Below are 57,671 nucleotides of genomic sequence, written 5' to 3'. Positions count from 1 at the left end.
GATAAAGCTGGTCGAAATCCAGCCATCAAGCTTGCTGACGACGCCCTCGGTACTCTCACGCAGCAAGTGGATGAGCTTCTGTTGATTCTCCGGCTCAACGGTCAGAACGTTGACAAGAGTGGTGATGCTCTTCGTCACTGCAATTGTTGTGGTCATGGTGTTCTCCTCAGGAATGCGGATTTCTGTGTCGACATCATGAAGACGATTTCGAGTATTCAAACGGATCGAATCTGCAAGAAAAAGTGTTTCCGCGAGCGCAGGCAGGAAGGAATGCGCTTGAGCAAAAATCGTAAACGCGCACTTCGAACCGGATCAGTAACGAAACGTCGGCTTCTGCTTGCCGATGCCAGACTCAATTGGCGACAACGGGCCGAGGCACTCATCGAGACGGATCGGAGATCAAATGCGCTTTCGAGCCGTGTTTCCGAGTCATGTATTCTCAGCCCAAGCGAGCCTTGTTTCGGAAACGCCTAAGGAGCAACAGTTTTTGTTGCGGCTTCAAGAGCGCGCCGGTCCCAGTGCCCGCACCTTGCTGCCGCATCGTAAGTGGTCTCAATAAACTCAAGCAGGGTGGAATCGGGATCAGCCGAAAGACGCATCGCCTCATAGGGCAGCACAAACTCACCCAACTTGGTGTCGAAGGCGGCCTGTACAGGCGCAATCGAACATTCCCGATACCCGGGCGGTTCAGGATATGCGTAGCTGTAAAAAAATGGCGGAATTCCCGGTGCTCCTGGCCAGAATCCGCAGCTGCTAACTTCATGCGAATAGGCATCACGGGTTATCCGGTCAGGCAAGCCCGGCACGCCCGGATGTTCGGGCGCGATGCGTCCCGAGAAGCGCGTGCACGCAAGATCGAGCGCTCCCCAGAAAAGATGGACTGGGCTGACTTTCCCAATGTAGCGGGCACGAAAGATAGTGAAAACCCGCGTCGTTTGCAGCAGAATGGTCCAGAAGCGCCGGGCACATTCCGGGTCATATGCTTGGTGAATGTGATCCCGTTCAAATGGGATAGGGTCAGATACCTCAACCGGTACAGGCCAGATGCGCACCGGAGTATCGAGAGCATCGAGTGCGGCCTTCACCTTCTCGTAAAATGACGCGACGGTCGTCGGCTGCAGAGGAATAGTCTTGCAGCGGCCTTCGCTGGTTTCTAACCGCAGCACATGGTCGCGAAAATCGAAGTCGATCTGCAGTGTGCGGGTGCCGTAGGGCATGATCGACGTGCTGACGCCGTGTATGCTCGGATACAGGGTCACGGCCCAGGTATGATTGATCGCCGGCATGAGCGCGAGCCGAACCTTACCGACGATCTGCATCCAGAGTTGCAGCGTTATGCATGTCTCGCTCCATGCACTCTGGGGCAGGGCCGGCCAGATGTCATCCACTTGAGTCGGCACATCTGCCTCCTTCTTCTGCAAACTTGGCTAACGGCCCTCAGAGCACGATCTTAAACTGCTCTACAGTTGGTATCCGTCCGCGATCCACTGAGCGAAGAGATCGATGCGTGTCTGAGGCCATGGACCCTCGCCTCTTGGCGGAGGTGGCGGCATTACTGCGCCTCCGATGCCGCGGATACGGTCGTAGATAACGGCCGCGTGAGCCTTCACATCGTCGTAGCTTGCCAGGTTAAATGCCTTGCTCATGGCGCGAATGTCGCGCTCAGTGAAGAAGGGGAGGATGTCGTTTTGAAAGCTTGTCAGTTTTGCCATCAGAGAACCTCGAAGATGCTGTAGAGTGGGCCGTCTGCAAACCTGTGACCAACGCCAACAGCAACGATCCTGTTGATCCAATCATATTGCGGCGCGGCGGTCTCGAAGATCGGAGTCATGCGGAAGTAGTAGGCGCCGGGTTCGACAGCTTGGCCCTTGTCGAGCTTTTCGATAATGTCGGGTGGCCCAGCGCGCAGGCAGGTGTACGTCATCACGATCAGTGCCCCGTCCGTCGTTTTGAGCAAAATCTGAACATCGAGTTTGATGCACGAATCCGTACGCACAGACTGCCAGTCATTGCCGCTGACGACTTCGCCGGAAAGGCGCTCACCCTCGAATACCCCTCCCGGAACAATGCCGATGCGTCGGAATCCGTTGGGAGTTTGACCGACGACAAACAGAGGTGGCACCTGCTCGCGCAGGACGAACAGCGGGCGCGTTTGCAAGCTCTTCAATGACTCCGGAAGTGCCTGGCTCAATGAGGTGGACACGACTTTCTCCTTTCCGAGCGATCGTTTGCAAGGCAGTTGTTTCCGGAGCGGAAGCACAAGGTGGTGCGACTACCCTTTCGCCGAGAGAAATGCAACGAGCGCCTTGGCTAACGCCTCAGGTTGCTCTTCAGGAACAAAATGGCCTGCATCTGGAATCACAAGGGAAATGGCGCTTTGGAAATAAGGCTGAAGCGATTCGCCCATTGTGGGAATGGAGTATTGCCCGCCGACCGCGAGGAGACGGATTGGGAGTTTGCCGGTGAACTGCTTCTTATTGAATTCCATATCATCGACAATCCTGCGGCAGTAGTCGAAGGCCGCGTCCATGCGCCCTTCCCGGGCATAGGCCGCGACATAGGCTGCTATATCGCGCGGAGGTACCGCTCCTGGCTTGTACACCTTGTTCTTGAACCACCATCCAACATAGATATCCTCCTTCCCTTTGGTCAGTTCGGCAGGCAAATCGGGAAGCATTTGGAAGATGAAGTTCCACTTCCTCTTGTAGTCAGAGAGCTGAATGTCGTTTAGCAAAGTAATGCCGGGAATTCCAGCCTCGATGAGAGTGAGAGACTTGAAATCGTCCGGAAAGAGAAGCGCCCAGCTGTACGCGCACCATGCACCAAAATCGTGAGCGACGACGTGGAGGGGCGCCCCGAGATTCCCGACGAACTCATGAAAAACTCTGGCGACGTTTTCGGTGGTCGCCGGTGCCGAAAGGATTTCCGAGTCCCCGAAGCTTGGCAAGTCGGCCGGTATCAACTGAAATTTCGCAGACAATAACGGAATTAACCTGTTCCACGATCTACGTGTTTGGGGAAAGCCGGATATCAGGAGGACCTTCTCTCCGTTCCCGATTCGGTCGAATGCGATCTTCTTCGCTGCGCTCGCCGTATCGAGAGGTCCCGAAGTCAGTTCGCTGCGCTGGGCGGCAGCAGCAATCGAGCTGAAGCTGACGTGCGTGCCCACGACGCCGGCAACGCCAATTCCGAGCTTGAAGAATTCTCTTCGTTGCATCGGGTTCGTTTCCGCGATGCCTGCCAGTGTGATCGGTTCTTCGTTGTGCCAGCGATCCATGGCTATGACTCCTGTAGTTGTTCCTGCTGGTGCGGTGACGATTTCAGGCGAGATATTCAGGTGAGGACTACAATCTTTCCGCCAGCCTTGTTCTCCTCCATCACGCGATGAGCCTCGACAATCTCGTCCAGATGGAAAGTCTTGCCCACCTGAATGCGCAGGGTGCCAGCCTCAATCTGTCGGGCAAGGGCGTTGAGCGGCGTCCGCATGAAGTCTTCCGATTCGCCGGCGTAGACGGTCAGACAAACCCCTGTGGGGATTATGTCCATCGGCGCAAACTGGTCGAAGGACCACTTGTTTCCGACGATGCCGGTCATGCAGACAACGCCGCCCTGCTTGGCACAGCGGAGTGAATCCTCCAGCGTTGTCGTGCCGATCATTTCCAGCACCTTATCGGTGCCTCCGGGATATTTGCGGTGAACCTCGCCGGCGATGGAACCAGTATCCACGATGACATCTTCGGCGCCGCCTGAGTGCAGCAGTTTGGCGCGGTCGGGATTGCGCGTCGTGGATACGACGAAAGCTCCGCTGTTCTTGGCGATGGCCGCTGCAGCAAGCCCGACCGAAGTTGTGCCGCCGCGGATCAGAAGCCGCTCGCCCTTTGCCAGCCGCAGTGACCGGAACAGTGAACCCCATGCGGTCTCCAGCATCTCCGGCATCGCGCCCAGCGTTTCCCACGGCAGGTTCACATCGATCTTCTGCACCTGGCTTGCCGGCGGGCATGTGTATTCCGCGTACCCTCCGTCGAAATCGCGGCCCATGCCGCCCATCGCGCTCGCCACTACGTCGCCCTTTTGGAACTCGCCGCCGGGAGCTTCTTCCACGACGCCGACAGCTTCAATCCCAAGCACTCGCGGGAATTTCACTCCCGGCGAGTGGCCCTGCCTCGTGAAGAGTTCGGAGCGATTCACTCCGAACGCTTTAACACGAATCAGGACCTGTCCGTAGTTCGGAGCCGGTATGGGACGATTCTCCAACTTCAGGACCTCTGGTCCGCCCGCCTCGTAGATCACTACAGCTTTCATCTCGGGCATGAGCCTTCTCCTTCCAGATTTAATGGCGCGGCGGATTTATAGAGGAAAAGCTATATCGCGCGATCTTCCAGGAACCATCACTGTCCTTCCGGAAAATGAAGAGCTCCTGATTCGCTTCGGCGCTGCTGTTTCCCGTCGCGTGGTCTAATGTTGTCCCCGCAGAATTGGTGCGTGCAAAGGCCCACTCGGGCGCCAAGTCGACGATCTCTGCGATGGTGAACTTGACGTTCAGCGTAATCGCCTTGAAGACCGCGTCGTAGGCTCTCCTCAGCGCATCCGCGCCGACCGCAGACGGACTATACGGAGGCATGAATACGCCGCCTTCAAGATATAGGGACATCACCGCGTCGGTACTCGATGCATTCAGCGCATCGTTGTATCTCGCCAACAGGGCGGTTATCGCTTCTTTGGTTGCACTCATTCGTCTGTCCTCAAAATTTCCGAGTCTTCCTTGCACACGAATATAGGTGTTTCCGGCTTGATTCAGGTAGGCGAATAAATGGAAATGTATTTTCCAAATATGGGATAATTTGCCGGAAGACTCGACTAAACAGGCAATCTGGGAAAGAGCTGCGGAGCCATTTTGGCTGCAAAATCCTTGAACACGCGCACCACTCGAGGCATGTGCCGATTTCCAGCATGTACCAGGGAAAGATCAAAGTTCCGAAACTTCCACTTTGGCATGATCTCGACTAGCCGGCCATCGCGCAACAGGCTTGGCTCCACCACGGGCGGAAGATCGCCGATGCCGACACCCGCCAGAAGTGCCGTAGCAAGCCCGGCATAATCGTTCATTGAAAAATACGGCTGAAACGTCAGGGCTTCCCGGTCTTTGCCGTTTACATGAATGAAGTTCCACTGGCATTTCGGCTTCCAGAAAGAAAACGCCAGCAGCTTGTGCTGAAGGAGATCTTTTGGATTCCTTGGCGGTTTGTGCTTCTTCATATACGCCGGACTCGCAACAAGCTGATGTCGATATTTGAGGATTCTCCGGGCGACAAGAGAGGAATCTTCAAGATCCCCGACCCTAACGGTTAGATCAACACCTTCGGAAACATGGTCGACGATTCGATCGGTGATGAAAATGTGAGCGCGAACCTCGGGATAAGCTTCCTGGAACGCCCCTACGATCGGGGCCAGCAACGTGTCGGAAATGCTGGGTGGAGATGCAAGTCGCAGGGTGCCTGAGACATGCGACAAGAGATTGGAGGCCGCGTTGTCGACGGCATCGCTGAGTTCAACCATCCGCCGCGCATGTTCGAGGACCTCCGACCCGGCGTCAGTCAGCCGCAGTCGCCGCGTCGAACGTTCGATCAAACGCACTCCGAGCTGATCCTCCAACTCCGCGATGCGGCGGCTGACAGTCGAGGTCGGCATCTTAAGAACGCGAGCTGCACCCGAAAAACTATTTGCTTCCACAACGTGCGCGAACACGACGAGTGAATTTAGATCGGCCATAATCTTCCCAGAATTAGGATTCTAATGTCTGATCTTACCGGATGGTTAACAGTTCAGACGGCTGTCGGTTGTGCCCTAGAGGAAAGGCTGAATGGGATGACGGCGCGAAATCAATGGTTGAAGTCGGCGTCGACCTGATTTTCGGCTGAATTCAGGGGAACAGGGCGTTCGATCAGATACCGCGAAGCGCTGTCATGAAGGCCTTGATCTTGCGGGTCGACGAACCTTTGCCGTATTTCAGGTTGTGCTCAATGCATAATCCGGAGAAGAAGGAGAGGACCATCTCCGCGACTGCAGCAGGTGCCATCCTGGTCTTTTTCGCTTCGATGATCATTTGGACTCCTTTCAATTCTTCAAGGCGAAAGCCACCTTGCAACCTGGTTTCCCAATCTCAAGATCTGCTTGACATGCACCGGGGTAGTGGCGGGCCACGCAACGCTTCAGGCGACCGTGGAACGCTAATGAGAATTTTCAAGGAGCCGCAGAGCGAACTGGCAGATGGTCCTGAAATTGCGAAAGCTGGTCGACCAGCGCCACAAGTGGCGCTCGCGCGGGCTCAGCGATTTCATATTCCACGTAGAGGACAGACTTGCTCAGATCTCGTCGCAAGATCAGCTGTGCTTTTTCAAGGGATCTAAGGTTCGCGGTCAGGGCCTTCTTGGACGCCGATGGTACGGATGGGAGACGGCACTTTGCGTTATAGGCCTAGCGGGATCGAAGCATTCGTAGATGAACAGGAACGCAGGTCGGCATTGCGTCGCAGAGCATAATTGCAGACTTTCGAAACCGCTCTGTGCGGCGGCCCTGCTAGTTGTTGAGGCCCGTCGATATATGTCGGAAATCCGCGTAAACAAAGGCTAGAATGGGCATAGCCCGTTATTCCGCCCACAGAAATTGAGGAATACATGGGAACCTCCTATCAGAAGGGGTGGGTCAGGCTACGCGGAAAGAAGTGGTACGGATATTTCCGGCGAACCGAAATCGATCCATCCACCAACGAACCCCAACCGGCTGTCGCTCAAGTGATCCTCGGATTCAAGAGCGAGATGTCGAAATCGCAAGCCAGACAAAAGCTGGAAAGCGAAATCGCCAAGCTGGGAAAACAACCACTCAACGGTGACAAGTCCATGATCAATGGAGCTGTCACTCTCAGATGGTTCGTTCAAAATCGCTTTCTTCCGTTGAAAGAGTCGGAATGGAGAGAGGAGACGGCCAAGGTCAAGAAACACTTGATCGAGACCGACATCCTCGAAGACCTCGGAGAAGTCAGGCTAGAAAACTTCGACAAGTTCATTCTCCAGACCCATCTCAACAAGATTGCGAAAACGCGAGCAAGGGACACGGTGTTGCAGATTCGTTCCTACGTCAAATCGATCTTTGCCGAGACAGTCGATCAAGGCTTTCTCGCAACAGATCCAGCCCGCAAGCTGAAGACTCCCGCGAACCTGCGGGAGAGCGACAAGACCGTGCTCACCTGGGAGCAACTTGCCGCAGCGCTTGCCAGGTTGGAACTGCGAGATCGGGTTTTGATGAAACTCGATATGACCAACGCTCTTCGCCCAGGGGAACTGTTTGCGTTTCGATGGAAGTGTCATCGACCCGAGACGCTCTCGCTCACTATTGTGGAGACGATCTACAAGGGCAAGATCAGATCGTTCGGCAAGACAAAAGGAAGCCTCAAGGAAATACCCATCCCGCAGGATGTCTCCGAGAACTTGCTTCTCTGGAGACAGGTTTCCCAGGAACGGTATGACAAGAGCAGACGTAAGCGCGGCCCGTCGCCCGAGGATCCGGAAGCGTTTATGTTCCGCGGCCGATTCGGTGGCTTCATGGACCCGAGCAACTATCGGAAACGGGTGTTGCACAAGCTGGCAGAAGAACTGGAACTACCGAAGCTCACATTCCAGGTCATCCGCCGCACGATCGCAACCCTGGCTCAGAAGAAGGGCACCGTCAAAGACGTACAAGGGGTCATGCGGCATTCACGTGTCGCAACGACCACAGATGTCTACATGCAGGAGTTGCCAGAGGGAGTACGCGCTACGGTGGACTCCATTCATGACGAACTGCACACGACGATGGCAAAGCTGACAGGAGTTCCGCAACCGTGCACTGAGCATGAACAAATTCTTCGCAGAACAGCCGAAGCGTGGCGCTTCAGAGAGGAGACGGAGACGACCGACATGGCTTGGCTGCACGGCAGTTTGAAATTTGCTGCCAATTTGCTGCCAAACGTTTGGCAGGGGTTCCGCTAAGTTGTTGAGATATTTGGTGGACCTGATCGGGATCGAACCGATGACCTCTTCCATGCCATAGTCCCAACATTAGTATTTTCAATAACTTACAAGACCCCCGTGGCTCCCTAAGTCCTTGTAAGCTGGTACCACGTCAGGAACCGACGTATCGCTAAACGTATCGCGTTTACGCGACTAATTTCTTAGCTCGGCAGAAAGCCACGTCGCGCCCGAATCTCCAAACGTAGCTCCTCGCGAAGCGCTTTGCTCTTCTTGAGCCGCTTGAAGAACTCTTCCAGCACACTCACCATAATCGCGTTCACGCTGACGCCTTCCTCTTCGGCCCAAGCTCGGATTACGGAACGAGCTTCGGCTCCAACGTGCAAAAGTTGAGGCTTGGATAGCGGAAGCCCAGCTTTCCGAGTCTGCGTGATCGTTACATCCTTCCGTTCGACATTGCGGAGGGCGAAAAGAACCACCCTCGAAAGATCACCGGCCACCCGCGCCTCCTCCGTGACCGCTTCTCGGAGATCGATGGGGAGGCGCAGAGTCATACCAGCGCGGTCTTCCGTCCACCGCTGCCCTTCGCGGTTCACGTTCCTACCTGTCTTATGTTTTATCAAGGCATCTGTCTTTCTGCCCAAGTTGAAGTGCTCCGCAAAGAAATGGTCTGTTCCAGACCCTCGCCGCGAACGATCGCTCCGTTCGTATTGAAATGAAACTTTCAAAAGCCGACTCAATTCTAGCGTAAAGAAGCAGAGCCTTGCCTCCACCCGAAGCTATCAAAATACCGCTGCGGTTTCCTTTCCTACCCGCTGTAGAGTCCTATGCTGCCCGCGTAAACGCTCTGAAATTCGGTTCTCTTGAGAATAGAGAAGCGCATGCTTCTCATGTCGAGCCATCCACCGGAACGAAAGGTAGGTGTTCGCCTTCTGAAAAGGCTGACTCATGATGAATTATCACGGGGCCTTGTTTTGGAACTTGGCTAGACTTGACCTTATCGGTTCTGCGCAAAATGATCGATACGGAAGTCGCAATCTGAATCTGCTTCAGGAGACGTTGAATGGCTAGAGTCAATTGGACAAGAAAGGAATTGATAGTCGCCTTCAACCTCTATTGCAAGATTCCTTTCGGCAAAATTCACAACAAAAATCCAGACGTGATAGAACTCGCCGGGGTTCTGGGCCGAACGCCTTCCTCTCTTTCATGGAAGTTGGCAAACTTTGCTAGTCTCGATCCGTCATTGAAAAAACGCAATATATCCGGCGCAACACATGGGAGCGGGCTAGAAAGAGAAATTTGGGAAGAATTCAATGAAAACTGGGAGCGATTGGCATTCGAAAGCGAAGCACTTCGACTCGAAATGTCTGGTCTCTCTCCGCTAGGCGAAGACGAACAGCTTTTCCCTGAGGGGAAAACTCGTGATGCTATTGTGCGGACGCGGGTGAACCAAGGATTTTTCCGTGCCGCGGTTCTGGCCGCGCATAGCGCGAAATGCTGTATTACGGGAATTGCGGTCGGTGAGTTGCTCTGCGCTAGCCACATCGTTCCGTGGAGCCAGGACATCAAAAATCGCACAAATCCTCGAAATGGCCTTTGCCTAAATGCCTTTCATGACCGCGCATTTGATCGGGGGTTATTGACCATAACCCCCGAGTACGAAGTCAAGCTTTCAACGAAGATGACAGGTTCGAAAGGACCTGGATTAGATTCGTTCATTCACAAATATGATCGGGCCAAGATAATCGTGCCTAGTCGCTTTGCCCCAGACCCATTGTTCTTGCAATATCACCACGACCATATTTTTAAGTCGTAGTTGCGTTCATGAACCTGACACCGCACCCGCAGAGTATAGATCTGCAGAGTCGAGGCTTACGTCACTCTGAAAGGGTCTGGTTAAGACTCATTGAGTCTCTTGCTGCGATAACCTTTTGAGTAATGTGTCCAGAGGCATGATCTCAGTCCTTGCGTCGTGCTTGTAACTCTCCTGCCCCGGATAAACGACGATCTGATGGTTGGCTTTGATGTCGGCGCAGCCAATATAAAAGCCTTTACTAGGCTTCGGATCGCTAAGCGAACGCTTCATCTCGATTGCCCACCGCTCATTTGGAGCGGTTTCCAGAACTAGGTCAATCTCGGCTCCGACTGAGGTGCGGTAAAACCATGCCTGTGTGTTGGCCGGTACCGTGTCCAAGATGTTCTCTATGATCATTCCCTCCCAGCTTGATCCGACCACGGGATGCCCCAATAAGGTCTCCTGATCGCGAATCCCTAACAGCGTATGCAGTAGTCCGCTATCCCGCACATAGACCTTTGGGGAACGGACAAGACGCTTGCCGACATTGGAAGCCCATGGCTGCAGACGACGCACAAGCAGGAGGTCAACCATGATGTCGAGATATCTGCCTACCGTTTGGCCGCTGATTCCCAAGCCCGCCGCAAGCTGCGCCGCGTTCAGCATCTGGCCCTGATTGTGTGCGAGCATCTGCCAAAAGCGGTGAAGCGTCTCGGCTGGAACGCGTGGACCTAACGAGGGAACGTCTCGTTCCAGATAGGTCTGGATGAAGGCCGCGCGCCATTCGAAGCTCCGAACTTCGGTTTCCGCGAGAAAGCTGTCTGGGAAGCCGCCACGCACCCAAAGAGCCTGGCTGGCATTGGGCGAGAAACCAACTACTTCGCTTTCCAGGAATGGGGTTAGCTCCATATAGGCGATTCTGCCCGCAAGCGTCTCTGCAGATTGCTGCAAGAGATCAATAGAGGCCGAACCGAGCAAAAGGAATTGCCCGGTGCGTTTCCCTTTTCGCTTTCTCCGGTCGATCAAGCTACGCAGAGTTTGAAAGATTCCTGGAAGACGGTGGATCTCGTCCAGGATCACGAGCCGATCTTCGTAATCGGATAGGTAGAGTTCTGGGTCCGCAAGCTTGGCACGATCTGAAGGAAGCTCTAAGTCGAGGTACAACGCTGAATTGTCAGCATCGCTGGTGAGACTGAGTGCAAGCGTTGTTTTGCCAACCTGCCTGGGCCCGAGCAAAGCAACGGCGGGAAACTGACCTAGAAGCTGAAGGAGCCGGGTTTTGGCTGCACGTTGAATCATACCTTGCAATTATTCCACAACACGGAATAAATGCTAGGTAAATCTGGGGGTAAATCTGTGTTCCCAACACTTTCGGTATCAATCTCCAAGACGAGTTTGAACAAGCTCAGCGGCACCGATTGGGTGCGCACGCGTTCAGATCACCGTGACCGCGCGAATGGAAGGGTTTGGTGGTCCGGGCAAGCAGACTCGAAGCCTGCGATTTCGCACCGAAATGAGCCATTTGGATGTGACGCACATTGCCCTTTTAAAGGTACATATGTGCGGCAAGATATCTCCCACAAAACAAACTGGATAGAAGAGCGAAACCCTCAAAGTGCGTCTGCGCTTTATGTTCCACTACCGCTCTTTCCCTGAAAGACATCTCGAACCAAAGCGTTCCTCCACCGCTCTCTGAGCCTCAGAAAGCGCGGTCTTCGACCGCAACAAAAGCCGCACTCTGGCAGACAAAGTCTCATTCACCCTCACCGCCCTTGACGATGAGGGAAAGTGCTATCAAATGCTGCCTTGTGCTGCAAAGTGAGGGCAAGTGAGGGCAGTCAAAGAGATAAATGGACGACCGCCTTGCATGAATGAAAATCCAATGGCAAACTCTTATTGAAATGTACTCGTCAATAAATAACGAGGTGATCGAGGTGAGCGCACTCGTTGAACGGCTCCGAGCAAGAAAGGATCTCCTTCCGCTCAAGGCCAGGGGACTTAGGAGATTTGCTGTTGAGTTGAACGCCATCTCTGAAGTCGGTCTGCCCTGGAAAGCGGTTTGGCGGATATTGCGGGAGGTGGGGTACCAAGGGACATACCGGCAGTTTGTGGCGATGGCGAATCGGCTAACGGGTAAACCTAGACGGACCAGAACCAAGACCAAGAACCTTCCGGCGCCGACCGCAGAAAAGCATCCACAGCCCGCCGCAGCGTCCATAGCGAATCAGGGTACCGGGCAAAATAACAAACCCGAATGGCAAATCCGAAGAGAAGAAGAAATGGCGAGATTGGATCGCCTCGCCGAGGAGAACCGGGCCAGGGATGCCCAGCTCAGTCGACCGAAGCTTTTTAGGCCTACGCCGTTCGAGAGTAGACATGAGGAATGATCGAACTCTTGAAAGCCAAGGAAGCAGTGTTGTTCGCGTTGCAAATGTCCAGATGAGGTGAGAGATGGAACTCCTGAATACGCCCACGACGCACGAGCCGTTTGTCGCTCCTGAACGTGCTGCGGCTTTCCTGGCCCTGTCACGGAAGACTGTGCTCAAACTGGCCCGGAGAGGCGACCTGCCGGCGCATCCCGTAGGTCGAGGAGTGCGCCAGATGTGGCGATTTCGCCTCTCGGAACTCTCTCGATGGTTGGAGTGTGAAGCGGTAAAATTGGACCAGCCATCGGGGTCGGAATGAGAGGAATGTCTCTTGAATCGACCACGGTATCAACACGGCTTTTTCAGCCGTCATCAGCGCAAGAAGGGGCCAGAAGTCTGGGTTTATCGATGGCGGGATATTGACGCCAAAGGCAAACCCAAAATGCGTGCTCTTGTAATTGGTTCAGTGAAGCAGTACCCAACGGAAACGGCGGCATGGAAAGCCGTTTCCACACTGCGCCTCGACGTTAACCATCACACCTCCCGTCCTGAAGGTTTGCCAGAAACATTTGAGCAATTGGTAGAACACTACCGGTTGATCGAGTTGGATCTGGAAAAAGAATCCGAGCGGAAGGTCGTACAGACAAAGCAGACCTACGCTGTTTATCTGAAGGCAAGAATCGTTCCGCGTTGGGGACATTACCGTCTTCGGGAGATCAAGGCAGTGGCAGTAGAGCGGTGGCTTGGCTCCATCGACGATTTAGCGAATGGAACCAAAGCGAAGATCAAGGGCATCATGAGCGAAGTCTTTCAACACGCAATCCGCTATGGCTGGCTCAACGATGGGGAGAACCCCATCTTTGCCGTCCGCCAGAGTACCAAGCGGAAGCGGGTTACGGAACCGCTGGAAGTGACCGAGTTCCGTGCGCTCATGCTGGAGTTGCCGCAGAAGATGCGCGTCATTGGCATCGTGGCGGCAACAACCGGGCTGCGCATCAGCGAAGTCCTGGGCCTCAAGTGGATGGACATCGACTGGAAAACATTGCAAATGGATGTTAGCCGGTCGGTCGTGGACGGCATTGTCGGGAAGTGCAAAACGGAGACCTCCCGCAGGCCGGTTCCCATCGATGAGCTCACCACTGCAGAGTTGCTGGCTTGGAGGAAGGAAACCTGCTACGCCGAGCCGGATGACTGGGTCTTCGCCAGCGAACGAGTTCAGGGCAAAATGCCGCCCTGGGCCGATACGCTTCTGGATCGCTTCCTGCAGCCAGCCGCAAAGCGGGCCGGAATCACAAAGTGGGTCGGTTTCCATACCTTCCGGCACACCTACTCAACGCTGCTCAAAGCTAACGGGGAAGATGTCAAAGTGGTGCAGGAGTTGATGCGCCACGCCAACATCTCCACGACGATGAACATTTACACGAAGGCCCTGACTTCAGCAAAGCGAGAAGCGCAGAGCCGGGTGGTCGATGTTCTTCTGGACCGTTCAAGAAATGTCGTAGAAAGTGCTGCGGAGGATGCAGCATGAGAACCAACGTATCGAAAGCGTATCGCGTTTTTTCTGCGAATCCGCTAAGTTGTTGGGTTTATTGGTGGACCTGATCGGGATCGAACCGATGACCTCTTCCATGCCATGGAAGCGCGCTCCCAGCTGCGCCACAGGCCCACGATACGGTGGGAACAACTTTTCTATTTTCGCCGCTCAGGCTCGATTCGTCAAACCCCCGACCGCCGAAGCGCGGTAAACCACTTTTACTAATGGCAGAATGCAAACCAGCCGGGGAAGTTGCCTCTTGCAATCGCAAAGTTCGAGCCAGTCATACTGATGGACAAAGAGGTCGCCAGCACGAAAGCAGCCGTCGTCAACATCCTGGGTCACGCGCTCGAATTTCAGGATTTCCTGGAACCGGTCGCCGGCGACGGCGAGGCCATCATTCAAATGCACGCCGCCGGCCTGCATCCCGTCGTCAAAGCCATCGCCAACGGGCAGCATTATTCCAGCCGCGGCCAGAGGTTCCTGTAGTCGCAGGCATCGACGGCGTCGGAGAACTCCCGGACGGCAGCCTTGTCTACTGCTTCGCCGCTCGACCTCCCTTCGGCACCATGGCTGAGCGAACAGTCGTCGTGCCGGCAAAATGCATTCCGTTGCCCTCCGGTCTGGATCCGGCGCAGGCCGCCGCAATCGTCAATCCGGGCATGTCAGCGTGGCTTTCGCTCAAGCTCCGCGCCGGTGTTGCTGCAGGAGAAACAGTTCTGATCATGGGCGCAACAGGAGTCGCCGGCCAACTCGCCATCCAGTCCGCGCTACCTGGGTGCCGGAAAAATCATCGCCGCCGGCCGAAGCCGCGAAGCGCTCGAATCCCTCGTGTCGACGCAGTCGTCGTCCTCTCCGATCCGGAGGAGCAGGTCAGCGAATCCTTTGCCGCACAGATTCGCGACCGGGGAATCGACGTCGTGATCGATTATCTCTGGGGCGCCCGACAGAACTCCTGTTAGCTGCGCTCGCCAAAGGCTTCCGTTCCACGGCAACCCGCCGTACCCGTCTCGTGGAGGTCGGCGAGAGCGCCGGAAAGGCCATCTCCCTTCCCGGCGCGCTTCTCCGCAGTACCGATCTCACTCTCATGGGCAGCGGATTAGGCAGCGTTCTGCTCGACCAGATCTTTAACGACGTCCCCACTCTGCTCTCGCTCGCCGCCGCAGGCCAGCGTCGCGGTCGAATCGATTCCCCTCGCGGATGTGGAAAAAGCCTGGAGCGCGGTGGAAAAAGGAAAGCGGATCGTCTTTTCGATTCATACAGATAGGTAGGTATCACTCCGGATCGATCCCAGGATCGATCTGGAACCGGCAACGAGGTCGGGAACAATTCCAACCTCTTCCGGTGTCTAAGTTATCAGGACGAGTCGAGCAGGCGCTGAAAAGATCTGCCGGCAACCAGGGCGTTTGAGCAGATGCGGCGGATGTGATCTGGACCACGAAAGATCACCACGCAGATGCAAAGGGTACGTCTTTTGCGTTAATGTGGAGGGCACGGACTTGCAGGCGGACATAACCTTGGGAAACATCGCCAGTGCACTCACAATTCACACGGAAGAAGCAGCCCTGATCGCCGAATTGAAGGCAGGATCAGAGGAAGCATTCTCGTGGCTCATCACTCGCTACCATCAACCCATCTACAGCCTCCTCGCGCGTACCGTTCGAGACCCCTCAGACGCCGCCGATCTTACCCAGGACGTTTTCGTCAAGGTTTTTCGCGGAATTGGGTCCTTCCATGGCGAGTCCTCCCTGCGTACCTGGATCTACCGCATCGCCCTGCATGAAGGATTGAACCAGCGGCGCTGGTGGCGGCGGCATAAGCAGCAGGAAGTTACGATCGAGACGGAAACCGTCGACAGCGAAAACGGCGAGCCGGCGCGGCTCAAAGAAATGCTCGTCGATCCAGGTGAGTCGCCATACGAGATGGCCACGCACACTGAGGCTCGCGAGCGCGTCGAAGCCGCCCTGCGGCAAGTCCCCGAGCCGTTCCGTATGACACTGATCCTGCGCGACATAGAGGGATTCGTCTACGAGGAAGTAGCGGAAATGCTCGGCGTAAACCTCGGCACAGTCAAATCCCGTCTGGTGCGAGGCAGAGCCTGTTTGCGGCAATTCCTCCTGGCCGACGATGCCGAGCGAACCAAAAATGCCAGCGCAACCCTCGCCAATGGTCCGTATCAGGCGCAGGTGTCCCAGGGTGAGGAGGCGTAATGATCTCCATCTTCCCCAAGATCGCAGCGCCCAGCTGCTCCTCAGTTCGCGCCCGGTTCGCGGAGTATCTTGACAGTCGCCTCACCGGTCGCGAAATGCAGCGCATGGCTACCCATCTTGAAAGCTGCGCCAACTGCGCCACCGAGTTTGAGGCAGAGCGCAGAATGCTGCGCGTCCTGTCCTCGCTTGGACCGGTCTCCGGCGCGGCAAAAGAACCAGATGATCTGTTGCTCCGAATTCGCGTAGCAATCTCGCAGGAGCGCGCGCAACGTCGTCGCGGGCGACTGGCCGGTTGGGAACTGGCATGGCGCAATACTGTAGGGCCGTTCCTGTTGCAGCTTTCCGCCGGTTTCGCCAGCGCCGTACTGCTGCTCGGGACGGTTGGGCTTGTTGTGGGCATGTTTGCTCATCCTGAACACGCCGCAGCGCAGGACGAGCCTCTTGGCATGGCGACCGCTCCGAAATTCCTGTACAACTCGGGAGTAACCCCGGATGAGGAGCAGATCGGAACGGTGAACGGCCCCGTGGTCGTCGAGGCCTATGTCAACGGTTCAGGCCGCGTCTACGACTACCGCATCGTGAGCGGCCCCACCGACCAGCAGACCCGCGCCGAAGTCGAAAATCTACTGCTTTTCAGCGTCTTCGAGCCTGCCCGCTTCTTCGGTCAGCCCGTTCGCGGACTCGCCGTGCTGTCATTCTCCGGCGTCTCAGTCCGCGGCTGAGTTAGGCCGCTTCGGCTATTTGTTCTTCTCCCAATATCGCGTAATCCAATCCCACTCTTCCTGAGATCGGCCCGCAAGTTGCGGTGCGTCTTCGGCAAGAATGTAACGCTCGTGAACAAGTTCCTCCAGCGCCTTCTGGAAACGCGCCCGGTAATCGTCGTAGTCCTTATAGCGATCCGCAATGGCGACCCGTGGGTCATGCGCCGCTGCCGCCTCGACAGCCGTGCGGTGAAACGGCACAAACGAGCCAAGGAACGCAATGCGCTCATCCGGCGCGCCCATCGCCGCCGCGCGCAGATTCCAGCCGGTGTACGTGGCCAGCGGCACAGCAATCTCCGGCAACCGGATCCCTCCGAGGTCATTTCCATCCGCATCCACCTGCGGCACAAGCGCCGGATAAGCAAACCCGACGATAGGCGGCTGCTTGCTCAGAATGCCGTCGTGCCAGTCCGGTCCGAAGTCGAGATCCCAGCCTCCGGCATGATCGGCGGGCGGTTTCAGACCTGGGACGACAGCCGGAAAAGCCAGCTTATCGACAGGAACAAGCGTTCCATCCGCGATCTTCGGATACCGGCTCGGTGGAGGAGCTGTGCCCGCGCGAACCCACGCATCCATATTCGCGATCATCGCCCGCCAGAACCACTTGATCGGCAACGGACTGGGCAACTGCTGACTAGCCCAGTTGCCTGTTCCCATTTGTGGCGGAAACGGCACCGAAAAGTGTTGCAACCCCGAGTAATAGTAAATGCGGACATTCGAGCCGATTGGCGCATCCGCCTTGCCGTCCGCCGTCGTATGGATCAGCGAAGCAGCGCGCCCCCAGTACTCATACGAAGTGTGCGAAAGGAAGATCCTGGGCGCAACGCGTTCTTTGCCGGCCGCATCCAGCAGCCCGGCGGCTTTACTGGAAGGATGTGCCGGGTCTAGTTCCGGCATGTCAGTGAACGGAAAGATGTCCGTCGGCCAGTCAATCGAAGACGTAGGCTGCCCATCGCGCGAAGGCTGCGCAAATCGGTAATTGAAGCTGCCGCGCCCCGCGCCGCCCACGTGTGCCAGCACCCCATCCAGCACCATCCCGCCGGATTCGTCCGCGTTGAAACCCTCGTAAAGAAAATCGCGCAGAAATCGCCCGCACTGCGAAATCCCAGCCGCATAGCTGAACCGCACCGGCGCAATCGCATCCGGAGAATGCTTCATCCACGCCACGAAATCCCGCACGGCGGCAAAGCCAAGACCTGCCACCACCGGGTCCTGCACAACGTACACCAGTTCATAAATTCTGCCTGGAACAAACCCTGAATTTAAGTGCAGGAATCGATCGCTGGGGATCGTTTTGCCGTCAACCGTGTGTGCAAAGGCCCATTGCGACCGCGGAATTACCTGGCGTTCGCCATGCGGCCTGTCACGGACCGTCAGTACGTTCCGGGGATCGTCGGGCGCAGCAGCAGGATACTCCGTCCCTCCCAGCCCGCTGCCCGTGATGTGGCCCAGCGGAACTTCAACGGAGGCTTCCGTCGGAGTGAAGTCGTCGCGAAGCAATCCCGAAATGTGTTTCCCGCCGCTGTCATACGCGATCGGCGCATAGAGCCGCAGTCTGTCCGGAGTGTCCACAACATCCCACTGCCAGCCCAGCGACGCAAAGGTGAACCCCTGCCGCAGCAGCCACGCATCGCCCAGATCGGCCGCGCTTCCCGGGTCGGCCTTGCCGCCGTCCACCAGCGGCAAAATCCCCTTGCCGCCGCGATTCGGAATCTCCAGCAGCATCTCGCCGTTTCCGTGGCCGTTTCCGTCAAGAACGGGGCGCAGCAGAAACAGATCAGAGGAGAATTCGACCTCACCTTGAGGATTTCTAACCGCTTTCTCCAAATCGACAATAGGCCGATTATGAATATTCTCCGGGCTGACCGCGAAGTGCACCCGCGCGACGATCTTTTCGTACGCCGGCATTCCGGAGCCATTGGACGCAATCGGAGTACGCGACAGCACTTCCACGTTGACAACGCGGGCTTGCACGTTCGTCGCAAGCCAGAAAAATACGAAAGACAGGAGCATTCGAGAGAGCAGCTTCATCGTGCTCGCAGTATACGGAAGCGGGTGTGGGTCAGTTTGAAGAGTACGGGCCTTAGCCCGTACATTCAGTCCAGCAATATAAAAGGGCTTCAGCCCCCGAGGGTGGGTCTTGTTTCAAACTAACCCACCACCCGCAAGCCCACCCGCGATCCGGACGCGGTACATTGGAAAACATATGCTTAGCCGCCGCCGCTTCCTCTCTGCCTCCGCAGCAGCCGCCACGCTGCCTGTCCTCACAGCAACCAAAGGCGTCGCCCAGTTCGCCTCCAGCGCCAGCAGCCTGCCGCCCGCGCTCGCTGCGTTGAAAGATCGCCGCGCGGAAGCAAAACCCATCTCGGCCGCCGAACGCGAACAGCGCTTCGAGCGCGCCCGCGAACTGATGCGTGCCCAGCAAATCGACGCCATTGCCCTCATCGGCGGAACTTCCCTCGTCTATTTCACCGGCATCCGCTGGTGGAACAGCGAGCGCCTCTTCGTCGCCATTTTGCCGCAAAAGGGCGCCCCGTTTTACGTCTGCCCGGCCTTTGAAGAGGAGCGCGCCCGCGAACAGATGCGCGAGGCTCCAGCAGGCGCAGCATCCAAAGTCTACACATGGCAGGAAGACGAGAATCCCTATGCGCTGGTGGCGCAGGGTCTCAAAGACCTTGGCCTGACCACAGGAAAATTGGGTATCGAAGAGCGCGTCACATTCGTCTTTTCCGACGGGGTTCGTAAAGCCAATCCGGGCTTCGAGACCGTCAGCGCCACCCCTGTGACAGCAGGATGCCGGGCCATCAAGAGCACAGCGGAACTCAAGCTGATGCAACTGGCCAATGACGTGACGCTATCGGTCTACGAGGCTGCGTGGAAGTCGGTTCGGCCCGGGATCACAAACCGGCAGGTCAGCGAGTGGATCGGCGCGGCGTATCAACTCACCGGCTTCCCGGGCGATGCAAGCTGCCAGGTGGATGCTTACTCTGCGTTACCCCACGGCTCGATCCAGCCGCAGGTACTGAAAGAGGGCAGTCTGGTCCTGATTGACGATGGCTGCGTCGTGGAAGGCTATCAATCCGACATCAGCCGAAGCTTTACCGTGGGCAAGGCGACCGACAAAATGAAACAGGTCTTTGACGTCGTCCATCGCGCCCAGGCTGCGGCACTCGCTGCGGCAAAGCCCGGCGTAACCTGCGGATCAGTCGATGCAGCAGCGCGCAAAGTGATCGACGACGCCGGATTCGGGCCGGATTACGCACATTTTACCCATCGTGTCGGTCACGGCATCGGCATGGATGGTCACGAGTGGCCATACCTGGTTCGAGGAAATTCGCAACTGCTGGAAGCAGGGATGTGCTTTTCGGACGAGCCCGGAATTTACCTGCGCGGCGAGTTCGGCATCCGGCTCGAAGACGACATGCACATTACACCCGATGGCGCTGTCCTGTTTACCCCTCAGAGCCACTCCCTCGAAGAGCCGTTTGCGCAGGGATAGCGGCCAGCTCAAGCTCCCGTATAGGACTCAACCACGCCGTCGATCTTGATCGACGGCTGGTGTGTGCTCGCCGAAATATACGGTACATTATTTGCCATTACAGAATCCGGAAATTCCCAGCCGGTAGCCAGCACGCCAGACCCACTAATAGATCCGATGCTCGAGAATCCGCCCGCGGATACGGGAACTGCGATGTGTGCACTATTGAGAGAGCTGAGCGCCAATTGCCCGATTGATCCCGACATGATGTTGAGCAGTTGGGGCGCGGTGGAGAAAGAGGTCCCAGATGCATCCTGCACCGCAAATCCATTGAATTCCAAATTATTGATCGTCGAGCCATTTTCCAGGATCAGGGCCGCGACGGGGAAGTCTTCGCTATTGGTAATTGTGCAATTGTTGATGGAGAGACTTGAGCCAAGGTAGGTCATTCCTGCGAAGACCGGTGAGGTCCGCACGAAGGCGAACCCAGGAGCCTGATTGATATTGAGCGGTACATGGGAAACCTTGGTGAGCACAATTGTCCCCCAGTTTGCTGCAAGATCCAGCACCACAGGGGTTGTAAGGCTGCAATCCGAGATAATCAAGCCATTGACAGAGTTTGGGTTGCTGTACCGGCATGTACCAATCAGAAAAGCGCAATTCGAAACTGTACCACTGCAATTCGTGACTTTAACATCGTCGATATAGAACATCGGCCCCCAGTCCGGAGAGACCGTGTAAAGTCTCATCAGGGTGAGGCTGTTAAATGTACAGTTGGTGACGGTTACACGCGATATGTTGCCGGTGTAACCCTCTGGGCAATTCAGCGCAATCGCATCGTCTCCGGTGGTGAAGCTGCAGTTCGAAATCGCAATGTCGTTCGCCGGGCCGTCGAAGTGCAGTCCGTCCGTGTTTTCACCGCTGCTTCTGAGCACGCACCCTGAGATCGTGACATGGCCGACGTTTGAGAGCCGTACGTGGTAAGCAGGGGTATTTACCACAACCACATTTTGAATACTGATGTTGTCCAGATTCATCAGGTTGATTCCGAAGTACCAATCGTTCGCCACGTTTCCCTGACGCGTACCGGTCGAGGAGTCTCCGTTGCGGCCGTTTCCCTGGTTGCCATTTAGGGTGAAGTTGCTGAGCGAGACGTTTGCACCACGCGGCGGGGCTGGCGGTCCCGGATCGGAAGGATTGGCTGCATTCGGGCCGCCGTTGTGGATGCCATCGCTGTTGGAGCCCGACTTGATAAAGAACCCCGTTCCGCAGCCTAGTCCCGCAATGCTCCAATAACCGCCGGCCGGCATGTACAGTCCGGAGATGAGCGCACTCCCGTCGAGGATGAGCGTGATCGGATTGCTCGCGGACGCGGCAGCCATCGCCGCATTGATCCGAGGCGCGTCATCGGTCGCAGCGCCGCCCGAGTACTTGTTGCGCCCGTTTTCAAGATTGCAGTCGAGGGCGCAGCCAATCTGCGAGGCCCGAATATAGGTCATTCCCGGGACCGGCGCAGGCTCAGCGGCTGGACCCAGACACGGGATATAAAGCTCTCCGCTTCCGCAGCCAACGAGGGAAGAGCCGAACGCCGAACCCGCCGCGAATAAGCCGGCCTTCAGAACGAAGCCGCGTCTGTTCATCAGAATTTTGCCTTCGGTCTGATTCCTTGTCACAATCTCCTGCCTCTGAGCTAAAGCCTTGTTGCTTTTTCTATCTGAATTTGTGTCGCAAACCGATCCGGGTCTGTGAGATATGCAATATATGGGTTGATCGGTAGTATATTCCGTTGCCCGGCAAACAGCGATAGTTCCGGCCCATTTCGATGGATTGGGCGAAGTTTGCGTCGGGATGACTCGCGGCCATCGAGTTTGGAGCACCGTGGAACGCTGCGTTGTTCCACGTGGAACAATTTTGGGCGAGCGCGACGCCCAGAAACTGTCAAGTCATCTTTACTGGATGTGGTTGGTTTTCCTGGGTTTGAGTTTGCCTAGAATTCGGGACATTTATGCATGGTCTCTGGCAGCCTTTCGAAGACATAGCGCCGGCGCTATGTCCACTCACGAGGATATCAAGGGTGAAGCTCACGTTTGCCGGACTGTTTGAGTCTCACCTCCGGCTCGAATCGGACTTGATTCAGGTCTGGCGAGACTCCACAGCGCCGGGAGAAATGGGCTAGACTTCAGGATGATGTTGAACCGTAGAAATTCTCGAATTGTTCCGCCGGCTGTCTCTTCGTTTGTCGTTGCTCTAGGGCTGCTGGCTGTCCCGGCTCTCGTTCTGGCCCAAGCGAAGAGGCCTGATTCCGCCTCTTCCAGTTCTGCCAATTCGGGTCAGAGTGCTTCGTCCTCATCCTCTTCGGGGCCGGCATTTGCGCAGGAGAAGGCGCCGTCGCTCGTGGACCCGGCAGGTCCGGCGATTGAGCTGGTGAACTCCGAGCAGCTGTTTTTCATGGCCGCTACGCTGAATGCCTGCGGTTATGACGAAGGGCTCGCGGAAAGCGATCCGGTCCGGCAAGAGGTGCGCAATGAGGTGAATCAGGCGCTGGCGGCGAGCGAGGATGCGCGTGACAAGAGAGACAAGGTTTGCCTGTACATCGCACAGCACCGCATGACGGGGACGATCAAGGACATTTCTCAGTACATCTCGCTGGCGCTTTATCTCACTCCGCCGCCGGATTTGGAGACATCGGTCGAACTTCCTGAGATGCCGCCGGATTCGACGCAGGTGGTGGAGATTCTTCCGCTCTTGAAGGATTTCGCTGCAGCTGTCGATCTGCACGGAATCTGGCTGACCCACCACCATGGGTACGACGAGATCGTTAACCGCCTGCATGACGGCCTGACGCAGATGATTCTCTCGACCAACTACTACCTTAAGATGCCCGCTTCCACGTACGACGGTCGGCGTTTTCTGGTGGTGGTCGAGCCGCAACTTAACCCGCACACCATCAATGCGCGCGTTTATGGGACGGATTTCGTCGACGTTGTTTCGCCGGTCAACGGGCAGATTCGCATGAGTGATGTGCGGCACACGTACCTGCACTACCTGATCGAGCCGCTTTTATATTCGCGTTCAAGCGCAACGGACCGTTTTCTGCCGATTATGAAGGAAGTACGAGACGCTCCACTGGATTACCGGCTTCGATCGGACATTGTGGACCTGACAATCGAGTGTCTTATCAAGGCGGTCGAGGCGCGGACGATGGATACAGGGATCAAGCCGTACGTCGCCCCGAAGGATGAAAAGCGCTCCGATTTTGAGCGGATCGAAAGCGAACGAAATGCCGTAAACCAGAAGATGGAGCAGGTGCGCATCGCTCAGGTGCGCCACGACATGGCCCAGGGATACGTTCTGACCGCATATTTTTACGAGCAGTTGGGCATTTTCGAGAAGGACCCGGCGAGCCTCAAGGACACGATCGGCGAACTGGTCTACAGCATGGATGTGGATCACGAGATTCATCGGGCCCGGGATGTGACGTTTGACAAAGAGGCGGACGACGATGTTCTGCGGCGCTCGGCTCCGCGCAAGCTGACAGGGCTGGATCTTGCGGAAGCGCGGCTGGCAGCGGGCGACTATGCGACGGCGTCGGCGATGGCGCGCCAGTCGCTGACGATGGTATCCGGCGGCGAGACAGTCGATACGGGACGAGCGAATTTCATTCTGGCGCGCGCGGCGATTCTTACCGGGCATCCGCAGGACGCGATGACTGAATTTGAAAAGGCGGCGTCGACGGCCAAGGAGACCCGGATACTGGCCTGGTCGCACATCTACCTCGGGCGGATGATGGACCTGGATTGCAAACGGGATGAGGCGCTCGCGCAATACAAGGAGGCCCTGGCGGTACGCGACGGGCAGCAGGATACGCGGCTGGCGGCAGAGCGTGGAGTCAAGGCGGCGTATGCGGTGAAGGGTCATAGTTGTGAGGAAAATGCGGACACGGACGGTGCGGATGACGATACGGATAATTCGGGCGGCAAGCCGGCGCCGAACCTTCCTACAGCACCCCCGCCGTCTGTCACGGCGCCAAAGTAAAGGCATCGCTTTCGCGGGCAAGGATCTCTTCTAAGGGGAATTGCGTCTACCATAAAGAGATGGAACAGGCGGTTATCGCCCAATCCGCGGAGTTGGCCCGGCTGGAGGCGGCACTGGGGCATATATTTGCGCGTCCGGAGCTGCTGTTGCATGCGTTAACGCACCGTTCGCAGGCGTATGAGCTGTCGATGGAGTCGACGGGCAAGCCCGACGACGTTGGACTTGCGGGTGGTCTGACCGAGCGCGGCGACAACGAGCGGCTTGAGTTCCTGGGGGATGCGGTGCTCGGAGTGGTGGTCGCCGAGGCGCTGTACCAGGCTCATCCGGATTGGCAGGAGGGGGAGCTGACTCGCATCCGCGCGCAACTGGTGAGCCGCCGCCACATGGCGGAGGTCGCCCTGGCCATCGGGTTGGGCGAACATCTGCGTCTGGGTAAGGGCGAAGAGCGATCCGGCGGACGGAAGAAGGTGGCGATTCTCGCCAACGCCATGGAAGCGGTGATTGCAGCGATGTATCTGGATGCCGGACAGGACGCGAAAAGAGATGGCGCTCTGGAGCCGGTGCGCCGCTTTGCCCGCATGCATATTCTGGGTCCGGCTGCGGACGATCTCGCGCGGGAACTGCTCTCCGGTGCGGCTCTTGGCGATCACAAGTCTGCGCTGCAGGAGCACTTACAGGCGACGCGAGCGGGAGTTCCGGTGTATCTTGTCGAAAGCGAAAGCGGCCCGGACCACCGCAAGCGATTTCAGGTGGAAGTGCGGCTGAGAACGGCGGACGGTCAGATGGGTGATTCGCTGGCAAGCGGAATTGGGACCACCAAGAAAAAGGCAGAGCAGGAGGCCGCGCGGCGCGCCCTGGCTTTGCTGGTCATGCAGGAGCCAGCGCAGGTATGAACAGGACGCCCACTTTTCCGGCGGAGATGGAGCGGGAGCGCTCCGGGGCCAGCTCTGGCTCTTTCGCGCCGGGTGAGGCGGTTGCGCTTGGCGCTGTGTCGTCAGGCACGGTCTCGACAGGTCCCGTTCCTACAAATCAGGTCTCGCAAGGCAATGGTCATCCGGTCTTTGGCATCCGTCAGGCAATTGCGCACGATGTGCGGCATGGCTTGCCCGAGGCGGTATCGTCTTTGCTGAAAACGATCATCGTTGCGCTCTTTGTGCTGACATTTCTGGCGCAGCCGATGGTGATCCCGTCCGAGAGCATGGAGCATACGCTGCTGGTGGGGGATTTTCTGCTGATGAATCGCTCCGCTTTGGCGCCGGCTGGAATCTGGAAGCGCATTTTGCCCTATGCCGGAGTGCAGCGCGGCGAGATCGTCACCTTCCATTCGCCGCTGGACCCAAGGGAGTATCTGGTGAAGCGCGTGATTGGGCTGCCTGGCGACCGTCTGCGGATCGATAATGGGCAGGTTTCGATCAACGGGCAGGTGCTGGACGAGCCGTATGCGGCCTTTGAGCCGACTTCGGACAACCCCTATCTCGATCATTTTCCGACCAACATCTACAGCGACCCGGGCGTGGAGCCGGGCTGGTGGAAGCAGTTGCAGCAGTCGACGAAAAATGGCGAGCTGGTGATTCCGCCGGGCAAGTATTTCATGCTTGGGGATAATCGCAATCACAGCCGAGATTCGCGGTACTGGGGGTTTGTGTCGCGCGACGAAATTATTGCCCGGCCGCTGGTAATTTACTTCTCGCTGACGCGGCCGTCGCGAACAGATATTCAACAGGCGTCGGATGATAGACTTGGGCACGAAAGCGATGTTTCGGCGCATCTGAAAGGGTTTGCGCGCTGGAAGCGTATTTTTCGGGTAGTTCATTAGCGCGTGGTTTGCTTGGGAACCGAAGTGAATGGCTAAATCGGCTACGGGACAAGGGGATCATGGCCACGGAAGACAAGCTGGTGATCAATGGACCTGTTCCGCGCCTCATTGGGGCAAAAGGGGCAGACGGTGAGATCGGCTCTCAAGCTGTTTCAGAGGTGAAGGAGACGCCTTTCGAAGCGCTGGCCAGCATCTGTTCCGTGCTGGTAATTGGCATGTTCATCCTCACTTTTTTAGCGCAGAATTTCTTAATTCCGTCCGGATCGATGTTGGATGCCCTGCTGGTTGGAGATCACCTGCTGGTCGACCGCATTACGATCGCTCCGCGGCCGAGTTGGATGCCGCTGGTGCATTATCGTGAGCCGAAGCGTGGCGATATAGTGGTCTTTTTCGGGCCGGGGCAGCCGGATACGCACCTTGTGAAGCGATTGATCGGCGTACCCGGCGATCATATTCACCTGCGCAATGGCATAGTCATTCTCAACGGCGTGGCTCAGAACGAGCCGTACGTGAAACCCCGGCCAGAAGATGTTTACTCTCCCTACATCGACGATTTCCCATCGGTCCCGACTTCGGAGGCCAGTGGCGTTACCGCCGAGTGGGCGGTGGATCTGCCCAATCACATTCAGGGCAACGACCTCGTGGTTCCGCCCGGCATGTACTTCATGATGGGCGACAATCGGCACAACAGCAATGACGGGCGCTTCTGGGGATTTACGCCTCGCGCCAACATCGTAGGACGGCCTCTGTTCAATTACTGGTCCTTCAAAACTCCCGACGACCAGATGTACAAGACGGGGCTTGCGAACCAGATTGCCTGGATGGGGAACGTGGTGCTTCATTTCTTTACCGATACCCGCTGGAAGCGCACTCTTAATCCGGTGAGGTAGCATGAGGATAGTTGGTAGTCTGAAAAGTCGCGCAAACGGGGCTACGGAATAAAGGAAACATGGCCAAGGCAGACAGACTTGTAATGGAAAAGCCCGCACCCGGCGAGATCGCGGAGACCGACGCGAAGGTGAATTCCAACGCAGGGGAACGTGTTGAGGAGACGCCGTTTGAGGCGCTTGCGAGCATCTGTTCCGTGTTGGTCATCGGTCTTTTCATCCTCACATTTCTGGCGCAGAATTTTGTGATTCCCTCCGGGTCGATGGAGAAGACGCTGCTGGTTGGCGATCACCTGCTGGTGGATCGCATTACCCTCGCTCCCACGGCTTCGTGGATGCCGCTGGTTCATTATCGCGAGCCAAAACGGGGCGATATTGTCGTGTTTCTCAAGCCTGGCAATCCGGATATGTTTCTGGTGAAGCGGCTGATTGGTGTTCCCGGAGATCATATTCATCTGCGCAACGGAGTCGTGATCCTGAACGGCGTGGCACAGAATGAGCCTAAGGCCGCGCTCTGGCCAGGCGACACCTATTACCCGTATATCGATGATTTTCCTTCGGTTTCGCCAACGGAAGCGAACGATGTCACCGAGGAGTGGGCGGTCGATCTGCCGAATCATATTCAGGGCAACGATCTGGTTGTGCCGCCCGGGATGTTTTTCATGATGGGAGATCATCGGCATAACAGTCTCGATTCGCGCTTCTGGGGATTTGTGCCGCGCGCCAACATTGTTGGACGGCCTCTGTTCAACTACTGGTCCTTTAAGACACCGGATGACCAGATGGACAAGACAGGGATTGGCGACCGCATCTCCTGGATGGGGCATGTGGTGCTGCATTTCTTCACCGATACCCGCTGGAAGCGTACCCTGCACATGGTGAACTGACCATGACGGACCAAGGCGCTCGGGCGGAAAGAGCGCAGACGGGCCAAGAGAAAAGCAAGACCCGCTGGAGACGCCGTATCACGGTGGCAGCGGGCCTGATCGCGCTGCTCGCCGCCGGTCTGGTGCTGCCGCCTCTCATCAATATCAGCCGGTATCAGCGCAGGGTTGCCGCGCTGATGACGCAGTCGCTCGGCCGGCCGGTGCATATGTCCAGCGTGGAGCTTCGCTTGCTTCCGCTTCCGGGGTTTGTGCTGCACGATCTCTCGGTCAGCGAAGACCCGGAGTTTGGCGCGGAGCCGATTCTCTCGGCGCGAACGGTTGTCGCTTCGGTGCGGTTGCAGTCGTTGTGGCGGGGCAAGCTTGAGATCTACCGCGTCAGTGTCGATGAGGCCAGCCTGAATCTTGTGCGGTCGGCCCGGGGGCGCTGGAATCTGAGCTCCCTGATGTTGGGCGCTCAACCTGCGTTGACCGGCGGAGGCAGCCGGTCAACAGGTGCGCCGGTGATGGGAGCGTCGGCCCATTTTCCCTATCTTGAGGCGACGAATTCTCGCGTGAACTTGAAGAATGGGGCCGAAAAGAGCCCATATTCTCTGGTCAGCGCGGATCTTTCGCTGTGGCAGGATGAGCCGGGCAAGTGGCGTGTGCGCCTGCGCGGACAGCCGGTGCGCACGGATATCGAGATGAGCCTTGGGGACACGGGCGAAGTACGCATGGAGGCCCGTCTGCAAAGTGCAGCGGAGCTTCGCGCCATGCCGATTCAGCTTCAGATGGAGTGGCGCAATGCGCAGCTCGGCCAGCTTTCGCGGCTGCTGTTCGGATCAGACGCCGGATGGCGCGGCGATGTGACGGCGGATATCGACGTGCAGGGCACTCCCGAGAGCGCCCAGACCAGAGCGCGGCTGCGTGCGACCGGGGTGCGGCGCGAAGAGTTTTCGCCTGCGGTGCCGATGGACTTCGACGCCAACTGCAACTTTCGTTTTCAGCACTCGCAGAACGCATTGCACCAACTGGGGTGTGACACAGCCATCGGCGATGGACGGCTGCATCTGAAGGCAGAGCTGCCGGGGAATGCGGGCGAGCCGGAGGCGACGCTGGAGGTGCAGCAGGTTCCGCTACAGGCGGGTCTGGATATGCTGCGCACGATTCGCAGCGGCTTTGCGCCCGGTCTTTCGGTCGCAGGGAATGCCAACGGCAGCCTGAGTTATAGCCAGCCTGCCGAGGAGCCGGACAGCCGGACGACGAAGGGAACATTGCATCGCCGGGAACAAAAGAGGCTCGCGGATTCTGCAAAGGGGATTGAGGCCGTACCAACGAAATTGAAGGGAACGATTACGGTCGACGGCGGCCAGATCAAGGGCGGGGAGTTGAAAGAGCCGGTGGTGCTGCCAAAGATGGTCTGGACTCCGTCGTTTGTGCCCGGTTTTGCGAATGGCGCGGGATTAGGGACGAAGTTCACGATTGCTTTGGGGGCTGGAGCGCCTGTTCTACAAACTCCTGTCCAGCAGACTGCTGCCCCGTCGGGCGACCCCAAATCGAGCAGGGGAGCGGCGGCTCCGGTGCAGGCGATTGCGGTACGGATCGGGGTCGGCGCGCGAGGCTTCGATGCTGCGTTAACCGGAACTGCCGGGACCGCGAGAGTTCGCGAGCTGGCTTATGGCTTTGGTTTGCCGCACCTGGACGCGGCGGACGGCTTTACCGGAGGAACCGCGGATGTTGATGTTACCGCGACTGGTCCGTGGATTCCCGCAGCGGATGTTGCAGCATCTCTGCAGGATGGGGTAAGTGCTGCGAATGCTCCTTCGCCTACGTCAGCTTCCGCCAAAGCCTCGATGAGTGCGGGGCGAAAATCGAGGCTGTCGGCCTCGACTGCGGCGCCCACGGATCTCCTGGGACGCGACTCCGTCTCCGGAACTGTGCAACTGCACCACGCGCAATGGAAGGCGGCTTATCTGGCCCGTCCCGTCGACATGCTGCAGGCGACGATCACATTTTCCGGCTCTGACGTGGCTTTTGCATCCGACTTCACTTACGGAAGCGCCAAGGATGCTGGCAAAGACCAGATTCGAGGCTCGGCACAGGTCAATGCTCCTACGAACTGCAAGACTGGATCTCCCGGCGAGTGCGTGCCCGCCGTCCAATTGCGTTTTGGATCGCTCGACGCTGCGGTGGTGCAGTCCGCCCTTGTCGGAACTCCCGAGGAGAAATCGCTGCTTTCCCCGCTGCTTGACCGGATGCGGTCTTCCGAGAAGCCAAAATGGCCGGAAGTTGCTGTGAATGTTCAGGCGGATGCCCTGGCGATTGGCGCGGTAGTGTTGCAAAAGCCCGTCATTCACATGCGGTTGAAGGAAAACGAAATTCTTCTCGAGGATTGGGAAGCCGATTTGCTGGGCGGCTCGGCGAAGGGAACCGGCCGCTTTGCGTGGGCCAGCGACAGGCCGGATTATACGTTCGATGCTAATTTTTCTCATCTCAGCGCGACGTCTACCGGAGCATTGATCGAGGCCAAGTGGACAGGCGGACCGGTGAGCAGTAGTGGCAATATTCATCTTTCCGGATTGACGCCCAAGGATTTGGTGGCGTCTGCCTCCGGGAATCTCAACTTCGACTGGCAGAACGGCGCGATCTCGACGACAACCGGGGACGAGCCGAAGGAGCGAGCAGAGGAAGAAAAACCTCGGGAAACGAAATCTGAGGAATCGAAGCCTGCGGATACGAAATTCGACGAGTGGAAGGGAGTCGCGACCATCCACGGCGGAACGGTGCAAGTGGGCGAGAATACGATGCGCGTCGCTCGACGGACTCTGAGTATGGCTGGTGAAATACCCTTTGGTGGGCCTGCCAAATTGGCATTCGCGTCGAAGTCCGCAACTCGGCGCGGTCAGCCGGATCGGACGCCCGCCGTAAAATAGAGGAATGACGGCTTCTTCCTCTTCTGCTTCTGTAATCTCGGCTCCTGTAACAGTCCGCTGCAAAGGCGTTCTCTTCGACATGGATGGGATTCTCATCTCTTCGCTGGGATCGGTGGAACGAAGCTGGCGTACCTGGGGACTCGCTCGCGGAATCGACCCGACCACGGCGATTCATACCGCGCACGGCTGCCGGGCCATCGAGACCATCCGCAAGCTGCGACCCGATCTGGACGATGAGGCCGAGTTGAAGTTCATCGAAGACCTGGAAATCGCGGATAAGGAAGGGCTTGCCGTGCTTCCCGGTGTGCTGGACCTGCTTGCCGCCTTACCGGCCTATCGCTGGACGGTGGTGACCTCGGCGACCGAACGGCTGGCGCGTGTCCGCATGGCTGCGGGCGGCATTCCGGTTCCCAAGCACATTACGACGGCGGATCATGTCACGAATGGCAAACCGCATCCGGAGCCCTATTTGCGCGGCGCGGAGATACTGGAGCTAGACCCGCGAGACTGCGTGGTCTTTGAGGACTCCGCTTCAGGAACCAAAGCCGGGCGCGCGGCTGGATGCACGGTCATCGGAACGACCTTTTCTCACTCCGTCGAGGAACTGAGCGCGGCCCACTACCTGGTGACCGACCTTACGGGGATCAAGGTGGAACTGGCGCCGGAAGATCAGACGATTCTGTTGCACTTTGTCCCGTTAGCTATTTAAGGCTGCTGGCGTCCGCGCAGAATTGCACCCAGGATCTCATTGGCGCGCTGAAGATCGTCTTCCGTGTCGACACCGATGCTGTCGCCTTCGGCTTGTCCTACATAAATCGAAATGCCGTTTTCGAGCAATCTTAACTGTTCAAGGCGCTCGATCTGTTCGAGCGGAGATGGCGCGAGCGCGGCAAATTGCTCCAACGCCGCTTTCCGGTAGGCGTAGAGGCCAAGATGCTTGCGATAGCCGGTGAAGCCGATCCGGTCACGGTCGAAGGGGATGGTGGAGCGGGAAAAGTAGAGCGCGCGGCCATCTGCGGCGGTTACGACCTTCACCGCGTTGGGGTTGGCGAAATCACTCGCAGGGCAGGGAACAGAGATAGTGCTCACCTGCACTTCTGTACGTGCAAAGAGAGCCAGCATGGGCGCGAAGTGATCCGGAGTCAGCAAAGGCTCGTCGCCCTGAATGTTGACGTAGATCTCAGCGGCGATCTGCCGCGAAACCTCGTAGACACGGTCGCTGCCGCTGGCGCATTCAGGCGACGTCATGGCCACGGGAATTCCGCGTTCCCGGCAAGCTTCTTCCACTTCGGCGGAGTCGGTTGCGACGACAACCTCGTCCATCTGGCGGCTGGCGACTGCGGCGCGCCAGACCCACTCCACCATGGGTTTGCCAGCGATTTCGCGAAGCACTTTGCGGGGCAATCGGGTGGAAGCGAGCCGCGCCGGAATGACGCCAAGAATTTTTCCTCTACTCATCATCCTTGAGTCTAAACGGCGGATGTGGATCCCCCAGTCGACGGCAGTTTTCCGGTCGCTGCGTCGTTATCTCTCGATCTGGCCAGTCCTCTGTCTCGGTCCCAGAAGCAGTTGAAGGCCGGCGTATCCAATCCAGTTCGGTTGGGCATTTGCAGGCGCTATTTTCTGAAAGCTGCGCCCAGCCATCAACAAGAGCAGGACGGTGTTATTTCTGTTGAGCGAATGGCGCCCACCAGGGCCGAGAGTAGCTTCTCGTTTCTTTGCGAGGCCATTGACGCGATTGGCATCCTGTTGGTCATAGAGTTCGATGTATGCTTCGGTCTTCCTGGTGAACTCGCGTCCAACGATCACGCCACGTATCCATGATTGCGGAACGCTCCGGTCGGTGAACCAATAGCCCGCCTCACCGTCGACGCGGAAGGGTCCGATGCGCGCGTTTGCTTCCAGCGGGAGCAGAAATTGCGGTCCACCAACCAGGCCATCCTGAGAAGTCCGAGTCGTCGGATATTGAATCGAGAGCTGGGGATAGGTCGAGAATGAGAAATTTGATTCGGGTGTTTCCTCATCTTCCGTGTCCGAAGCAACAGATGCCGGTATGTGCTCATAGAATCGCCACTTTACGCCCAGCAGCGACTCTCCGAGATCGATGTCGATTGATGGGGGAGCCCCAGTTTCATTTCCGGGGTTTGCCAACACTTCATGAATGGCTATTGGCAGTTCGTACTTGAGCTGGATACGGTTCCCCAGGCCGTAATTGATGTCGAAGTCCGGAATGGAATAAGAGCCTTCCGTGGAATTGCGGTCGCCCAGCCAGCCGAAGTTGATCTCCCATTGCTTGCTGCCCGGCGTCTCGGGATCGTCTGTTCGGAACGGCGGCCCGGCCTGAGCACGAGCTACGCCGGCCAACAGGGAGAGGACGATAAGCAATCGACAGAAATAAAGCCATTCACGATTCGAGCAAACTCCCGATCGAGCGGAGTAAGTGAGCGTTAAACGCGTAATAGATTGCGCGGACTTCCCAATGCATGCCTGGCCGGGCTTCCTGTGGAGATGCATCAGGCTGATGTCGGTTTGAAGTTGATTGGTGATGGGAAGCAGCTACACGGTGGCCCCGTGCTCGATGCCCGATCGGCGTTGACAAGTTCGTTAGCGGCCTTTAAAGAAAGCGGCCTGCCAAACAAGTAACCTTGAGCTTGATCGCAACCCGCCTCGCAGAGAGCATTCGCCTGTGCCTGCGTTTCCACTCCTTCCGCGGTGACGGTAAGATCGAGAGTCCTGCCCAACGCCACAATCGTGCTTACGATGGCAGATGCCTTCAGGTCTATCTCCATCTCAGTCACAAACGAACGATCGATCTTGACCTTGTCGAACGGAAACTTCCAGAGATAGGTCAGACTTGAATAGCCAGTGCCAAAATCATCCAGCGCGATCGATATCCCCATTCCACGAAGCCGCGCAAGCTGGTCAAGCACCACATCTGTGTTTTGAAGCCACAGACTTTCGGTAACTTCCAACTCCAGGCGGGCGGGGTCAAGTCCAGAGACATGCAAAGCCTCCTGGACAACGGCAACGATATCTCCGTGCCGGAATTGGACCGGGGACAGGTTCACCGCTATCTTCAAAGGCTTCGTCCACGCGGCAGCCGTTCTACATGCGGTCTCCAGCACCAAGGCGCCGATGGGAACGATCAGGCCAGACTCTTCTGCAACGGGAATAAATACGGCTGGTGGCTGCGGCTTCCAATCCTCTGGCCAGCGTAGCAAGGCCTCAAACCCAAGAAGGTTGCCGTCGCGAAAGCTGACAAGCGGCTGATATTCCATTCGGAATGCTTTTGTTTCCAGAGCGCGCCGCAGGTCTGCCTCAAGCCGCCGGCGTTCGCGGAAGGCAGCGTCCATCCCAGCTTCAAAAAAGCGCACGGTATTGCGGCCCTCGGCCTTCGCCTTGTAGAGAGCGACGTCTGCGCAGGAGAGCAGCGAATCCCAAGTTTCGGCATCCGTCGGAGCAATCGCAACTCCGATGCTCGCCCCACAGACTACTTCGTAACCGCCGATATCGTACGGTTCGGAAAGAATCCTCTTGAGTCGCTCCGCGAGAGAGCTGGCTCCGGCGGGCTGATCGATGCCCACTTGCAGAATGACGAATTCGTCCCCTCCCAGCCGAGCCGCCATGTCTTCTTTGCGAATGACAGACTCCAGACGTTTTGCAAGCGCCCGCAGCACTTCATCGCCGGCAGCGTGCCCAAAACTGTCATTGATATCTTTAAATCGATCCAGGTCAAGGAACAGGGCCGCGACATGAGTCTTATTGCGGCGGGTCAATGACAGGGCTCTTGCCGCCGCCTCTTCTAGCCCCTTTCGGTTCGGGATGCGCGTCAAATTGTCGTTCTCGGCCAGGAATAATGCCTCTGCCTGAGCCACGCGGCGGGCCATCATCATGCGATAGACCATAAATCCGGGGATCCCGCCTGCAAACAGGACCGCAATGGCAATGATGCTTTCCGTGAGGAGAAGCGATCGCTCATAGAGCGCCTTGTCGGCGGTCTGATCGAGATACACCTCGAACACGCCGACGACAGATCCATTTCGCATGATCGGGATATAGGAATCGGCGAAATACGTCGGGCTCGCTGGTGGATGTCCGGCATAAGCTTCGGTATACGCTTTGCCGGATGCCACGGCGCCTGCAACTCTCTCTTTGCGGACCTCGGGAATGTTCGCCTGTTCCGATGCGGGACTCTTTCGCCCGGAAACGAAAACCACGCGGCCGGAGCTGCTCCAGATGAGGAGGCGATAGATGTCGCCATCCTGAGAGGCATCTTCGAGGAGGTTTTTTGTCTCTTCGGACGGCGTCGCTCCGGCGATTAGGGCAGGAATATCTGTGCTGCGCTCGATCGCAGCGGCCCCACTGCCGGAGGTCGATTGCGCATCCGCGCGCAACATATTCGCGGCAACGACGTTGCTGAGCTTCACCGCTCCGAGCACCAGGAGAACGATCATGGCGGCGATCAAAGCTATGCCCTGCAAGTCGACGGGAAGAAATCGTATGGCGCGGCTTTTCACTCTATGGCTCCACGGTCCGTATGGGCGGTCGGGAGATTTGCCGGAATGTTGGCTTTTTTGTGGTTCTATTGGCAGGTAATCTCGCCCATAAGGTAGGTATCGGCTCAGGAGGGGGGGTATTGATTAATACGTATGAACTATTTGTCGTCCGACGGAAGATCGGCCCAGTGAAACCGGATTTGCGGCTGGCCGGATCGTGCCAATGCCGCGTCCGTTAGGCGGTTGTCGCGGTTGGTCAAGTTTGACCTGCAATCCGGGGGTCCGTATCATCATATAGGCGCCTCGTTGCGCCCCCCTGCCTTGCAGTACCCTCCCGGCGGAGTAGCTCAGATGGTTAGAGCGACGGATTCATAACCCGTAGGTCGGCGGTTCGATCCCGCCCTCCGCCACCAGAAATCCTTCCTCAGCGCACGGGCGCGCTTCGGGCGCCAGAGTTGGTCCTGCTTGCGATGGCTGCGACGCGCCGGTACGAGTCGAGCCGGTCCTGATGCTCGTAGGTGTCGGTCACAACAATGATTTCATCGGCGTTTGTCTCGCTTACGAGGCGTTCCAGTCCGGCCTGCACGGTCGACTCCGACCCGACAATCGCCTCGGCGAGGCGAGCGTCTACGGCTTCCCTTTCAAATTCGCGCCAGAGCGGCTCCATGGAATCGACCGGCGGAAGCAGCTCGACTGGCTGGTTTCGGATCAGCCGGAGGAATCGCTGCTGTGCGGAGGTAAATATTCTTTGCGCAGCGGCATCGGTTTCGGAGGCGATGATTGGGACGGCGACCATCAGGTGCGGCTCTTGCAACGTTGCGCTGGGCCGGAAATCATTGCGATAGATACGGGCCGCATTGTAGAGATGGTCGGGAGCGAAGTGGGCCGCGAATGCAAAGGGCAGCCCTTGCATCGCAGCCAGCCGTGCGCTGAAGGTGCTCGACCCGAGAAGGGTGATCGGGACATTGCTGCCCTGTCCCGGGATGGCTTTGACGGCTTGGCCGGGTTTGGCGGGGCCGAGGTAGGTCTGGAGTTCGGCCAGAAGTGCGGGGAAATCTTCGCCGGTCTGGGCCAGGTCTCGGCGCAGGGCGCGCATGGTGTACGCATCGCCACCGGGAGCGCGTCCGAGGCCGAGATCGATTCGGCCAGGATAAATGGCGTCGAGGGTGCCAAACTGCTCGGCGACGACGAGCGGCGCGTGATTGGGCAGCATGACCCCACCGCTGCCGACACGGATCGTCTTGGTCGCCCCGGCTACCTGGCCGATAAGGACCGGCGTCGCGGAACAGGCGAGGCCGGCGATGGAGTGATGCTCGGCTAGCCAGAAGCGGCGATATCCCCACTGCTCTACGTGTTGCGCCAGATCGACGGAGCGGGCGATGGCGTTACCCACGGGCTCCCCGGAGCGCATGCCGACCAGATCCAAAACCGATACTGCCAGTCCTTTGTTTTCCATGGATCATTGGATGAGGGAGCCGGGCAAGCGATGCGGAAGTCAAGCCTCTGTCGGAGTTCGGCAGCGCGCTTCGGTCTTGAAGGATGGCAAGAGGCCGACCTGAAGCCGATCTGGGAAGAGAATTTACCCGCCAGGATGGCGCCGCGTCACTTTTGGAATACTGTTTGCGGTATCATGCGTCTATTAGTAGTGTGGATTTCCCCTGCCTTTGCGGCGCGGAGTCCAGTTTCGGGGTGGCAATGAACCGTTTCTTTCAGCGTTCTGTCTTTGTGCTTTCACTGGGTCTGCTCGTGGCCCTCATCGCCGGAGAGTTTGGCCTGCGGGCTGTGCGCGCCGGCTCCAGTGACGATGGCGCTTACAAGCAGATCAACGTGTATCAGCAGGTGTTGAAACATATCCAGGCCGAGTATGTGACCGAGCCCAACATGACGGATGTGACGTCGGGCGCGCTGCATGGCCTCCTGGAGACGCTGGACGCCGACTCGAGCTACCTGACCCCGACGGAATACAAGATTTACAAGGACCACCCCATTGGCGCGGACGGGCAGATTGGCATAACCGTCTCAAAACGCTTCGGTTACGCCGTCGTTGTCAGTGTTTTGCCTGGCTCGCCGGCGGAGAAGGAGCACTTTACGGATGGCGACGCGATCGAGTCCATTGAAGGCAAGTCCACGCTGGAGATGTCGCTGGCGATGATCAAGGTGATGCTGGAAGGCAAGCCGGGTTCGGAAGTGACGCTCTCGCTTATTCGTCCGCATAAACAGGATCACCCAGACAAGGTCACGCTGACGCGCTCGATCGTCTCTGTTCCGGCGCTGGGCGAGCAGCAGTATGAAAATGCGAGCATTCTGTATCTGAAGCCGGTGGTGCTCACGCCGGCGCGGGTGGACGAGATCGCCGCGCATCTGAAGTCGATGGCGAAGAACGGCAATAAGAAGGTGCTGTTGGACCTGCGGGACGTGAGCGATGGCGACGAAGCTCAGGGCGAGCGGCTGGCGAACCTCTTCCTGAAGCAGGGCACGCTGGCGACGGTGAGCGGACAGAAGTATCCGACGCAAACTTTTAGCGCGGACCCATCCAAATTTGTGACCGATGCGCCTTTGGCGGTGCTGGTCAATCGCGGGACGGCAGGCGCGGCTGAGCTGGCTGCTGCTGCGCTGGCGGACGATAAGCGCGCTGATCTGGTTGGCGAGCGCACATTCGGCGAGGGTTCTGTGCAGAAGACAATCGAACTGCCTGACGGCGCCGCGGTGATTCTGACGGTGGCGACGTATTCCAGCCCAGGCGGCAAGAAATTTTTGGAAGACGCCGTGACCCCTGGTGTTGTGGTCGGACTGACTCCGGAGCAGGAAGCGGAAGAGGACGAAACCGGCACGCAGCCGAAGACCGATGCTCCGCTGGATAAGGCGCTGGAGCTGCTGAAGGCCAAGGCCGCGTAGCTTAATCTGGAACGAAAGCAGGGTTAGGGGCGGCAGGGTTTTCCTGCCGCCCTAATCTTTTTCCGGCTTGTAAGGACTGGTACCCTCGGTCAAAAGCTCACACCCAGATATTCTGCCGCGTGGTAGGCTCGGGCTGAGGCATCTGATTTTGGCTTCCACCTCCCCACAGCAGTTACCGGCCAAGGGCGGCTTCCGGCCGCCGCGATTGCGGTCGGAAAAGGCCCCGGAACAGCAGCGGCGCAAGCTGACTGGGCGATGGACCTTCGCGGTGCTTTTTTCGCTTGCCGCAATTGCCGGTTCGCTGGCCGGGCTGACTCTGGTTTACTCGGTCGACCTGCCGCAGATTCACGATCTTGAGCGCTACCGGCCCTCGACAACCACGGAACTCTATGATCAGAAGGGCCGGCCGTTTGGCTCATTTGCGCTGGAGCGCCGCATCATCGTCAATTACGAGGATTTTTCACCGGTTTTGCGCCAGGCGGTTATCTCCATTGAGGACAAGAACTTCGCGTCGCACTGGGGCATCAATGTCTTTCGCGTCGGCGGGGCTCTCTGGCACGATATTGTTTCGCATGGTCGCGCTCAGGGCGCTTCGACGTTGACGATGCAACTTGCGCGCAATCTCTTCCTCTCCGCCGAGCGGACGACGGCGCGCAAGGTGCAGGAGGCGTATCTGGCTATCCAGATCGAGCGCTCCTTTACCAAGGAACAGATCTTCACGCTTTACGGAAACCAGATTTACCTGGGCCACGGGATGTACGGCTTCGAAGCTGCTTCTGAATTCTATTTTTCCAAACATGCCAGCGAACTGAATTTGACGGAAGCTGCGCTCCTGGCCGGGTTGCCGAAGGGGCCGGTGGCCTATTCGCCGCTGCTCAATCCGGAAAAGGCGCTGCGGCGCAGAAACCTGGTGCTGACCGAGATGGAGAACGACCGGGTCATCACGAAGCAGCAGGCGGATGCCGCGCGCTCGGCGCCTTTGGGGCTGCACATCGCGCAGCCTGAGATGTCGGTGGCTCCGTGGTTTGTGGAGGAGGTGCGGCGCGAACTGGAGAAGCAGTTTGGCGCGGAGGAAGTCCACGAAGCCGGTTTGCGGGTTGAGACTACGCTCGATGTCGACCTGCAGCAGGTGGCGAATCATGCCGTGGAGGACGGAGTAGCAACCTACGAGCGCCGACGCGGATGGAAAGGCGTGAAGCAGAACCTGATTACGCAGGGAATCGATACCGAGAGCTATAGGCATCCAGACTGGGTGATGAAGGTTAAGGATGGGGATTACGTGCATGCGCTGGTGACTTCCGTGTTGCCGCTGGAGATTCGCGCGCGGGTTGGGAATATGCCGATTGTGATGACTCCGGAGGACTGGAAGTGGACAGGCCAGGCGCACGGAGACGATCTGGTCAAGCCGGGGGATGTGATTTATGTGCAGCTTGCGCCGGGCATGGAAGGGACGGCGCACAAGGCGACGCTGGAGCAGGATTCAGGGGCCGAAGGCTCGCTGATGGCCATCGACAATACCTCGGGTGATGTGCTGGCGATGGTTGGAGGGCGCGATTACGCGGTTTCGCAGTTCAATCGTGCGACGCAATCGGAGCGGCAGACGGGGTCGAGCTTCAAGCCTTATGTGTACACGACGGCGATTGAGGACGGCGTCAAACCGGAAGACATCATCGTCGACGGACCAGTCAGCTTCGGCAGCTACACGCCGCACAACTACGAGGGCGACTACAAGGGCGCGATGACGGTGCTGAACGCTTTCGCCGAGTCGCGGAATATTCCGGCACTCAAGCTGGCGGCGCGCGTGGGCATCCACAAGGTCATCGACACGGCGCATCGCTTTGGAGTGACTTCGAATATCCCGGCATATCTGCCCGTGGCGTTGGGCGCGGTCGAGATCACGCTTCAGGAGCAGGTTGCTTCGTATGCCGTGTTCCCGAACGACGGCGTCCGGGTGACGCCGCGATTGCTCAAGAAGGTTTCAAATGCGGACGGGATTACGCTGTGGGAACAGGCTCCCTCGGTGACCGAGGTGACCAGCCAGCAAACCGCGCGCACGATGATGCGACTCTTGCGCGAGGTGACGCGGTCGGGAACGGGAGCGGCCGCAGCGCAGCTCAAGCACCCTCTTGGAGGCAAGACAGGTACGACGAGCGACTACACGGACGCATGGTTTCTGGGCTTTTCTCCTTCCGTCACTTGCGGGGTCTGGGTTGGCTTTGACAGCCGCGAGTCGCTGGGAGAGAAAGAGACAGGAGCCAGGGCCGCGCTGCCGATCTGGATGACATTCATGAAGGCAGCCATTCAAGGCAAGGACGACGAGCGTTTCCTCGGAGATGCCGCGCCGGTTCCATCCGTTGCGAAGACGGATGCCGCTCAGGCCGCCGCTGTTGCGCCGGGAAAGCCAGCGGCAAAGCTTGCGGGTGCGTCCGCGCCTGCCGTAACGCCAAAGCCGGGACAGCCCTCGGGGGTGGTCAAGCCTACGCCCCCGGTCTCCGTTGGGGCAAAAGCGATCGTTGTTCCACCAGTGAAGGCCGTGACGCCGGCTGCACAGGGAACTCCCGCGAAGCCGGTCGTCAGACCAGCGTTCCAACCGTCTGCCGGGACAGGTAGCCTACCCAAGCCCACTCTGCAGCCCAAGCCAGCCTTACCCCAATAGTCTTAAGAAACTGGGAGCTACGAAATCGGTTCCGACCCTGTCGCGCTGGAGCCGAGTAAATTGGCAAGGTGGTGAAAGCGCTTTGCTTGTCCAATATCCTTCATGATCTGCGCTTTCAGCGCTTCGGGCGAAGGCCATGCGATTTCCGGGCGTAAACGACGGAGGAATTCGAGTTCCAGCGGCGTTTCTTCGATCAGATCAACCGGCTCGAAATTGAGAATATGCGACTCGACGGCGAAGGATGGCTCTCCGAAGGTGGGGCGATTGCCGATGTTCGTGATGGATTGGAAGCAGCGGTCGCCTTCTGCGGTAGCAATCGTCAGGCGGGTGACGTAGACGCCGAAGGCAGGCAATAGTTCGCTATATGGAGCCAGATTGATCGTGGGCACTAGCAGCCGGCCGCCGATGCCGCGTCCGCGAGCTGGTGTGCTGCGGATCGAGAAGGTGTGGCCCAGCATCCAGCGCGCGCGGCGAACGTCTCCCGCAGCGACGAATTCGCGGATAGCCGTGCTGGAAACCGCCATTCCGCGCACCTGGACTGCGGGATGGACGGTCACTTTGAATCCAAACTCCTGGCCGAATGCCGCCAGTTCGACGACACCTGCCTGGGCGCGATGGCCGAAACGGAAGTTGGCACCTTCGTGAATGGATCGGAGCCCGAGTTTTTCGACAAGGATGGTCTCGACGAATTCGCGAGCCTCCAGACAGGCTAGTGACTCGCAAAAGGGAAGCACCAGTACCGCTTCGATGCCGGTTGTGGCCATCAGATGCAGCCGCTCAGGGATGGGCGCCAGCAATTGCGGGGCGGATGCAGGGCGCAGAAACAGCTCCGGGTGAGGGTCGAAGGTGATGGCGATGGAGCGATAGCCGTTCGCGCGAGCCTCAGCCGCCACGGTGGACATGACCTGATGGTGGCCGCGATGGACGCCGTCGAAGTTGCCGATCACGGCGACCGAGGGGCCAAATCCGCCGGGGATCTCTTCGAGGGAACGAAAAACCTGCATCTTCTCACTCATACGAGCGTCACCGGAAAAGTCAGGCCGTCGTGGGCCAGCGCCATGCCTTCGGGGAGGTTGGCGTTGGTTTCGGCGGCTCCAAGATCGTGCGAGATATGGGTGAACCAGGTCTGGCGCGCGCCGATCCGGTTGGCCCAGCGGACGGCCTGATCGAGCGTGGCGTGACTCGGGTGCGGAGTATGCCGCAGGGCGGAGACCACGAGCACATCCAGCCCTTTGAGCAGAGCAAAGCTCTCTTCGGGGATGGTGCTGACGTCGGTCATGTACGCCACGTTTCCGAAGCGATAGCCAGTGATGGGCAGCTCTCCGTGAAAGACGGGAATCGGGGTGAAAACCACCTCGTGAACGGGAATCGGCGTGTCGGAGGCGACGTCTTTGATGGCGACGCGGGCGCGCGTGGGGTATTTCGCGTCGGGCGAAAAGGTGTACGAGTAGACGTGCTCCAGAACGGTGCGAGTCTCCGGCGTGGCGTAGAGCGGGATGGGGCCGAATTGGCGGTAGGTCACGAAGCTGAGAGGACGCAGATCGTCCATGCCGAAGATGTGGTCGGCGTGGGAGTGGGTGTAGAGAACGGCGTCCACGTGTCTGATTCCAGCAAGCAGAGCCTGCTGGCGGAAGTCGGGGCCGGTGTCGATCAGCACGACGCGCTCGTCTGGCTGGTAATGGCCGCTTGTCCGACCATCGGCGCGACTGCTTTGAGGGGCAGGCCAGCGCACCAGCAGGGATGGTCGCAAGCGGCGGTCGTGCGGGTCTGACGAGGTGCAGACCTTGCAGTTGCAGCCCAGGGTAGGCACTCCCATGGAAGTGCCGGTGCCCAGGAATTTGACCGTGCCTTGCAATGCTCCCGACATTCGGTTAGCGCTTCGCTCCGGGGGGTGGGGGCATCGGCGGCTGCGGTTGCGCCGAGATCATCCGGGTCAGTTCGAGGAAGGTCATGCGCAGCTCGTAGAGCACGGTGTCGATGGTGCGGGACTCCTGTGGCGTGAGGTTGCCTTTGGTCTTTTCGAGCACTACGCTGAGTAGGTCGATGGTCTGGCGTGCGCCGAGAATATCGACGCGCGGGCGCTGCCCTTCGGGAGTTCCCGCACCCATCTGCATCATGGCAGAGAGATAGAGCTGCTGCACGAGGTGTTCGAAGCCGATTTTTTCCGCCGCCGGTGCGCCGGGATTCTGCGCGCGGACGAGATTCTCCAGCCGCTCGGCAGCCTGGTCATAGGCGAGCTTTTGAAAGCGGGATTCTTCGGCCGAGGGAGCCGGGGGGAGCTGAGCCTCGTCGCCGAAATCTTCTTCCTCGGCAACGGCGACGGTTGGAGCAGGCGGCTCCGGCTTCGCTGCGGCTGGTTGAATGGGCTCAACCAAGGTCAGGCGCGGGGCGGATGCTGGAGCGGACGCGGAACCGGATTTGGCTACTGGTTCCGATGGCTCGGAAGAGGCGGTGGTGGACTTGGCTTCCGTGCTTGCGGAAGAATCGTCGTCGGCGCGGAATTTGCGCCGGTCAACTACGGTGAACTTGGGTGTATCGCTCATGGATCTCTCTCGCGGCCCTCTGGCCTTACGTCAATTTCGGTGAGGTGTGAAGAATCTGTGCTATTCCGCCTGGATAGGTGAGCGGCTGGTTGCCGACCTCGGCCTCAGAGCGAATCATGGCTATTGCAAAGATGCGGCGTGCGCCATTTCGTTGCAGTGAGGCGACGCTGGTGACTGCGCCGGCAGGTTTGGCTTCGGGGTTGCCTGAAATGCGCAGTTCAGCGCCGATGGATGGGAGTTCGCCCGGATGGTCTGGAGTCAGTTCCAGGGCTCGCAGATGGCGGTGCACCTGGCCCCGGGAGCGGATGCGTTCGACGATCTCCTGGCCGAGATAGCAGCCTTTGGTGAAGCTAAGGGCGCGATCCTGGGCGGTTTCCTGCGCCAGATCGCGGCTCTGGATGTCTATGCCGTAAGCCGGAACGCCCTCGACGATGCGCAGGGTCTCGATCGATGCCGCGCCCACGGGCTTAGCACCGGCGGCGCACAGAGCCTGCCAGAACGCAGGGATTTCCTCGACTGCTGTCCAAAGAGTAAAGTGCGGCACCACCGGGCCATAGCCGCGATAAACCCGGACGGCGACCCCGTTAATCGTGCCGCTTGTGCTGGTGAATTCATCGGAAAGACCGTTGAGCCCCAGTTTGATCAGTATGGCTTCGGCCTGTGGACCGGTCAGGCCCAGCGCCGATTGGCCGGACAGCGGGGTCAGCTCGACGTCATCCATGATGATGAAGCGGTCCAGATGCGCCAACAGCGCCTCGGATTGCTCCGCGGTGATTTCCAGCTCCAACTCGTCGCCGCTGCGCCAGACGCAGGCGTCACCCTGGATTCGCCCTTGCGCATTGAGGACGAGGTTGTAGGTTCCGCTCCTGTCCGGCAGCGCTTCCACCATATTGGTGACCATGCCGCTCAGCCAGCGGAAGCGGTCTTCGCCGCGCAGCGCGACCCGGCGGAGCCAGCCCAGATCGTGAACGGCGACGCCTGAAACAAGTGCTCCAGTTTCGGCCTCTGTCGCGTCCAACTGCTGAGGGGTGAGTGCGCCGAGATAGGAAGTCATTGCAGACGAGGGAGCCAGTCCGGCACCGGCAAGATACTCCGCCAGCGCTGTGATCTGGGGTTCGGTCGTCAAAGTCTGATCCGTCATAGCGGGCTCTTGAGGCGAAATCTGCGATTTCTTCGAGGATTCGGAGCGCATAACGCCAATGTTGATTATAGCGTTTGGGGTATATTTCGAGTTAAGGCGCTGCAAGTGTAGGCGTTTCCTGGCGAGATGATGGCGAGATGATTCTGAGCCGCCTGATTCGGGAAGTTTGAGTGGAGAGCGAATGAGACGAAGTCACACGATCTGGCAATCCGGCGGCAGGAAGCTTCTGGTTTCCGCTGCCGGTTTTGCGTTGCTGGCATTGCCGGTAGCCCGCGCCCAGGGAAATAAGCCCGAACAGACGCCATCGGCCGATCCAAAACCCCAGGCCGAGACGCACATTACCCCAGAACAGGCCAAAGCGCTCTTTCGCAGCGTCGATGAGTTGATCAAATTTGCTTCGGACGACACCGGCCTGCCGATTAAGCATGAGGTCAAGCGAACTCTGACCACGCGTGCCGCGGTTGAGAAGTATCTGAGCGAGAAATTCGATGAGGACGAAGATGCGAAGCGCATGCAGCGTGGCGAAATTGTGCTCAAGAAGTTTGGCCTGCTGGACCGCGACTTCAACCTCAAGCCCTTCATGCTGTCCTTGCTCAAAGAGCAGATCGCGGGCTATTACGACTCCAAGACCAAGACCGTTTACATGCTGGACTGGATCGATCCCGAGACGCAAAAGCCAGTTCTGGCGCATGAGTTGACGCATGCGCTACAGGATCAGCACACGGACCTTGAGAAATGGAACGATCAAACGCCCTCGGACCTCTCTCACAACGCCACCGAGGACAACGATCATCTGGCGAAAGATGAATTGGACACGGCGCGCACAGCCGCTCTCGAAGGCCAGGCAATGGCGGTCTTTCTGGATTATTCGTTGAAGCCAAGTGGTCGCAGTATTATCAAAAACCCCGAGTTGCTGGACCAGTTGCAGAACCAGATGCAGGCCACGGATGATTCACCAGTGCTGTCCCGCGCGCCTCTGCTGCTGAGCGAGTCACTGCTCTTTCCGTACAAGGACGGCTTGAGTTTTGAGCAGGACGTGTGGATGGACAAAGGCCGCCAGGCAGCATTTGCCGGGGTGCTGGACCGGCCGCCGTCGTCGAGCTGGGAAGTTATCAATCCGCGCGCGTATGAACAGGGAAAACAGTCGCCGATATTAGTGCTTCCGGATATTCATCCGCTGCTGAATAAAACTTACAAGCCCTATGACATCGGGCAGGTGGGCCAGCTGGATTTGCGTATTCTGGCGCAGATCTTCGGTGGAGAAGCGGCAGCGCGGGAACTTACTCCGGCGTGGGATGGAGGCATTTATTGGGCTGGACAGAAGATAAGCGCCAAGACTCCGGAAGAACTGGCATCTACTAGCTCAGTGGCGCTTCTTTACTTATCCGCCTGGAAGAGCAATGCTTCGGCGAACTCGTTTGCCCGCATGTATGCCGACGAATTGGGTCGAAAATACTCCGGTGTAAAACTTGACGTTGCGGACAAGGCTCCTTCCTCGCAACATGGGGATGAGGTCATTTATTCAACGAACGAGGGTCCCGTGTTGATTACGGTGCGCGGCAAGTTTGTCTTTGTTTCCGAGAGCTTTGATCTTGTCACTGCACGTAAATTGGCGGACCTGCTTATCGATGGCCAGGGAACCGGAGAAATGCGAACAGCAGGAGTGACCCTTCCGCGGCCCACACTGACGGAGAGCTGGGTGAGCTTCCTGCACTCCTGCGGAATGATGAAGGCAGCGGCGCTACACTAACTGCTCTGCTTCCTTGCGTTCTACCGACTGAATCAGATCTTTTACCGGCATAGCCTCGCCGTAGTGCCAGCCCTGAGCGAGGATCTCCTGGTCGAGATTGGCAAAATACTCGGACTGCTCCGCAGTTTCCACGCCCTCGACAACGACCTTCACGCGGAGCGTGTTGGCCATCGCCAGAATCTGCGGAACGATGACAGCGGTGAGGGAGCCTGTGCCAATGGCGTCGGTAAAGGCGCGGTCAATCTTGATGGCATCCACGGCGAGTTCATTCAGGTACGAGAGGCTTGAATAGCCGGTTCCGAAATCGTCGATGTAGAACTCATGGCCGCGCTCGCGCAGCTTACCTATCGCCGAGATCGCCAGATGATGGTCGGCGGTGGAACGCTCGGTCAATTCGAGGTTGATGCTCTTCGATTCGATGCCGCGCTTGCGCAGCAGCGTCTCCAGCATCGGCAGAAATTGCGGGTCGGCAAGGTCGGCGGCGGCGATGTTTACGTTGATGTGGAAATCAGGGTTGGCGCGCAGGAAATTGCCTAATTCGGCAACGATTCTTCGCAATACTGCGCGAGTGAGCTTGCCGATGAATCCGAGTTCTTCTGCGGTGGCCACGAAGATGTCGGGCCGAACGTATTCCCCATCCTCGTCGATCCATCGCGCCAATGCCTCCGCGCCGACGATCTTGCCGGTCTTGATATCGACGATGGGCTGATAAACGAGTGTGATCTGATTGCGACGGATTGCGCGGCGCAACTGTGCGGCAAGGGATCTCTTTCGAGGCTGTGAGACCAGCGTCAGGCCTAGCGCAATCCCCGCAAGAGCGCCCAGCACGACGAATCCTCCGATGAGCTCCGCGTTCGATCGGAACGCGTCCCGGAAGGTGATTCCGGCGATCATGCACGGCGCGTAGCGCGTGGAACATCGCGCCAGGTACAGGGCATCTCCCTTCATCACTTCCTTTTCCGAAAAGACTTCTGCGTTGGTGATTTCCAAGGGATCCCCTGCCGTTCGCAAGACCTTGTTGGTGGTCCGGTTGGTCAGGGTTGTGGTGTAAGTCATCGGGGGCTCACTGAGATGGCTAAAGGCATTCTGGGCTGCAACGAAGTTTGCTTCTCCAGATTGGGTAATATCCCCGAGCATGCCAGGCACGGTGATAAGAGGCGCGTGCAGCCAGATGGCTCTGCCGCTCCGCAAAACAATATCGGGTTCCGGTTCCTGGACGGGATGATCGAGCCGTCCATTGACGGAAGAGCAGTACAGTATGCTATTCCGCACTCTTCCGATTTCTTTCACCAGATGGCCATGAAATACAAGGCCGCGGAGCCGCGCAATGTCCTCATCCGAGCAGAAGGGAAAGGGAGACGCATTCACCGCGTCGAGCGTCGCGACAATCTCGTTGTTGTAGGTTTCCGCGTAGTTCAACAGATATCTGGCAAAGTGATCCAGCCGGCTTTCCGTTGCCTGAAAGGCGACCGTCAGACCAATCGCGAGCCCGGCAATGATGCAGAGCAGCGTGACCGCCAGCACACGAAGGGCAGACCGAACCGGGTTTCTTTCCAGCGGCTTCACTCCGACTTCTCCGAGCACAGATAGATAAGGCCTTTGGCTGGGACTGGGAGACCGAAGAACCATCCCTGTCCAAGGATCGCCGGGTCGCGGTCTGCAAAATATTTTGCCTGATCTTCCCGCTCGATTCCCTGGACCACGACCCTGAGGTCAAGAGCCTGGGCCACGGCAAGGATCTGCGGAACGATTGAGGCGGTTACAGACTCGGTGCCGATGGTCGCGATAAACGTGCGGTTGACCTTGATTCCATCGACATTCAACTCGGTGAGATAGGCCAGGTTGGAGTATCCGGTGCCGAAGTCGTCGATGAATGTCGCGTGCCCCCGCTCGCGAAACCGGTGGATCGCAGCGACAGCAACATCGCGGTCGGAGGTGGCTCGTTCCGTTAGTTCAAAGGCGATGTTCGCTGGCTTGATCACGCCTCCGTCGAGCTTCTCGTCCAATAGCAGCAGCAGCCGTGGGTCTGCGAGATCTGCTGGAGCGAGGTTGACGTTAACGCGGAAAGCAGGGTTCCATTCCAAAATCGGGCGGATTTCTTCGAGCGACTGGGTGAGGATGAATCGGGTGATATCGCTGGCAAAGCCCTCGGCTTCGGCCAATGCAACGATGGTTTCCGGGCGAATGCTTTCTCCGTCTTCATCGATCCAGCGCGTCAGTGCTTCGGCGCCGACGATGCGATGGCTGCCCAGTTCAACGATCGGCTGATAGGCCACGGACAGCCTGCCGCTCAGAATTGCCCGTTTCAGTTGATTGGCGTGGCTGCGCTTTTTTCGTCCCACAATTGCGAGCGCTGCAGCGCAGGCGATGCCGGCGGCCGCGCCGGAAGCTATGTATCCAAATAGCAGCGCTCGATTATTGCGCCAGACTTCGTCGATGCGAATGCTTGTGACCGCGCATAGTCGAGACGACGCGAGGCACCGCGCACGATACAGTCTGTCTGCAACGCGAACAGTCTTATCTGACTTGAGCACTCCGGCGGGAATCGGAACGGATTCGGCGATACCGGAAAAAAGGATGTCCCGGTGTTGATTCGAATGAGCCGGATCGACTGCGCCGACTGCATATTGGAGCGGCTGTTGAGGGAAGTCGGAGAAGGTATCCGGGCCGATCACTGCATCCGCATTCCGGAAGGCTGAAATCTCACCGCGGTCCCCTGCCGGGACATACAGCGGATAGCTTTTATATAAAAAGGTGCCGTCCTGGAGAGTCATATCCGGCTTCAACATCGGAATTGGCGCAGCAAGTCTTCCAGTGGTTGCCGAACAGAGAAAGGTGTTTTCGTGCAGGCGGCCAACGTCTTTGAGAAATCGTGCGGAGAAAGTAAGCCGGCGCAGCAGGGTGATGTCCTGGTCGGAACACGGTGGGTATGAGGAGGCATTGGCTTCGGCGAGCGTGTTCCTAAGCTCGTCTGCGAGATCGCGCTCGCGTTGCAGAAGACGATCGGCGTAGCTCGCGAGACGGGAGCTTGTCGCAAAGAGGATCGATTCGGTTCCGACAAAATATCCGGCCAGCACTCCGAGCAGGATGGCGACTGACGATACCCACAGTCGATCGAGCCGGTAAATATTGCGAATCTTCAGCATCCGTAACTTTCCGCGAAGAATTGCAAATAGTGCGCTGGGAGGTTTTGCCCTGCCTATGCCAGCCATGTGCCAGACATGGACGGTTCGGGCCTGGATTGCCGCCTCCGTTATCGATTCATCGAACTGCGCCGTAGGCTCCATTTCGTTCGGGCCCGCAGGGATGATCTTGCCAGCTCCAATGGTTGTAAAGCGTTACAGTAATGCAGCGATGTCGACGTTTGCAGAAGTGTATCGTATTTGAAATAAATTATTGCTGAATATTCAGCCCTTCAGGTTATCGCCGCGGATGTTTCGACGGGCATTGGCGACCAGTATACTAAGGTGTTTGGTCTGAAATTCGTAAGTGCGCCGGTTATGGCGGCACCGCGCAGAGGAGTGTTGTTTGCAGGAAGCTGAGATTGGAATCATTGGCGGTAGTGGTCTTTATTCTATGCCCGGTCTGACGGAGATCCGCGAAGAAAAGGTTTCGACTCCCTTTGGCGATCCGTCGGACAGCTTCATTCTCGGGAAGCTGGAGGGCCGCAAAGTTGCTTTTCTGGCGCGTCATGGACGGGGCCACCGGTTGCTGCCCTCAGAGTTGAACTTCCGCGCCAACATCTACGCGATGAAGCAGCTTGGCGTGGAGCGCATTGTTTCCGTTTCGGCGGTGGGGTCGCTCAAAGAAGAGCACAAGCCTACCGATTTCGTCATTCCTGACCAGTTCATCGACCGGACTTTTCTGCGCAAGAGCACGTTCTTTGGCGATGGTATCGTTGGCCACGTTGCCTTTGGCGATCCGGTGTGCGCGACTGTGGCTGCGGCTGCCGCCGACGCCTGCACCAGCTCCGGCGTTACCGGCAAAAAAGGCGGCACGTACATCTGCATGGAAGGGCCGCAGTTCTCGACCAAGGCCGAGTCAAATCTCTATCGCAGCTGGGGCGCGGACGTGGTGGGCATGACCAATCTTCAGGAGGCGAAGCTGGCCCGCGAGGCGGAGATCTGCTACGCGACCGTGGCGATGGTTACCGACTACGATTGCTGGCATCCGGATCACGATTCGGTCACCGTGGAGCAGATCGTGGCTGTCCTGCACCAGAACGCGGAGAACGCGGCCAAGGTGGTTCGCGCGACTGTAGCGGCTTTGCCCGCCGAACGCAATTGCGCCTGCGCCACCGCGGCAAAGTACGCGATTCTTACGCAGCCGGCGGCAATTCCAGCCGAAGCTCGCGAACGGCTGAAGCTGCTCTTCGGAAAGTACCTGAACTCGTAGGATTGGGATAAATAATGGCGATTACCGTTGTAGGCAGTGTTGCATTCGATACCGTTGAGACTCCGGCAGGGCGCGTGGACCGCTGCCTTGCGGGTGCGGCGACTTACTTCTCCCTCGCTGCAAGTTACTTCACCGACGTGCGCGTGATTGCTGTGGTGGGCGAGGACTTCACCGCGAAGGAAGAAGCCGTCTTCGCCGCGCGCGGCATCGATACACGCGGGGTGGAGCGCGCACCGGGCAAAAGCTTCTTCTGGCAAGGCTCGTATCTAGAAAACCTGAACGAAGCGAAGACTCTTCAAACGGATTTGAATGTTTTCGCCTCGTTTGAACCCAAGATTCCCGCGGCATATCAGGACTCCGAGTTTCTTTTCCTTGCCAATATCGATCCGGTGTTGCAAAAGCGCGTGCGCGATGCGATGCCCGGCGTGAAGCTGGTGGGCGGCGACACGATGAATTACTGGATCAACGACCACCGCGACAATCTGCTCAAGATGCTCGCGTGCGTCGATATCCTGCTCATCAACGACACCGAGACCAAGCTGCTGGCCGGAAGCAGAAATCCGGTGAAGGCGGCGCGGGATGTATTGTCGCTGGGACCTAAGTCGCTGGTGGTGAAGCACGGCGAGTATGGCGCGACGGCCTTCTTCGGTCCGAACTCGTTTCACGGGAATGGGTTGGATTCACATCATCCATTTCGCGCACCCGCACTGCCGCTGGCTGAAGTTGTGGACCCGACAGGCGCAGGCGACAGCTTTGCCGGCGGTTTCTTCGGCTATATTGCCTCTCAGCCGGAGTTGACTCCCGCAGTCTTCAAGCGCGCCATGTTCTACGGCGGCGTGATGGGCTCGTTTACCGTGGAGCGATTCGGCACCGAACGCCTGCGGCAACTCACCCGCGAAGAGATTGAAGAGCGCTTTGCCATCTTCCGCGAACTGACGCACCTTGATTGAAATAACTCCATGGGCTGCGAAACTCCTCCGCGCTCAAAGTGAATAGGCCGATTCCAACGCGACCTCACTCCAGTGGCCTGAGCCGCGGCGAGCAGCTTCTGGTGCTCGCCGCGGCTTTCCTTGCTTCCTCCGTGGCAGTCTGGTGGAGTTGGAGCCATGCGGCCATGCTCCTCTACGGCGACGCCGAGGCGCACATCCACATCGCGCGGCGGCTCTTCGATTCGCACCGGCCCGGCATCACGCAACTTGGTTCCGTGTGGCTGCCTCTGCCCCATCTGCTGCTCGTTCCATTTATCTCCGTGGATAGCTGGTGGCGCAGCGGTTTTGGGTCGATGATTCCTTCCGCCATCTGCTATCTGCTGGCCTGCCTCGGGCTTTACCGGCTGATGCGGAAGTGGGTTTCGCCCGCTGCCGCTTGCATTGCGCTGGCGCTCTTTGCGGCCAATCCCAACCTGCTGTATATGCAGACCACGGCCATGACGGAGCCGCTCTTTCTCTGCGAGCTGATCTGGTCTGTCCTGTTGCTTGTCGAGTGGTATCAAAGTCTCAATGCAGGAGACGGTCGTTCCGGCAGGCTGCTCTGGGCCGTCATCGCAGTGCTCGCCGCTGCGGTTTACACGCGTTACGACGGCTGGATTCTCGCTTTCCTCGCATGGCTTGCGATGGCCGTCTGCATGGCGCGGCGCGGCCGTTTGTTTCGATGGAATTTCATTCTGGCATCACTGGCATTACTGCTCGCGCCCGTGGGCTGGATGGCCTACAATGCAGTCGTCTTCGGAGACTGGCTCGACTTCATGCGCGGGCCGTATTCCGCGCGCGCAATCGAACTTCGCACCTCGTCCTCTGCTGTCGATCCGCATCCCGGCTGGCATAACCTCTGGGTGTCGCTGGTCTATTTCGCCAAGGACGCAGAGATGGATGCCGCGGCTCTTGGCTGGGGTGAAATAGTCTTTCTTGCCGCAGCAATAGGAGCCGGCATTGCCTGGCTTCGCTTCCCCACAAGGAAGCCGGGTAGAGAGGCTGCGGCCCATTCTGCATGGGTCTGGACTTTGCTGCTCTGGCTGCCGTTGCCCTTCTACACTTACTCGGTCAGTTATGGGTCGGTGCCGATTTTCCTGCCCGTCTGGAAGCCATTTTCCTGGTACAACACGCGCTACGGCATGGAGATGCTGCCTGTCTTCGCATTTTTCTTTGCCTTTGCCATCGAAGCAGTCCTTGCGTGGATGGAAGAGCACAAACCAAAATACCGGCGTGCGGTGATCATCGCGTCGTTCGTCCTCTTGGCCGCAAATGTCGCGGAGATGTTGCGAGAGAAGCCGCTGACTTATGTTGAAGCAAAGAAAAACACGGCTGCGCGTGGCTATTACAACGTGACCCTGGCCGACGCGTTGCGGAGGCTTCATGAGCTTGACCCCGCGGGCGTCGTGCTGATGAATACCTCGACCTTTCCCACCATTGTCCCCAATGCGGGACTCACGTACCGGCAGACGATCAACGAGAGCGACAAGGAGTTCTGGTGGGCGGCGCTTGGGGCTCCGGCGGCGCATGCCTCGATCGTGCTGGCCTTTGCCGGGGATGACATCGACAAGGCAGTCAAGGCGCACCCGGAGCATCTGCGTGTCTACCGCAGGTTTCATTCCCCCAGCAAGGGATGGGACCAGTTGGACGCGACCCTGTACGTAACGGATACCTTTCCTGCCGCGGAATTGCCGCAGCCCTCAACAGCCGTAACGGGCCGGTGATAGCATCGGGCAGAGGATTGGAAGCGGCGAAACGAGCATGACCGGCATCATTCCAGCAGAATTCGCGGCGATTTTGGCTCAGCCTTTCAGCTTCGGCGAGCTTGAGCAGAATCTCGTCAGCAATCAGGCAGTCGAACGCCTCCTTGTCGCCTGCGCTCTCGGGACCGTGGTGGGAATCGAGCGCGAGTGGAAGGCCCAGTCGGCGGGCGTGCGCACCAATTTGCTGATCTGCATGGGCTGCGCATTTTTTACCCTGATGTCGGCAGTGCTTGCGGGCGATACTGGCACCAACAAGGGCCAGGTTGCCTCGAATATTGTGCAGGGCATTGGCTTTTTAGGTGCTGGATTGATCCTCCACAACAAGAGCCGCGTGAGCGGGCTGGCCAGCGCCGCCAGTATCTTTGTCGTGGCCTCGATCGGCATGGCCTGTGGAGCGGGCCTGTTCTTACCCGCTGTCATTGCCACGTTCATCGTGGTGGTGGCCATGCTCGTCATCGGATTCGTGGAGTGGAAGGTGAGCCTCAAGGCCTATCCGCTCATTTACGAAGCGCGCGGCAGCGACGAAACCAACATGCTGATCTCGATCCTCGATGCGATGGACAAGGAGCAGCAGCGCCTTGCCGGTGTTGACCGGGATGAGATCGGCGTTTTGCAGCGGGTCAGCTTTTCGCTCTCTGCTACGAAACGCCGCCATGAACGACTGCGCTCCCGCCTGCTTGCAGAGCCGGCCATCAGCGAATTGAAAACTTTCCGCGACCCGGAGGAAGACTAATCCCTTGATTCCCTTTACCAAAGCACACGCCTGCGGCAACGACTTTCTCATCATTACCGAAGACGCCGCCCAGGGCTACGACAAGGCCGAACTGGCGCAGCGCCTCTGCGAACGCAACACCAGCATCGGCGCGGATGGCATTGCGTTTTTTGAATGGACCGGTGAGGCCAACAACTCTGGTGGCCGCATCCGGCTCTACAACACGGATGGTTCTGTTGCCGAGATAAGCGGCAACGGCACGCGCTGTGTCGCTGCGTGGATGGCGGAGGAGCTGAATGCGCAGGCAGGGGACGAGCTCTCGATCGAGACCGACGCTGGAGTGCGTATCTGCGCAATCGACGATTTTCGAGATTCGGACAACGGCGGCCCAACCGTCCTGGTCACCACCGATATGGATGTCCCCGAGTACGAAGAGACGACGGTCGAGCTTGCCGATGGAACCGTGATCGAAGGCGTCTTTGTCGACATGGGCAATCCCCACTTTGTCATTCTCCTCGACACGCCGGAGAGCGAAGGCTTCTCCATCGAAGGCCGGCCGTGGGAAGAAGTCGGCGAGGAGATCTGTTTTCACCCCGATTTTCCCGAACAGACGAATGTGGAGTTCGTCCGGATGCTGGGCAGTCGCGCGGAGCCGCTGAATCAGGTGGCGCTGCGCATATACGAGCGCGGTGTCGGGCCGACGACTTCTTCGGGTACAGGCACTTCGGCGGCCGGGACTGCAATGATCGCGGTGTACGGCGCGGTTTCTCCGCTGGAGGTCGCTGCTCCGGGCGGCGTTCAGACCGTGGAATGGAACGGCCCCGGCGAGCATCTGTACCTTACCGGACCGGCAATGCTGATTTGCCGAGGCGAGGCCTGGTAGAGATGGCTGACCTGCTCAAGCCCCGCGCTGCCGCCGTAGGAGTCAAGGTAGCCGTTCTGTCGCCTGCCTCCTCGCCCGATCCGGCGAAGGTGGATCGCGGTATGGAAGCGCTGCGCAATCTGGGATTTCTGCCCATTGAAGCGCCGCACATGCTCACGCGCGGGCCGCTTTATTTCGCGGGAACCACGGAGCAGCGGCTGCTCGACCTGCACGCGGCGTTTGCCGACGATACGGTGCGTGTGGTCTTCGCCACGCGCGGCGGTTACGGCGCAAATTATCTGCTTGAAGGTTTGGATATGGATGTGCTCGGCGATCATCCGAAGCCGCTGTTTGGCTACAGCGACCTGACCGCACTCCAGATTACGCTGCTCGATACGCTGAATCTGCCCTCCTTTCACGGGCCAATGGTTTCGCCGGATTTTGGCCGCGAGGATGGAGTGCATCTGCCGAGTCTGCTGGCCGCTCTGGCTGGCGAGCCGTACCGGGTGGGCAAAGCCGAGGGGCTGCGGCTGCTGAAGGCAGGTGCAGAGGTGCAGCCGGTTCGCGGAACTCTGTATGGCGGCTGCCTGAGCATTCTGACAACGCTGCTGGGAACGGCCTTCGAGCCGCAGACGGAAGGCAAGCTGCTCTTTCTGGAAGACGTGTCGGCCAAGCCATTTCAAATTGATCGGATGCTTTGGCAATTGAAACAATCGGAGAAGCTGGACGGGGTCAAAGGCATCATCTTTGGCGAGATGCTGGATTGCGTTTCGCCCGGAGGCAGGCCCGATCTGCTGGAGGAAGTGATTCTGAACGCACTGGATGATTTTGAGGGGCCAATTGTAATCGGCCTGCGCAGCGGGCATGTCTCCCGCGCCAACGTAACGCTCACCTTCGGCGTGCAAGCTGAGTTGGTGGCAACACTGGAGCCGGAACTGCGTCTGCTGGAACCGGCGGTGGCGCGATAAATATGGCCGAGCGAAAGCACATTCATTTAAGCGGCATCTGCGGAACGGCGATGGCCTCGCTGGCTGGACTCCTGCGCGAAAAAGGCTGCCGCGTCACCGGCTCCGATGCGGCAGCGTATCCGCCGATGAGTGATCTGCTGCGCGAGATGGGCGTGCCGGTGGCGCAGCCTTACGCGGAAGCCAATCTTGATGCCAAACCTGGCCAGCCCGGTCCCGATCTCGTGGTCATCGGCAATGCGCTTTCGCGCGGCAATCCTGAAGTGGAGCGGTTGCTCGACAGTCAGAGTACTGTCAAGAGGATTCCGTTCACTTCGATGGCGGCCGTGCTGCATGAGGAGTTTCTTGCCGGGCGGGAAACACTCGTGGTCGCCGGAACGCACGGGAAAACCACCACGACAAGCATGTTGGCGTGGATCTATCAGACGGCCTCGCACGAGAATCCGGCGCTGGAGCCGTCGTTTCTGATTGGCGGCGTCGCGGAAAACTTCGGTACAAGCTATCAGCTTCGGCCCACGCACACCTTTCTGCTCGAAGGCGATGAGTACGACACGGCTTTCTTCGATAAAGGGCCAAAGTTTCTGCACTACTTTCCGGACGGGCTGATTCTGACCAGCGTGGAGTTTGACCACGCGGATATCTACGCCGACCTAGAGGCCGTGAAGCTGGCGTTCAAGCGGCTGGTGAACCTGATCCCGCGCGCGGGCGTAATTGTCGCCTACGACGGCAGCTCCAATGTGACTGAATGCGTAAGCCATGCGCTGTGCCGCGTCGAGCGTTATGGATTCACAGAGGGCGCGGACTGGCGTATCGAAAACCTGCGCCACGAGGATGGAAAGAGCCTTTGGGAAGTCCACCATGCCGGCGCGCTGTGGGCAGAACTGGAGATGCTGGTCGCGGGCGAACACAATGTGCTGAATGCAACCGCCGCGGCTGCGCTGGCAGCGAATCATGGCGTTCCGGTTGCAGCGATCAAGGCTGCGCTGGCGAGCTTCCGCAGCGTCAAGCGCAGGCTTGAAGTCCGCGCCGTGATCGACGGTGTCACCATCATCGACGACTTTGCGCACCATCCTACGGCGATTCGCGAGACGCTGCGGGCGCTGCGGCAGGTCTATCCCGCCGCGAACGGGACCACTGGCAGACTTTGGGCGGTACTGGAGCCGCGTTCGAATACACTGCGGCGGAATGTCTTTCAGCGGGAACTAGTCGACAGCCTCGCGCTTGCCGACCGCGTGATTTTGGATGCGGTTTACCAGCAACAGCGAATTCCCGAGGGAGAACGGCTGCATCCGGAGCAGGTGATTGCCGCTCTTAACGCGCAGGGAACTCCGGCAGAGCTGTGCGCCGACGTGGCGGCGATTGTGGATTCGCTCAACCGCCAGCTCCAACCCGGCGATGTGGTGGCGATTCTCTCCAATGGTGGGTTTGACGGCATCTACGAGAAGCTCCCGGCGTGTCTTGCGCAGCGATCGGCGCTTATCCCGGGAGCGCTCGCCCGGACATGATTGCATCTCTGCTCATTTTGGCGAGCTATCTTGTGATGGGATTGCCGACTGCGCTTGTCTGCATTCCATGGTGCCTGATTACCGGCGACGTAATGCCGCTCTACCGGGCGTCCTTGTTCGTAGTGCGCACAGGGTTTCGTCTGGCTGGTGTGCGGATTCAGGTAGAGGGACTGGAACTGGTTCCGCAAGGCGTTGCGTGTATTTTCATGTCTAACCACGTCTCCAATCTTGATCCGCCGGTGCTGATTCCATTGCTGCCAGGGCGGACATCGGTCTTTCTCAAGCGCTCGCTGATGAAGATTCCTGTGCTCGGATACGGGATGCGGCTGGCGGAGTTTG

At 58.3% G+C, this 57,671-nt stretch carries 50 protein-coding genes, 3 tRNA genes and 1 pseudogene (2 of these 54 cut by a window edge); 29 read left to right on the top strand and 25 right to left on the bottom strand.

Annotated elements, in window-relative coordinates; all coding sequences use genetic code 11:
• The 10 genes and pseudogenes from OHL23_RS26315 to OHL23_RS29085 form a co-directional block, all read right to left on the bottom strand.
• Positions 1–156, bottom strand: the beginning of a protein-coding gene (locus tag OHL23_RS26315) for a putative quinol monooxygenase (protein WP_263355024.1). Its footprint begins 168 nt before the window's first position; 156 of the gene's 324 nt are visible here — the first part of the coding sequence; it begins with the start codon at positions 154–156; the stop codon falls past the left edge of the window.
• A gap of 314 nt (positions 157–470) precedes the next feature.
• Positions 471–1,400, bottom strand: coding sequence for a DUF5996 family protein (locus tag OHL23_RS26310; protein WP_263355023.1), 930 nt, complete (start codon positions 1,398–1,400; stop codon positions 471–473).
• 60 nt (positions 1,401–1,460) lie between these two features.
• A complete protein-coding gene (locus OHL23_RS26305; RefSeq protein ID WP_263355022.1) occupies positions 1,461–1,712 on the bottom strand; it encodes a hypothetical protein in 252 nt (83 codons plus the stop codon).
• Complete coding sequence (locus tag OHL23_RS26300) at positions 1,712–2,203, bottom strand: DUF3237 domain-containing protein (RefSeq protein WP_263355021.1); 492 nt, start codon at positions 2,201–2,203, stop codon at positions 1,712–1,714. The genes OHL23_RS26305 and OHL23_RS26300 overlap by 1 nt, the downstream gene beginning before the upstream one ends.
• Positions 2,204–2,272: 69 nt before the next feature.
• Positions 2,273–3,277, bottom strand: a complete 1,005-nt coding sequence (locus OHL23_RS26295) for an alpha/beta fold hydrolase (protein ID WP_263355020.1) — start codon at positions 3,275–3,277, stop codon at positions 2,273–2,275.
• A gap of 56 nt (positions 3,278–3,333) precedes the next feature.
• Positions 3,334–4,311, bottom strand: coding sequence for a zinc-binding alcohol dehydrogenase family protein (locus tag OHL23_RS26290; RefSeq protein WP_263355019.1), 978 nt, complete (start codon positions 4,309–4,311; stop codon positions 3,334–3,336).
• 19 nt (positions 4,312–4,330) lie between these two features.
• Positions 4,331–4,732, bottom strand: coding sequence for a YybH family protein (locus OHL23_RS26285; RefSeq protein ID WP_263355018.1), 402 nt, complete (start codon positions 4,730–4,732; stop codon positions 4,331–4,333).
• 125 nt (positions 4,733–4,857) lie between these two features.
• Entirely contained in the window at positions 4,858–5,769 is a 912-nt protein-coding gene (locus OHL23_RS26280; RefSeq protein ID WP_263355017.1) for a LysR family transcriptional regulator, read from the bottom strand.
• A gap of 172 nt (positions 5,770–5,941) precedes the next feature.
• Positions 5,942–6,103, bottom strand: a complete 162-nt coding sequence (locus OHL23_RS26275; protein WP_263355016.1) for a hypothetical protein — start codon at positions 6,101–6,103, stop codon at positions 5,942–5,944.
• 137 nt (positions 6,104–6,240) lie between these two features.
• A pseudogene (locus OHL23_RS29085) lies at positions 6,241–6,432 on the bottom strand (winged helix-turn-helix transcriptional regulator); the annotation flags it as partial.
• Positions 6,433–6,674: 242 nt separating this feature from the next.
• On the opposite strand from OHL23_RS29085, the gene OHL23_RS26270 reads away from it, so the two are divergent.
• Positions 6,675–8,024 carry a site-specific integrase gene (locus OHL23_RS26270; protein ID WP_263355015.1) on the top strand — a complete coding sequence of 450 codons (1,350 nt, stop codon included), beginning with the start codon at positions 6,675–6,677 and terminating at the stop codon, positions 8,022–8,024.
• A 182-nt stretch (positions 8,025–8,206) separates the two neighbouring features.
• Here the strand turns inward: OHL23_RS26270 and OHL23_RS26265 are convergent, their stop codons facing one another.
• Positions 8,207–8,557, bottom strand: coding sequence for a hypothetical protein (locus OHL23_RS26265; protein WP_263355014.1), 351 nt, complete (start codon positions 8,555–8,557; stop codon positions 8,207–8,209).
• 509 nt (positions 8,558–9,066) lie between these two features.
• Between OHL23_RS26265 and OHL23_RS26260 the strand changes: the two genes are divergently transcribed.
• Complete coding sequence (locus OHL23_RS26260) at positions 9,067–9,819, top strand: HNH endonuclease (protein WP_263355013.1); 753 nt, start codon at positions 9,067–9,069, stop codon at positions 9,817–9,819.
• Positions 9,820–9,906: 87 nt separating this feature from the next.
• Here OHL23_RS26260 and OHL23_RS26255 read toward each other — a convergent pair whose 3' ends face one another.
• On the bottom strand, positions 9,907–11,097 hold the full coding sequence (locus tag OHL23_RS26255) for an ATP-binding protein (RefSeq protein WP_263355012.1): 1,191 nt from the start codon (positions 11,095–11,097) through the stop codon (positions 9,907–9,909).
• Between the two features lie 1,152 nt (positions 11,098–12,249).
• Here OHL23_RS26255 and OHL23_RS29080 point away from each other — a divergent pair.
• Positions 12,250–12,483 (top strand): helix-turn-helix domain-containing protein, encoded by a 234-nt coding sequence (locus tag OHL23_RS29080; RefSeq protein WP_158751773.1) that lies wholly within the window; start codon positions 12,250–12,252, stop codon positions 12,481–12,483.
• A 12-nt stretch (positions 12,484–12,495) separates the two neighbouring features.
• Positions 12,496–13,692: a tyrosine-type recombinase/integrase gene (locus OHL23_RS26250; protein ID WP_263355011.1), complete on the top strand. Its 1,197-nt coding sequence runs from the start codon at positions 12,496–12,498 to the stop codon at positions 13,690–13,692.
• Positions 13,693–13,754: 62 nt separating this feature from the next.
• Here the strand turns inward: OHL23_RS26250 and OHL23_RS26245 are convergent.
• Positions 13,755–13,830 (bottom strand) — tRNA-Ala (locus OHL23_RS26245).
• Positions 13,831–13,950: 120 nt separating this feature from the next.
• Here OHL23_RS26245 and OHL23_RS26240 point away from each other — a divergent pair.
• The 4 genes from OHL23_RS26240 (at position 13,951) to OHL23_RS26225 (ending at position 16,630) form a co-directional block, all read left to right on the top strand.
• Positions 13,951–14,187: a hypothetical protein gene (locus OHL23_RS26240; protein ID WP_263355010.1), complete on the top strand. Its 237-nt coding sequence runs from the start codon at positions 13,951–13,953 to the stop codon at positions 14,185–14,187.
• Between the two features lie 80 nt (positions 14,188–14,267).
• Positions 14,268–14,660 (top strand): MDR/zinc-dependent alcohol dehydrogenase-like family protein, encoded by a 393-nt coding sequence (locus OHL23_RS26235; RefSeq protein ID WP_263355009.1) that lies wholly within the window; start codon positions 14,268–14,270, stop codon positions 14,658–14,660.
• Between the two features lie 537 nt (positions 14,661–15,197).
• The gene (locus OHL23_RS26230; protein WP_263355008.1) at positions 15,198–15,908 is read left to right on the top strand and encodes an RNA polymerase sigma factor; all 711 of its coding nucleotides are present in this window, start codon (positions 15,198–15,200) and stop codon (positions 15,906–15,908) included.
• Complete coding sequence (locus tag OHL23_RS26225) at positions 15,908–16,630, top strand: zf-HC2 domain-containing protein (protein WP_263355007.1); 723 nt, start codon at positions 15,908–15,910, stop codon at positions 16,628–16,630. Before OHL23_RS26230 ends, OHL23_RS26225 begins: the two co-directional genes overlap by 1 nt.
• A 15-nt stretch (positions 16,631–16,645) precedes the next feature.
• On the opposite strand, the gene OHL23_RS26220 is transcribed toward OHL23_RS26225, so the two are convergent.
• Entirely contained in the window at positions 16,646–18,700 is a 2,055-nt protein-coding gene (locus tag OHL23_RS26220) for an alpha/beta hydrolase domain-containing protein (protein WP_263355006.1), read from the bottom strand.
• A gap of 20 nt (positions 18,701–18,720) precedes the next feature.
• On the opposite strand from OHL23_RS26220, the gene OHL23_RS26215 reads away from it, so the two are divergent.
• Both OHL23_RS26215 and OHL23_RS26210 read left to right on the top strand, forming a co-directional pair.
• Positions 18,721–18,836: transfer RNA gene (locus tag OHL23_RS26215), tRNA-OTHER, on the top strand.
• A 39-nt stretch (positions 18,837–18,875) separates the two neighbouring features.
• Positions 18,876–20,168, top strand: a complete 1,293-nt coding sequence (locus tag OHL23_RS26210; protein ID WP_263355005.1) for a M24 family metallopeptidase — start codon at positions 18,876–18,878, stop codon at positions 20,166–20,168.
• Between the two features lie 8 nt (positions 20,169–20,176).
• On the opposite strand, the gene OHL23_RS26205 is transcribed toward OHL23_RS26210, so the two are convergent.
• Positions 20,177–21,820: a glycosyl hydrolase family 28 protein gene (locus tag OHL23_RS26205; protein ID WP_263355004.1), complete on the bottom strand. Its 1,644-nt coding sequence runs from the start codon at positions 21,818–21,820 to the stop codon at positions 20,177–20,179.
• A 517-nt stretch (positions 21,821–22,337) separates the two neighbouring features.
• Here OHL23_RS26205 and OHL23_RS26200 point away from each other — a divergent pair.
• From OHL23_RS26200 to OHL23_RS26170, 7 genes are read left to right on the top strand one after another with little or no spacing between them, the layout of a single operon-like run.
• Complete coding sequence (locus OHL23_RS26200; RefSeq protein ID WP_263355003.1) at positions 22,338–24,182, top strand: tetratricopeptide repeat protein; 1,845 nt, start codon at positions 22,338–22,340, stop codon at positions 24,180–24,182.
• A 59-nt stretch (positions 24,183–24,241) separates the two neighbouring features.
• Entirely contained in the window at positions 24,242–25,075 is an 834-nt protein-coding gene (rnc, locus tag OHL23_RS26195) for a ribonuclease III (protein WP_263355002.1), read from the top strand.
• Complete coding sequence (gene lepB / locus OHL23_RS26190) at positions 25,072–25,998, top strand: signal peptidase I (protein ID WP_263355001.1); 927 nt, start codon at positions 25,072–25,074, stop codon at positions 25,996–25,998. The genes rnc and lepB (OHL23_RS26190) overlap by 4 nt, the downstream gene beginning before the upstream one ends.
• Before the next feature lie 59 nt (positions 25,999–26,057).
• Positions 26,058–26,888, top strand: coding sequence for a signal peptidase I (gene lepB, locus OHL23_RS26185; RefSeq protein ID WP_263355000.1), 831 nt, complete (start codon positions 26,058–26,060; stop codon positions 26,886–26,888).
• A 59-nt stretch (positions 26,889–26,947) separates the two neighbouring features.
• Positions 26,948–27,772, top strand: coding sequence for a signal peptidase I (lepB, locus tag OHL23_RS26180; RefSeq protein ID WP_263354999.1), 825 nt, complete (start codon positions 26,948–26,950; stop codon positions 27,770–27,772).
• A gap of 2 nt (positions 27,773–27,774) precedes the next feature.
• Positions 27,775–30,681: an AsmA family protein gene (locus OHL23_RS26175; RefSeq protein WP_263354998.1), complete on the top strand. Its 2,907-nt coding sequence runs from the start codon at positions 27,775–27,777 to the stop codon at positions 30,679–30,681.
• A 4-nt stretch (positions 30,682–30,685) separates the two neighbouring features.
• Complete coding sequence (locus OHL23_RS26170) at positions 30,686–31,390, top strand: HAD family hydrolase (RefSeq protein WP_263354997.1); 705 nt, start codon at positions 30,686–30,688, stop codon at positions 31,388–31,390.
• Here OHL23_RS26170 and kdsB read toward each other — a convergent pair.
• From kdsB to OHL23_RS26155, 3 genes are all read right to left on the bottom strand, one after another.
• Entirely contained in the window at positions 31,387–32,139 is a 753-nt protein-coding gene (gene kdsB / locus OHL23_RS26165; protein WP_263354996.1) for a 3-deoxy-manno-octulosonate cytidylyltransferase, read from the bottom strand. The two genes, OHL23_RS26170 and kdsB, sit on opposite strands and share 4 nt — an antisense overlap.
• 66 nt (positions 32,140–32,205) lie before the next feature.
• The gene (locus OHL23_RS26160) at positions 32,206–33,066 is read right to left on the bottom strand and encodes a hypothetical protein (protein WP_263354995.1); all 861 of its coding nucleotides are present in this window, start codon (positions 33,064–33,066) and stop codon (positions 32,206–32,208) included.
• Positions 33,067–33,194: 128 nt separating this feature from the next.
• Positions 33,195–35,198, bottom strand: a complete 2,004-nt coding sequence (locus tag OHL23_RS26155) for a putative bifunctional diguanylate cyclase/phosphodiesterase (protein WP_263354994.1) — start codon at positions 35,196–35,198, stop codon at positions 33,195–33,197.
• Between the two features lie 315 nt (positions 35,199–35,513).
• On the opposite strand from OHL23_RS26155, the gene OHL23_RS26150 reads away from it, so the two are divergent.
• Positions 35,514–35,590 (top strand) — tRNA-Met (locus OHL23_RS26150).
• Between the two features lie 11 nt (positions 35,591–35,601).
• On the opposite strand, the gene OHL23_RS26145 is transcribed toward OHL23_RS26150, so the two are convergent.
• Positions 35,602–36,633, bottom strand: coding sequence for an LLM class flavin-dependent oxidoreductase (locus OHL23_RS26145; RefSeq protein ID WP_263354993.1), 1,032 nt, complete (start codon positions 36,631–36,633; stop codon positions 35,602–35,604).
• A 239-nt stretch (positions 36,634–36,872) separates the two neighbouring features.
• Between OHL23_RS26145 and OHL23_RS26140 the strand changes: the two genes are divergently transcribed.
• Positions 36,873–38,072, top strand: coding sequence for a S41 family peptidase (locus tag OHL23_RS26140; RefSeq protein WP_263354992.1), 1,200 nt, complete (start codon positions 36,873–36,875; stop codon positions 38,070–38,072).
• A gap of 148 nt (positions 38,073–38,220) precedes the next feature.
• A complete protein-coding gene (locus OHL23_RS26135) occupies positions 38,221–40,728 on the top strand; it encodes a penicillin-binding protein 1A (protein WP_317891733.1) in 2,508 nt (835 codons plus the stop codon).
• Between the two features lie 17 nt (positions 40,729–40,745).
• Here the strand turns inward: OHL23_RS26135 and ribF are convergent, their stop codons facing one another.
• Genes ribF through ygfZ form a run of 4 tightly spaced genes read right to left on the bottom strand, consistent with a single transcriptional unit; the run spans position 40,746 to position 44,412 of the window.
• The gene (gene ribF / locus OHL23_RS26130; RefSeq protein WP_263354991.1) at positions 40,746–41,732 is read right to left on the bottom strand and encodes a riboflavin biosynthesis protein RibF; all 987 of its coding nucleotides are present in this window, start codon (positions 41,730–41,732) and stop codon (positions 40,746–40,748) included.
• A gap of 8 nt (positions 41,733–41,740) precedes the next feature.
• Entirely contained in the window at positions 41,741–42,595 is an 855-nt protein-coding gene (locus OHL23_RS26125; protein ID WP_263354990.1) for an MBL fold metallo-hydrolase, read from the bottom strand.
• Between the two features lie 4 nt (positions 42,596–42,599).
• Complete coding sequence (locus tag OHL23_RS26120) at positions 42,600–43,271, bottom strand: DUF1844 domain-containing protein (RefSeq protein ID WP_263354989.1); 672 nt, start codon at positions 43,269–43,271, stop codon at positions 42,600–42,602.
• Positions 43,272–43,296: 25 nt separating this feature from the next.
• On the bottom strand, positions 43,297–44,412 hold the full coding sequence (gene ygfZ, locus OHL23_RS26115) for a CAF17-like 4Fe-4S cluster assembly/insertion protein YgfZ (protein ID WP_263354988.1): 1,116 nt from the start codon (positions 44,410–44,412) through the stop codon (positions 43,297–43,299).
• A 181-nt stretch (positions 44,413–44,593) separates the two neighbouring features.
• Here ygfZ and OHL23_RS26110 point away from each other — a divergent pair, with 181 nt between their 5' ends.
• Entirely contained in the window at positions 44,594–46,162 is a 1,569-nt protein-coding gene (locus OHL23_RS26110; RefSeq protein ID WP_263354987.1) for a hypothetical protein, read from the top strand.
• On the opposite strand, the gene OHL23_RS26105 is transcribed toward OHL23_RS26110, so the two are convergent.
• Both OHL23_RS26105 and OHL23_RS26100 read right to left on the bottom strand, forming a co-directional pair.
• Positions 46,154–47,728, bottom strand: a complete 1,575-nt coding sequence (locus OHL23_RS26105; RefSeq protein ID WP_263354986.1) for an EAL domain-containing protein — start codon at positions 47,726–47,728, stop codon at positions 46,154–46,156. The genes OHL23_RS26110 and OHL23_RS26105 overlap by 9 nt on opposite strands.
• Positions 47,725–49,308 (bottom strand): EAL domain-containing protein, encoded by a 1,584-nt coding sequence (locus tag OHL23_RS26100; RefSeq protein ID WP_263354985.1) that lies wholly within the window; start codon positions 49,306–49,308, stop codon positions 47,725–47,727. The genes OHL23_RS26105 and OHL23_RS26100 overlap by 4 nt, the downstream gene beginning before the upstream one ends.
• Positions 49,309–49,690: 382 nt before the next feature.
• Between OHL23_RS26100 and OHL23_RS26095 the strand changes: the two genes are divergently transcribed.
• The 8 genes in view from OHL23_RS26095 to OHL23_RS26060 are tightly spaced (at most 38 nt apart) and all read left to right on the top strand, a layout consistent with a single transcriptional unit that may run on beyond the window.
• Positions 49,691–50,557, top strand: a complete 867-nt coding sequence (locus OHL23_RS26095; protein ID WP_263354984.1) for an S-methyl-5'-thioadenosine phosphorylase — start codon at positions 49,691–49,693, stop codon at positions 50,555–50,557.
• Between the two features lie 14 nt (positions 50,558–50,571).
• Positions 50,572–51,507, top strand: a complete 936-nt coding sequence (locus OHL23_RS26090) for a PfkB family carbohydrate kinase (protein ID WP_263354983.1) — start codon at positions 50,572–50,574, stop codon at positions 51,505–51,507.
• Positions 51,508–51,545: 38 nt separating this feature from the next.
• A complete protein-coding gene (locus OHL23_RS26085) occupies positions 51,546–53,249 on the top strand; it encodes a glycosyltransferase family 39 protein (RefSeq protein WP_263354982.1) in 1,704 nt (567 codons plus the stop codon).
• A 37-nt stretch (positions 53,250–53,286) separates the two neighbouring features.
• A complete protein-coding gene (locus OHL23_RS26080) occupies positions 53,287–54,021 on the top strand; it encodes an MgtC/SapB family protein (protein WP_263354981.1) in 735 nt (244 codons plus the stop codon).
• A 4-nt stretch (positions 54,022–54,025) separates the two neighbouring features.
• Positions 54,026–54,883 carry a diaminopimelate epimerase gene (gene dapF / locus OHL23_RS26075; protein ID WP_263354980.1) on the top strand — a complete coding sequence of 286 codons (858 nt, stop codon included), beginning with the start codon at positions 54,026–54,028 and terminating at the stop codon, positions 54,881–54,883.
• A gap of 2 nt (positions 54,884–54,885) precedes the next feature.
• Positions 54,886–55,830: a S66 peptidase family protein gene (locus tag OHL23_RS26070; RefSeq protein ID WP_263354979.1), complete on the top strand. Its 945-nt coding sequence runs from the start codon at positions 54,886–54,888 to the stop codon at positions 55,828–55,830.
• A 2-nt stretch (positions 55,831–55,832) separates the two neighbouring features.
• Positions 55,833–57,332, top strand: coding sequence for a UDP-N-acetylmuramate:L-alanyl-gamma-D-glutamyl-meso-diaminopimelate ligase (gene mpl, locus OHL23_RS26065; protein WP_263354978.1), 1,500 nt, complete (start codon positions 55,833–55,835; stop codon positions 57,330–57,332).
• A protein-coding gene (locus OHL23_RS26060) for a lysophospholipid acyltransferase family protein (RefSeq protein ID WP_263354977.1) crosses the window boundary here: on the top strand, positions 57,329–57,671 show its 5' end (the start). It continues 368 nt past the right edge of the window; the window shows 343 of its 711 coding nt (coding positions 1–343); its start codon is at positions 57,329–57,331; its stop codon lies beyond the right edge, outside the window. The genes mpl and OHL23_RS26060 overlap by 4 nt, the downstream gene beginning before the upstream one ends.

The organism is Acidicapsa acidisoli, from assembly GCF_025685625.1.
GTDB lineage: Bacteria > Acidobacteriota > Terriglobia > Terriglobales > Acidobacteriaceae > Acidicapsa > Acidicapsa acidisoli.
This window is presented reverse-complemented; position numbering and strand designations above follow the sequence as displayed.

Excerpts from the sequence above, each read along its gene's own strand:
- OHL23_RS26305 (WP_263355022.1), bottom strand. The coding sequence starts at position 1,712 with ATGGCAAAACTGACAAGCTTTCAAAACGACATCCTCCCCTTCTTCACT.
- OHL23_RS26295 (WP_263355020.1), bottom strand. The coding sequence starts at position 3,277 with ATGGATCGCTGGCACAACGAAGAACCGATCACACTGGCAGGCATCGCG.
- OHL23_RS26290 (WP_263355019.1), bottom strand. The coding sequence starts at position 4,311 with ATGCCCGAGATGAAAGCTGTAGTGATCTACGAGGCGGGCGGACCAGAG.
- OHL23_RS26285 (WP_263355018.1), bottom strand. The coding sequence starts at position 4,732 with ATGAGTGCAACCAAAGAAGCGATAACCGCCCTGTTGGCGAGATACAAC.
- OHL23_RS26280 (WP_263355017.1), bottom strand. The coding sequence starts at position 5,769 with ATGGCCGATCTAAATTCACTCGTCGTGTTCGCGCACGTTGTGGAAGCA.
- OHL23_RS26275 (WP_263355016.1), bottom strand. The coding sequence starts at position 6,103 with ATGATCATCGAAGCGAAAAAGACCAGGATGGCACCTGCTGCAGTCGCG.
- OHL23_RS26270 (WP_263355015.1), top strand. The coding sequence starts at position 6,675 with ATGGGAACCTCCTATCAGAAGGGGTGGGTCAGGCTACGCGGAAAGAAG.
- OHL23_RS26265 (WP_263355014.1), bottom strand. The coding sequence starts at position 8,557 with ATGACTCTGCGCCTCCCCATCGATCTCCGAGAAGCGGTCACGGAGGAG.
- OHL23_RS26260 (WP_263355013.1), top strand. The coding sequence starts at position 9,067 with ATGGCTAGAGTCAATTGGACAAGAAAGGAATTGATAGTCGCCTTCAAC.
- OHL23_RS26255 (WP_263355012.1), bottom strand. The coding sequence starts at position 11,097 with ATGATTCAACGTGCAGCCAAAACCCGGCTCCTTCAGCTTCTAGGTCAG.
- OHL23_RS29080 (WP_158751773.1), top strand. The coding sequence starts at position 12,250 with ATGGAACTCCTGAATACGCCCACGACGCACGAGCCGTTTGTCGCTCCT.
- OHL23_RS26235 (WP_263355009.1), top strand. The coding sequence starts at position 14,268 with ATGGCTGAGCGAACAGTCGTCGTGCCGGCAAAATGCATTCCGTTGCCC.
- OHL23_RS26225 (WP_263355007.1), top strand. The coding sequence starts at position 15,908 with ATGATCTCCATCTTCCCCAAGATCGCAGCGCCCAGCTGCTCCTCAGTT.
- OHL23_RS26220 (WP_263355006.1), bottom strand. The coding sequence starts at position 18,700 with ATGAAGCTGCTCTCTCGAATGCTCCTGTCTTTCGTATTTTTCTGGCTT.
- OHL23_RS26210 (WP_263355005.1), top strand. The coding sequence starts at position 18,876 with ATGCTTAGCCGCCGCCGCTTCCTCTCTGCCTCCGCAGCAGCCGCCACG.
- rnc (WP_263355002.1), top strand. The coding sequence starts at position 24,242 with ATGGAACAGGCGGTTATCGCCCAATCCGCGGAGTTGGCCCGGCTGGAG.
- lepB (WP_263355001.1), top strand. The coding sequence starts at position 25,072 with ATGAACAGGACGCCCACTTTTCCGGCGGAGATGGAGCGGGAGCGCTCC.
- lepB (WP_263355000.1), top strand. The coding sequence starts at position 26,058 with ATGGCCACGGAAGACAAGCTGGTGATCAATGGACCTGTTCCGCGCCTC.
- lepB (WP_263354999.1), top strand. The coding sequence starts at position 26,948 with ATGGCCAAGGCAGACAGACTTGTAATGGAAAAGCCCGCACCCGGCGAG.
- OHL23_RS26175 (WP_263354998.1), top strand. The coding sequence starts at position 27,775 with ATGACGGACCAAGGCGCTCGGGCGGAAAGAGCGCAGACGGGCCAAGAG.
- OHL23_RS26170 (WP_263354997.1), top strand. The coding sequence starts at position 30,686 with ATGACGGCTTCTTCCTCTTCTGCTTCTGTAATCTCGGCTCCTGTAACA.
- kdsB (WP_263354996.1), bottom strand. The coding sequence starts at position 32,139 with ATGAGTAGAGGAAAAATTCTTGGCGTCATTCCGGCGCGGCTCGCTTCC.
- OHL23_RS26145 (WP_263354993.1), bottom strand. The coding sequence starts at position 36,633 with ATGGAAAACAAAGGACTGGCAGTATCGGTTTTGGATCTGGTCGGCATG.
- OHL23_RS26140 (WP_263354992.1), top strand. The coding sequence starts at position 36,873 with ATGAACCGTTTCTTTCAGCGTTCTGTCTTTGTGCTTTCACTGGGTCTG.
- ribF (WP_263354991.1), bottom strand. The coding sequence starts at position 41,732 with ATGCAGGTTTTTCGTTCCCTCGAAGAGATCCCCGGCGGATTTGGCCCC.
- OHL23_RS26125 (WP_263354990.1), bottom strand. The coding sequence starts at position 42,595 with ATGTCGGGAGCATTGCAAGGCACGGTCAAATTCCTGGGCACCGGCACT.
- OHL23_RS26120 (WP_263354989.1), bottom strand. The coding sequence starts at position 43,271 with ATGAGCGATACACCCAAGTTCACCGTAGTTGACCGGCGCAAATTCCGC.
- ygfZ (WP_263354988.1), bottom strand. The coding sequence starts at position 44,412 with ATGACGGATCAGACTTTGACGACCGAACCCCAGATCACAGCGCTGGCG.
- OHL23_RS26110 (WP_263354987.1), top strand. The coding sequence starts at position 44,594 with ATGAGACGAAGTCACACGATCTGGCAATCCGGCGGCAGGAAGCTTCTG.
- OHL23_RS26100 (WP_263354985.1), bottom strand. The coding sequence starts at position 49,308 with ATGCTGAAGATTCGCAATATTTACCGGCTCGATCGACTGTGGGTATCG.
- OHL23_RS26090 (WP_263354983.1), top strand. The coding sequence starts at position 50,572 with ATGGCGATTACCGTTGTAGGCAGTGTTGCATTCGATACCGTTGAGACT.
- OHL23_RS26080 (WP_263354981.1), top strand. The coding sequence starts at position 53,287 with ATGACCGGCATCATTCCAGCAGAATTCGCGGCGATTTTGGCTCAGCCT.
- OHL23_RS26070 (WP_263354979.1), top strand. The coding sequence starts at position 54,886 with ATGGCTGACCTGCTCAAGCCCCGCGCTGCCGCCGTAGGAGTCAAGGTA.
- mpl (WP_263354978.1), top strand. The coding sequence starts at position 55,833 with ATGGCCGAGCGAAAGCACATTCATTTAAGCGGCATCTGCGGAACGGCG.